Annotated in this window: 49 protein-coding genes and 4 pseudogenes (2 of these 53 cut by a window edge); 41 read left to right on the top strand and 12 right to left on the bottom strand. The window is 42.3% G+C overall.

All coding sequences use genetic code 11. The features are described from left to right. The 41 genes and pseudogenes from WKT13_RS04865 to WKT13_RS04665 all read left to right on the top strand — a co-directional run. On the top strand, positions 1-1,005 hold the 3' portion of the coding sequence (locus tag WKT13_RS04865; protein WP_340323065.1) for a glycoside hydrolase family 26 protein. The gene continues 75 nt to the left of window position 1, outside the view; 1,005 of the gene's 1,080 nt are visible here — the last part of the coding sequence; its start codon lies beyond the left edge, outside the window; its stop codon occupies positions 1,003-1,005. Positions 1,006-1,065: 60 nt separating this feature from the next. Continuing rightward, positions 1,066-2,244, top strand: a complete 1,179-nt coding sequence (locus WKT13_RS04860) for a glycoside hydrolase family 130 protein (RefSeq protein WP_340323064.1) — start codon at positions 1,066-1,068, stop codon at positions 2,242-2,244. Positions 2,245-2,434: 190 nt separating this feature from the next. Beyond that, positions 2,435-3,832, top strand: a complete 1,398-nt coding sequence (locus tag WKT13_RS04855; protein ID WP_340323063.1) for an MFS transporter — start codon at positions 2,435-2,437, stop codon at positions 3,830-3,832. A gap of 74 nt (positions 3,833-3,906) precedes the next feature. Continuing rightward, positions 3,907-5,100, top strand: coding sequence for an AGE family epimerase/isomerase (locus tag WKT13_RS04850; protein WP_340323062.1), 1,194 nt, complete (start codon positions 3,907-3,909; stop codon positions 5,098-5,100). Between the two features lie 210 nt (positions 5,101-5,310). Continuing rightward, positions 5,311-6,207, top strand: coding sequence for an AraC family transcriptional regulator (locus WKT13_RS04845; RefSeq protein WP_298618168.1), 897 nt, complete (start codon positions 5,311-5,313; stop codon positions 6,205-6,207). A gap of 293 nt (positions 6,208-6,500) precedes the next feature. After that, positions 6,501-7,322, top strand: a complete 822-nt coding sequence (locus WKT13_RS04840; RefSeq protein ID WP_298618169.1) for an AAA family ATPase — start codon at positions 6,501-6,503, stop codon at positions 7,320-7,322. Positions 7,323-7,344: 22 nt separating this feature from the next. After that, complete coding sequence (locus WKT13_RS04835; RefSeq protein ID WP_340323061.1) at positions 7,345-8,400, top strand: DUF4435 domain-containing protein; 1,056 nt, start codon at positions 7,345-7,347, stop codon at positions 8,398-8,400. A gap of 774 nt (positions 8,401-9,174) precedes the next feature. Next, positions 9,175-9,720 carry a UpxY family transcription antiterminator gene (locus WKT13_RS04830; protein WP_340323060.1) on the top strand — a complete coding sequence of 182 codons (546 nt, stop codon included), beginning with the start codon at positions 9,175-9,177 and terminating at the stop codon, positions 9,718-9,720. A gap of 103 nt (positions 9,721-9,823) precedes the next feature. Continuing rightward, a complete protein-coding gene (locus WKT13_RS04825) occupies positions 9,824-13,006 on the top strand; it encodes a glycosyl hydrolase (RefSeq protein ID WP_445323579.1) in 3,183 nt (1,060 codons plus the stop codon). A gap of 168 nt (positions 13,007-13,174) precedes the next feature. Then, positions 13,175-14,488 carry a UDP-glucose dehydrogenase family protein gene (locus WKT13_RS04820; protein WP_340323058.1) on the top strand — a complete coding sequence of 438 codons (1,314 nt, stop codon included), beginning with the start codon at positions 13,175-13,177 and terminating at the stop codon, positions 14,486-14,488. A 182-nt stretch (positions 14,489-14,670) separates the two neighbouring features. Further along, positions 14,671-15,957: an AAA family ATPase gene (locus tag WKT13_RS04815; protein ID WP_340323057.1), complete on the top strand. Its 1,287-nt coding sequence runs from the start codon at positions 14,671-14,673 to the stop codon at positions 15,955-15,957. After that, positions 15,944-16,657, top strand: a complete 714-nt coding sequence (locus tag WKT13_RS04810; protein WP_340323056.1) for a hypothetical protein — start codon at positions 15,944-15,946, stop codon at positions 16,655-16,657. The genes WKT13_RS04815 and WKT13_RS04810 overlap by 14 nt, the downstream gene beginning before the upstream one ends. A gap of 164 nt (positions 16,658-16,821) precedes the next feature. Continuing rightward, positions 16,822-18,264: a lipopolysaccharide biosynthesis protein gene (locus WKT13_RS04805; protein WP_340323055.1), complete on the top strand. Its 1,443-nt coding sequence runs from the start codon at positions 16,822-16,824 to the stop codon at positions 18,262-18,264. A gap of 12 nt (positions 18,265-18,276) precedes the next feature. Next, positions 18,277-19,390: pseudogene (locus tag WKT13_RS04800) on the top strand (DegT/DnrJ/EryC1/StrS family aminotransferase). Positions 19,391-19,479: 89 nt separating this feature from the next. After that, positions 19,480-20,010 carry a hypothetical protein gene (locus WKT13_RS04795; RefSeq protein ID WP_340323054.1) on the top strand — a complete coding sequence of 177 codons (531 nt, stop codon included), beginning with the start codon at positions 19,480-19,482 and terminating at the stop codon, positions 20,008-20,010. 163 nt (positions 20,011-20,173) lie between these two features. After that, positions 20,174-21,181 carry an ATP-grasp domain-containing protein gene (locus tag WKT13_RS04790; RefSeq protein ID WP_340323053.1) on the top strand — a complete coding sequence of 336 codons (1,008 nt, stop codon included), beginning with the start codon at positions 20,174-20,176 and terminating at the stop codon, positions 21,179-21,181. A gap of 19 nt (positions 21,182-21,200) precedes the next feature. Further along, on the top strand, positions 21,201-22,265 hold the full coding sequence (locus WKT13_RS04785) for an acyltransferase family protein (RefSeq protein ID WP_340323052.1): 1,065 nt from the start codon (positions 21,201-21,203) through the stop codon (positions 22,263-22,265). Positions 22,266-22,281: 16 nt separating this feature from the next. Then, a complete protein-coding gene (locus WKT13_RS04780) occupies positions 22,282-23,211 on the top strand; it encodes a glycosyltransferase (protein ID WP_340323051.1) in 930 nt (309 codons plus the stop codon). A gap of 4 nt (positions 23,212-23,215) precedes the next feature. Beyond that, positions 23,216-24,106 (top strand): SP_1767 family glycosyltransferase, encoded by an 891-nt coding sequence (locus WKT13_RS04775; RefSeq protein WP_340323050.1) that lies wholly within the window; start codon positions 23,216-23,218, stop codon positions 24,104-24,106. A gap of 86 nt (positions 24,107-24,192) precedes the next feature. Beyond that, positions 24,193-24,996: an SP_1767 family glycosyltransferase gene (locus tag WKT13_RS04770; protein ID WP_340323049.1), complete on the top strand. Its 804-nt coding sequence runs from the start codon at positions 24,193-24,195 to the stop codon at positions 24,994-24,996. 6 nt (positions 24,997-25,002) lie between these two features. Beyond that, positions 25,003-26,196, top strand: coding sequence for an acyltransferase family protein (locus WKT13_RS04765; RefSeq protein ID WP_340323048.1), 1,194 nt, complete (start codon positions 25,003-25,005; stop codon positions 26,194-26,196). Between the two features lie 2 nt (positions 26,197-26,198). After that, on the top strand, positions 26,199-27,164 hold the full coding sequence (locus WKT13_RS04760) for a glycosyltransferase family 2 protein (RefSeq protein ID WP_340323047.1): 966 nt from the start codon (positions 26,199-26,201) through the stop codon (positions 27,162-27,164). A 31-nt stretch (positions 27,165-27,195) separates the two neighbouring features. Then, on the top strand, positions 27,196-28,149 hold the full coding sequence (locus WKT13_RS04755; protein WP_340323046.1) for a glycosyltransferase family 2 protein: 954 nt from the start codon (positions 27,196-27,198) through the stop codon (positions 28,147-28,149). A gap of 2 nt (positions 28,150-28,151) precedes the next feature. Further along, a complete protein-coding gene (locus WKT13_RS04750; RefSeq protein WP_340323045.1) occupies positions 28,152-28,979 on the top strand; it encodes a glycosyltransferase family 32 protein in 828 nt (275 codons plus the stop codon). A gap of 153 nt (positions 28,980-29,132) precedes the next feature. After that, complete coding sequence (locus WKT13_RS04745; RefSeq protein WP_340323044.1) at positions 29,133-30,041, top strand: glycosyltransferase family 2 protein; 909 nt, start codon at positions 29,133-29,135, stop codon at positions 30,039-30,041. Beyond that, entirely contained in the window at positions 30,038-31,156 is a 1,119-nt protein-coding gene (locus WKT13_RS04740; protein WP_340323043.1) for a glycosyltransferase family 4 protein, read from the top strand. Before WKT13_RS04745 ends, WKT13_RS04740 begins: the two co-directional genes overlap by 4 nt. 5 nt (positions 31,157-31,161) lie before the next feature. Further along, complete coding sequence (locus WKT13_RS04735) at positions 31,162-31,755, top strand: acyltransferase (RefSeq protein WP_340323042.1); 594 nt, start codon at positions 31,162-31,164, stop codon at positions 31,753-31,755. Then, the gene (locus WKT13_RS04730) at positions 31,734-32,993 is read left to right on the top strand and encodes a glycosyltransferase family 4 protein (protein WP_340323041.1); all 1,260 of its coding nucleotides are present in this window, start codon (positions 31,734-31,736) and stop codon (positions 32,991-32,993) included. Before WKT13_RS04735 ends, WKT13_RS04730 begins: the two co-directional genes overlap by 22 nt. Next, positions 32,977-34,308 (top strand): hypothetical protein, encoded by a 1,332-nt coding sequence (locus tag WKT13_RS04725; RefSeq protein ID WP_340323040.1) that lies wholly within the window; start codon positions 32,977-32,979, stop codon positions 34,306-34,308. Before WKT13_RS04730 ends, WKT13_RS04725 begins: the two co-directional genes overlap by 17 nt. Then, positions 34,308-35,303 carry a glycosyltransferase family 4 protein gene (locus tag WKT13_RS04720; RefSeq protein ID WP_340323039.1) on the top strand — a complete coding sequence of 332 codons (996 nt, stop codon included), beginning with the start codon at positions 34,308-34,310 and terminating at the stop codon, positions 35,301-35,303. Before WKT13_RS04725 ends, WKT13_RS04720 begins: the two co-directional genes overlap by 1 nt. Continuing rightward, a complete protein-coding gene (locus tag WKT13_RS04715; RefSeq protein ID WP_340323038.1) occupies positions 35,287-35,955 on the top strand; it encodes an acyltransferase in 669 nt (222 codons plus the stop codon). The genes WKT13_RS04720 and WKT13_RS04715 overlap by 17 nt, the downstream gene beginning before the upstream one ends. Before the next feature lie 177 nt (positions 35,956-36,132). After that, a complete protein-coding gene (locus WKT13_RS04710; protein WP_340323037.1) occupies positions 36,133-36,309 on the top strand; it encodes a hypothetical protein in 177 nt (58 codons plus the stop codon). Between the two features lie 275 nt (positions 36,310-36,584). Continuing rightward, positions 36,585-37,535 carry an acyltransferase gene (locus tag WKT13_RS04705; RefSeq protein WP_340323036.1) on the top strand — a complete coding sequence of 317 codons (951 nt, stop codon included), beginning with the start codon at positions 36,585-36,587 and terminating at the stop codon, positions 37,533-37,535. Next, positions 37,532-38,626, top strand: coding sequence for a glycosyltransferase (locus WKT13_RS04700; protein ID WP_340323035.1), 1,095 nt, complete (start codon positions 37,532-37,534; stop codon positions 38,624-38,626). Before WKT13_RS04705 ends, WKT13_RS04700 begins: the two co-directional genes overlap by 4 nt. 33 nt (positions 38,627-38,659) lie before the next feature. Beyond that, a complete protein-coding gene (locus WKT13_RS04695; protein ID WP_340323034.1) occupies positions 38,660-39,214 on the top strand; it encodes a WcaF family extracellular polysaccharide biosynthesis acetyltransferase in 555 nt (184 codons plus the stop codon). Positions 39,215-39,232: 18 nt separating this feature from the next. Further along, positions 39,233-39,990 (top strand): annotated as a pseudogene (locus WKT13_RS04690) (glycosyltransferase family 2 protein). Next, positions 39,981-41,135, top strand: a complete 1,155-nt coding sequence (locus tag WKT13_RS04685; protein WP_340323033.1) for a nucleotidyltransferase domain-containing protein — start codon at positions 39,981-39,983, stop codon at positions 41,133-41,135. The pseudogene WKT13_RS04690 and the gene WKT13_RS04685 overlap by 10 nt, the downstream one beginning before the upstream one ends. Further along, a complete protein-coding gene (locus WKT13_RS04680) occupies positions 41,122-41,454 on the top strand; it encodes a cupin domain-containing protein (protein WP_340323032.1) in 333 nt (110 codons plus the stop codon). Before WKT13_RS04685 ends, WKT13_RS04680 begins: the two co-directional genes overlap by 14 nt. A 39-nt stretch (positions 41,455-41,493) precedes the next feature. Next, complete coding sequence (gene gmd / locus WKT13_RS04675; protein ID WP_340323031.1) at positions 41,494-42,588, top strand: GDP-mannose 4,6-dehydratase; 1,095 nt, start codon at positions 41,494-41,496, stop codon at positions 42,586-42,588. 215 nt (positions 42,589-42,803) lie between these two features. Beyond that, positions 42,804-43,901 (top strand): GDP-L-fucose synthase family protein, encoded by a 1,098-nt coding sequence (locus tag WKT13_RS04670; RefSeq protein ID WP_298617548.1) that lies wholly within the window; start codon positions 42,804-42,806, stop codon positions 43,899-43,901. A gap of 262 nt (positions 43,902-44,163) precedes the next feature. Further along, positions 44,164-44,520, top strand: coding sequence for a hypothetical protein (locus WKT13_RS04665; protein ID WP_340323030.1), 357 nt, complete (start codon positions 44,164-44,166; stop codon positions 44,518-44,520). Between the two features lie 720 nt (positions 44,521-45,240). Here the strand turns inward: WKT13_RS04665 and WKT13_RS04660 are convergent. The 12 genes and pseudogenes from WKT13_RS04660 to WKT13_RS04610 all read right to left on the bottom strand — a co-directional run. Continuing rightward, on the bottom strand, positions 45,241-45,999 hold the full coding sequence (locus WKT13_RS04660) for a LytR/AlgR family response regulator transcription factor (protein WP_298617538.1): 759 nt from the start codon (positions 45,997-45,999) through the stop codon (positions 45,241-45,243). Next, positions 45,996-47,039: a sensor histidine kinase gene (locus tag WKT13_RS04655; RefSeq protein ID WP_340323029.1), complete on the bottom strand. Its 1,044-nt coding sequence runs from the start codon at positions 47,037-47,039 to the stop codon at positions 45,996-45,998. The genes WKT13_RS04660 and WKT13_RS04655 overlap by 4 nt, the downstream gene beginning before the upstream one ends. A 39-nt stretch (positions 47,040-47,078) precedes the next feature. Next, positions 47,079-47,999: an efflux RND transporter periplasmic adaptor subunit gene (locus WKT13_RS04650; RefSeq protein WP_340323028.1), complete on the bottom strand. Its 921-nt coding sequence runs from the start codon at positions 47,997-47,999 to the stop codon at positions 47,079-47,081. Positions 48,000-48,049: 50 nt separating this feature from the next. Beyond that, a pseudogene (locus WKT13_RS13355) lies at positions 48,050-49,177 on the bottom strand (TolC family protein); the annotation flags it as partial. A 95-nt stretch (positions 49,178-49,272) separates the two neighbouring features. Further along, positions 49,273-52,375 (bottom strand): annotated as a pseudogene (locus WKT13_RS04645) (efflux RND transporter permease subunit); the annotation flags it as partial. 251 nt (positions 52,376-52,626) lie between these two features. Next, a complete protein-coding gene (locus tag WKT13_RS04640; protein WP_340323026.1) occupies positions 52,627-52,935 on the bottom strand; it encodes a hypothetical protein in 309 nt (102 codons plus the stop codon). After that, on the bottom strand, positions 52,913-53,602 hold the full coding sequence (locus WKT13_RS04635; protein ID WP_340323025.1) for a uracil-DNA glycosylase family protein: 690 nt from the start codon (positions 53,600-53,602) through the stop codon (positions 52,913-52,915). The genes WKT13_RS04640 and WKT13_RS04635 overlap by 23 nt, the downstream gene beginning before the upstream one ends. Before the next feature lie 11 nt (positions 53,603-53,613). Continuing rightward, positions 53,614-53,961, bottom strand: coding sequence for a hypothetical protein (locus tag WKT13_RS04630; RefSeq protein ID WP_340323024.1), 348 nt, complete (start codon positions 53,959-53,961; stop codon positions 53,614-53,616). A 108-nt stretch (positions 53,962-54,069) separates the two neighbouring features. After that, complete coding sequence (locus tag WKT13_RS04625) at positions 54,070-54,291, bottom strand: DUF6140 family protein (protein WP_340323023.1); 222 nt, start codon at positions 54,289-54,291, stop codon at positions 54,070-54,072. Positions 54,292-54,321: 30 nt separating this feature from the next. Next, positions 54,322-54,801 (bottom strand): hypothetical protein, encoded by a 480-nt coding sequence (locus WKT13_RS04620; protein WP_340323022.1) that lies wholly within the window; start codon positions 54,799-54,801, stop codon positions 54,322-54,324. After that, positions 54,801-56,813, bottom strand: coding sequence for a DUF4230 domain-containing protein (locus WKT13_RS04615; protein WP_340323021.1), 2,013 nt, complete (start codon positions 56,811-56,813; stop codon positions 54,801-54,803). The genes WKT13_RS04620 and WKT13_RS04615 overlap by 1 nt, the downstream gene beginning before the upstream one ends. Positions 56,814-56,823: 10 nt before the next feature. Next, positions 56,824-57,671, bottom strand: partial view of a hypothetical protein gene (locus tag WKT13_RS04610; protein ID WP_340323020.1) — the 3' portion only. 418 nt of this gene lie beyond the right edge of the window; the window shows 848 of its 1,266 coding nt (coding positions 419-1,266); the start codon falls outside the window, past its right edge — the gene reads right to left on this strand; it ends in the stop codon at positions 56,824-56,826.

The following is a 57,671-nucleotide window of genomic DNA, read 5'->3' as shown; positions in this document are numbered from 1 at the left end:
GCTGAACTGCTGGCGAGGATGGAGCGCATACAGTGGCGCGGAGTGATGATGGGCCATCAGGACGACCCTATGTACGGCACCACATGGAAGTATGAGGCTGGACGCAGCGACGTGAAGGACGTGTGCGGCGACTATCCGGCAATGATGGGTTTCGACCTCGGCAAGATAGAGTATGGCAGTGAGCGCAACCTCGACGGTGTGCCTTTCTCGCTCATGCGCGACGAGATAAGGGCGCAGCACGAGCGTGGCGGCATTGTAACGCTGAGCTGGCATCCGGGCAATCCGGCCACGGGCGGCAACTCGTGGGACGCCAAGGGCCGCGCTGTGGGCAAACTGCTGCCCGGCGCTTCTCTTGCCTCGGTGTGCGACGAGTGGCTCGGACGTGTGGCCGACTTCATCGGTTCGCTCAAGGACAAGGACGGCAGACGCATCCCCGTCATATTCCGTCCGTGGCACGAGATGAACGGTGCGTGGTTCTGGTGGGGCTGCGACAGCTGCACGCCTGAGGAGTACCGCCGGCTCTATATCCACACCCACGACTTCCTCACAGCCCGCGGACTCGACAACATAGTGTGGGCCTACTCGCCCAATCTGAGCAACGGTACGCCCACCGAGGAGTCTTATCTGTTTTATTATCCCGGCGACCGCTACGTCGATCTGCTCGGAACAGACGTCTATCAGCAGTCGGCCGACAACGCCGCCTACCGTGCCGACGTGCGCAAGGAGCTGAAGGTGGTGACGGCGGTTGGCCGCAGCCGTGGCAAACTGACGGCCCTCACGGAGACCGGTCACCGCGGAGTGCCCTACGAACGTTGGTTCACCGAGTGTCTGCTGCCCGTCATTACGGAGTTTCCCATAAGCTACGTGCTGCTCTGGCGCAACGCCTGGGACAACCCAGAAGAGAACTTCTGCGCCGCTCCCGACAAGGCCGTGGCTCCCGACTTCGTGAAGTTCCACGACCACCCTTCTACGCTTTTCATCAAGGATGTGGCAGGACTGAAATAACCAATGCCGCCGCATCTGTATTCAGACAACACCGAAACATCAATATGATCACAATATACTATGAACGGATTTGAACAAAAAGTGAAATTGCTCAGGCAGAGGCACGAGGCCCTGCTGTGCAGAAAGAATGAGCCACTTGAACATGATAACGGCATTTACAGCAAATACAGATACCCTGTGCTCACTGCCGAGCACACGCCGTTGGAGTGGCGCTACGACTTCAGCGAGAAGGACAATCCCTTCCTCATGCAGCGCATCATGATGAACGCCGTGCTCAACGCAGGAGCCATAAAGTGGAACGGCAGGTATGTCGTTGTGGCACGTGTGGAAGGAGCCGACCGCAAGAGCTTCTTTGCCGTGGCCGAGAGTCCTAACGGCATCGACAACTTCCGCTTCTGGCCGGAGCCTGTCACCATGCCCGACGACCTCATTCCGGCAACCAACATCTACGACATGCGCCTCACGGCTCATGAGGACGGATGGGTATATGGCATATTCTGTGCCGAGCGCCACGACGACAGCTGTCCGGGAGACCTGTCTGCCGCCACTGCAACGGCGGGCATAGCACGCACACGCGACCTCATACACTGGGACCGTCTGCCCGACCTCCGCACTCCGAGTCAGCAGCGCAACGTCGTGCTTCATCCCGAGTTTGTCAACGGAAAATACGCTCTCTACACACGTCCGCAGGACGGATTTATCGACACCGGTTCGGGTGGCGGCATAGGATGGGCGCTTGTCGATGACATGACAAACGCCGTGGTGACCGAAGAGAAGATCATCAACCTGCGCCATTATCACACCATCATGGAGGTGAAGAACGGCGAAGGACCTCACCCCATAAAGACAAAGTATGGATGGCTGCACCTTGCACACGGTGTGCGCGGATGTGCCTCAGGTCTCAGATACGTTCTTTACATGTACATGACCGCGCTCGACGATCCTACGCGCGTCATAGCCCAGCCGGGCGGTTACTTCCTCGTGCCGGAGGGTGCTGAGTATGTTGGCGACGTGATGAACGTGGTGTTCTCCAACGGATGGATAGCCGACGACGACGGAAAGGTGTTCATCTACTACGCAAGCAGTGACACACGCCTGCACGTGGCTACATCCACCATTGAGCGCCTCGTGGACTACTGCATGAACACTCCTGCCGACGGATTCACCACCACTGCCAGCGTGGAGACGCTCAAACGGCTTATCGCCAAGAACAGGACCACGCTTTCGTCAGGACGTTGAACCCTGACAGGCGGTTTGAAGCCATGTTAATGATAATGATTAAACATAAAATTTATATATTTGTGGTCTGAAAACCGATTAAGGTTAAGGATATTTTGGCTTACATTTTTATTTGTACAGTCGGTCTGTTGCGGCATGATGATATGCCGTAACTGACTGACCTCTAAACCGATAACTGAAAATTAAACAGATGATAAGACTCAGAGAAAAAATTGGTTACGGCTTCGGCGACATGTCGTCGTCCATGTTCTGGAAGATATTCGGTGCTTATCTGATGATCTTCTACACCGACGTGTTCGGACTGTCGGCAGTCGTGGTGGGCACCATGTTCGCCGTAACACGTGTCTGGGACTCCGTCTTCGATCCGTTCGTAGGCGTTGTCGCCGACCGCACCACCACACGCATGGGCAAGTTCCGTCCCTATCTGCTGTGGCTTGCCATACCGTTCGCACTCATAGGAGTGCTCACTTTTGTCACCCCTTCCTTCGGTATGCAGGGCAAGATTGTATATGCTTACATCACATACACGCTTATGATGATGGTCTATAGTGCCATCAACGTGCCTTATGCGTCGCTCCTCGGAGTGATGAGTCCCGACCCGGGCGACCGCAACGTGCTCGCCACCTTCCGCATGGTGTTTGCTTATATCGGCTCGTTCGTGGTGCTGCTGCTCTTCATGCCGCTGGTCAACGCTTTCGGAGGCGAGGCGGCTGACGGTACGATGGTGGGCTGGATGACGTGCCCGCAGTTCGCCTGGGCGATGGCGGTGGTCATTGTCGCCGTGGCGTGCGCGCTACTCTTCTTCGGCTGTTTCTCGCTGACGCGCGAGAGGGTGAAGCCTGTCACCGGCAAGCGTACGCCTCTGCGCACCGACCTGCGCGACCTTCTGCACAACCGTCCGTGGTGGATTCTGCTTGGAGCGGGTGTCGCCTCGCTCGTGTTCAACTCCATACGCGACGGTGCGACTGTCTATTATTTCAAGTATTTTGTTGACGAGACAGCCTTCGGAAAGGTCACTTTCCTCGGCATTCCGTTCGTTCTGAGCGGACTGTATCTGGCTCTCGGTCAGGCTGCCAACATCATCGGTGTGATTCTGGCGGCACCGGTGAGCAACCGCATAGGCAAGCGCCGCACGTTCATGGCGGCCATGGCACTGGCTACGCTGCTCAGTCTTGTGTTCTGGTTCTTCGATAAGGACGAGCTGACACTCATCTTCGTGTTCCAGGTTCTCATAAGCATCTGCGCCGGAAGCATATTCCCCCTGCTGTGGAGTATGTATGCCGACTGTGCCGACTACAGCGAGCTCAAGACCGGAAACCGCGCAACGGGACTCATCTTCAGCTCGTCGTCGATGAGCCAGAAACTGGGATGGGCCATCGGAACGGCGCTCACCGGATGGATGCTCGGCGCCTTCGGGTTTGTGGCAAACAGTGTGCAGACGCCCGAAACCATCAACGGCATAAGGATGTTCCTCAGCATTCTGCCGGCTGCCGGAGCGTTTGTCAGTCTGGTGTTCATAGCGTTCTATCCGCTCTCGGAGAACCGCATGAAGGAGATTACGGCCGAACTGAAGGCCCGTCGCGGATGATATATTATGTCCGCCTTGCGTATGACGCCGTGCGGCGGATACTGTTTCGTTATATAAAAAAATGACTGCATGACATGACAAGAATAAGCAATGAACTGAAAAACGAGATGCGCGAGGTGCTGGAAAACAACATCCTGAACTTCTGGACCGGGCGCATGACCGACACCGTAAATGGTGGTTACTACGGACGCATCGACGGTAACGACCGCCTGGTGGCCGATGCCGACAAGGGCGCCATACTCAATGCGCGTATTCTCTGGTCGTTCGCGGCGGCATACAGGGTACTGGGAGACAACAGCTATCTGGCCGCAGCACGGCGTGCCAAGGACTATATCGTGGAGCACTTCATCGATCATAAGTACGGTGGAGTGTACTGGAGTCTCGACTGCGAAGGCCGTCCCAAGGACCGGAAAAAGCAGATCTATGCCATAGGTTTCGCCATATACGGCCTGTCGGAGTATGCACGTGCCACGGGAGACAGCGCTGCGCTCGACTGCGCCATATCTCTTTACCGCGACATAGAAGCCCATGCCTTCGATCCTGTGAACAACGGTTATACCGAGGCTATGACCGAGGAGTGGGGCCACATAGACGACATGCGTCTGTCTGACAAGGACGAGAATATGTCGAAAACCATGAACACGCACCTTCACATCATCGAGCCTTACACCAACCTTTACCGCGTATGGCCCGACGCTGAACTGCGAGGCAGGCTGTTGAACCTGCTCGATGTGTTCACCGGAAAGATTCTCAACCCCGATACTTCGCACCTCGATTTGTTCTTCGACGACGCTTGGAACGGTCGCCGCAACATCCAGAGCTTCGGCCACGACATCGAGGCTTCGTGGCTGTTGCACGAGACTGCGCTCGTGCTTGGCGACGAAGAGGTGCTGCGACGTATCGCCCCTGTGGTGAGAGACGTGGCGCGTGCCGCCGACGAAGGACTGCGTCCGGACGGTGCGATGGTTTATGAGAAATGGCTCGACACCGGCCGCACCGACACCGAACTGCACTGGTGGGTGCAGTGTGAGAACATCATCGGCCACGTGAATCTGTATCAGCACTTCGGCGATGAGGCTGCGCTCGAGACCGCCGTGAGCTGCTGGAACTTTGTGAAAGAGCGGCTTATCGACCGCAAGGGCGGCGAATGGTTCTGGAGCATACGCCCGGACGGCACGCCAAACCGTGACGACGACAAGGCTGGATTCTGGAAATGTCCGTATCACAACACACGCATGTGTTTGGAGATAATGGAGCGCGACTTTTGAAAAAACGGCAGATAATGCCGTTTTTTTTGCTTCTCATGTTTCGCAGATATGCATTTTATTTAGTATATTTGCCAAATATAGGATGCGGCACGGCAATGTCAAATCCGGAAAAACACAGTCTTTCCTCTTTGTATTTGCTCTCGCTTTTCACCATATTTGCAACTACTGGCTTGTTTGATAACTGAAAACCGATAAACCACTACTAAAGACATGAGAAATCAGAAGACGGGCGAGCATGTTATGCGCGAGGTTACGCCACTGATGGAACGCGACATGCTGTATATTGCTGACAGGCGTAAGAAGGAATTTACATATCCTATTCATAATCATGACGTGTTCGAACTGAATTTCATCGAACACGCACCGGGCGTACGGCGCATCGTTGGCGACAGCAGCGAAGTGATAGGCGAGTACGACCTTGTACTCATAACCGGCACCGAGCTCGAGCACGTGTGGCTTCAGAACACGTGCACAAGCGAGAACATACACGAGGTGACGGTGCAGTTCCGTTTCGATCTTTCGGAGGACGGACTGCTCTACAAGAACCCTTTCACACGCATACGCAACATGCTGATGATGGCGCGCAACGGCATGTGTTTCCATATGGATGCCATCATGGAAGTATATACACTGTTACTGTCGCTCAGTTCTGTGAAGGACGGATTTTCGTCGTTCATGCAGTTTATGGAGATTCTCAACATACTGTCGCGTAGCGAGGGCGCACGCACACTGGCCACAACGAGCTATGCCAAGGTGAATCTGGGCGAGGACTCGCGCCGCATACTGAAGGTGAAGGACTATATCGACAACAACTACGGCGAGGAGATAAAGCTGGGAACGCTTGCCGGGCTGGCCTGTATGAGCGAGGCGGCGTTCAGTCGTTTCTTCAAGTTGCACACCGGACGCACCGTGAGCGACTACATCATCGACATACGCATGGGTTACGCCACGCGCATGCTCATCGACACAACTGACACCGTCGCCGACATAAGCTTCCGCTGCGGATACAACAATCTGAGCAATTTCAACCGTATGTTCAGACGTAAGAAGGGATGCACGCCCACAGAGTTCCGTGAGTATTACCGCAAGATAAAAGTGATTGTTTAGGTATGGTGCAGGGCGGAATGTCCTGATATGATTTCTGTCATGCACTGTCTTACAGGCCGTCGCACTCTCTGCGACGGCTCCAAACGTCGTTAAAAGTGTTTTTTTTCGATGCAAAACACGCATTATGACGATTATTTCTTATCTTTGTTATTGATAATGCTGCAACCTGTGAACGGTTTTATGCCCCGTGTTCACAGCGTTCGGCATGTATCATTATAATTTGTTTCAACCATCGCCGGCACAGCCGCGCCGTCTCCGTTGCAGCCTTATGCCGGCCTCAAAACGCTACGAATATGAAATACGCCGATTACATTGAACAGATAGAGATAGACTCGCTGTGGAGCGGCAAGCACCATGTGGTGTGGAATCTCGACCGCCAGGTGAACATACTCAGCGGAATTAACGGAGTGGGGAAGAGCACTATTCTCAACAAAGTGGTGCGTGGACTTGCCGCAGGAGGCGAGTTCCCTAACCACATGCTTAAGGGTGTTAGAATAAAGGTGGTGCCCGAAGACGCCAAATGGATACGCTACGACATCATCAGATCGGTGGACCGGCCGCTCGTAAACGTGGAGGCCATGAGCAAGCTTAATGCAAGCATAACGTCGCTTACAACCGAACTTGACCTTCTTCTCTATCAGTTGCAGCGCAAATATCTCGATTATCAGGTGAACGTGGGCAACCGCATAATATCCGTTCTTCAGAACGGCGGGCCCGACGCTGCCGAAAAGGCGCGCGAGATATCGGCTCCGAAAAAACGCTTCCAGGACCTCGTGGACGACCTGTTCGAGGCTACTGGCAAGAAGATAATACGCACGGAGAACGAGATTCTGTTCACGCAGATCGGCGAGACGCTGCTGCCTTACCAGCTGTCGAGCGGCGAGAAGCAGATGCTCGCCATAATGCTCACCGTCCTGGTGGAGGATAACCGCAGCTACGTACTGTTCATGGACGAGCCCGAAGTGAGCCTGCATTTCGAATGGCAGAAACGTCTCATCGACATCGTTCTGGAGCTGAACCCCAACGTGCAGATAATTCTTGCAACACACAGCCCGGCTGTCATCATGAACGGATGGGCCGACCGTGTGACTGAAGTGACGGATATCACCATCTGACAACCTTCAAAATGCGCCCGCTATGAGCAAAAGACTTAAAGACAATCTGTCGTCGGGCTACTTCGAGGCCGCCAACCGCATGACCTCCAAAAAGGCCCGCCGGCGCATCGTGGCCTACGTCGAGAGCTACGACGATGTGTTTTTCTGGCGGTCGGTGTTGTCGCGTTTCGAAGACTCCACCCGCTATTTTGAAGTGATGCTGCCTTCGCGTGTGCCGCATCTCGAACGTGGCAAGAAGGCGGCGTTGATGAGCCTGCTCAACGGCAAGGTGGGACGTGATATGATAGCTTGCGTAGATGCCGACTACGACTATCTTATACAGCGTGCCACGCCTATGTCGGAGACTATAATAGACAGCCCCTATATATTCCACACCTATGCTTATTCTATAGAGAACCTGCAGTGCTATGCGCCGTCGCTACACGATGTGTGTGTGGCCGTGACACTCAACGACCATGCCATATTCGACTTCGAGAGCTACTTCCGCGAGTTCTCTCTCGCCATATTCCCCCTGTTTGTGTGGAGCGTGTGGTTCTATCGCACACCCGATTATGGCGAGTTCACAATAAGTGATTTCCTGCACGTCATAGAGACGGGCCATTTCAATCCCGACGACACTGAGTCGTCACTGCGCAATCTCAGACGCAAAGTGGCGCGGCGTGTTGACCAGTTGCAGCGCCACTATCCGTCGGCAAAGCAGAGCTGGCAGGCGGTGAAGGACGACATAAAACGCCTCGGAGTGACGCCCGACACCACATATCTCTATGTGCAGGGACATCATCTTTTCGACAAGGTGGTGGTGCCTATGCTCAAGAAAATATGTAACCTGCTGATACGCGAACGCGAGAACGAGATAGCGCGTCAGAGCCTTCACTCCACGCAGAGGCACAACGAACTGTCGTGTTATTCGGGCAGTGTGGCCGACGTGGAACTGTTGCTGAAGAAGAATACGGCCTTCACTTCCGCCCCGCCTTGTGAACGTGTGCTGGACGATATACGCCGCTTTCTCGGCGACACTACTGCTGACACCACACCAACATCGGTTTCCGACGTGGCGCCCACGGCTGGAGAGAAATGAACTGTTGTCTATGGTGTAAGCAAGAAGGTGCGTAAGTAGTGGCTCTTATCACGGTTTTCCGTTAACTATTTTAACTTAAAATATTTGCATCTGCTCATTACTGCAAAATCATACGCAGGATGTCGCAGACGCAATTTTTTGTCTTAATCTTGTGCGAATGGCATATATAAATATATAAAAATATATTATTCTCACATAAATTGCTCTCTTTCCTGATCTCATGTCGCTCTTCTTATGCTCCGGAATGATCTGTTTTGGCATGCAAAAAAGTCTATATCGCAACGTAAAACGTGCTTTATTGAAGTGCTATATGAACACAAAACGTTGATAAACAGCAGCTTTTCTTATATTGGTATTTTCTGATTTTTACGTCGTAAGTGTATCTCTGTCCTCTTGATTGGTCTTTCTGGTGATTTTGTTTTAACAAATAAGTTTTTATACTTGATGTATTTTACATAAAATTCTTATTTGTCTGCCGTTTCGTAAAATACTTTTTCGCCGCTGGTTTACGTACGAAATGACGGTATTGCATGATTTATGTCATTAGTTCGGATTTTAAACCAGCATTGTGGGATGAAATGTTTTTATTTTTCAAATAAAATTATTATTTTTGCCAAAGAATAAGATGTTTCTGCCGCAGAAACGGCCTGCGATTTGTCCGCAAAAGACTTCTTATTTATATTATTATATAATATAAGTGATTGAAAGTCAGTGTTTTACAAGGCTTTCAATGCCCCGGAGATGTGTCCTTTAGCTAAAATTTAGTTTAATTAGATGCCCGAATTTATAGAAGACGAACAATGGTTTGCCATGCGTGCTACATACGGCCGTAACCTCATGGCACAGAAGACTCTGACCGAAAACGGTATCAGGACATTCATCCCCATGCGCTACGCACGCAGCAACCAGCGTCGCACCGCACCGAAACTTATTCCCGTAATACGCGACTTACTGTTTGTAAGAACTACCAGGGACAGGATAGCAACACTCAAAAAAAACATGCCATATCTTCATTACATCATGCGCGACAGGGGTGTGAGTCGCGAGCCGGTCATGGTTCCCGAACGGCAGATGCAGCAGTTCATCGCCGTAAGCGGATCGCTCGACGAACAGCTCGTATGGTTCAGCCCCGGACAGCTCGACATGAAACGCGGCGACGCCGTGCGCATCACCGGAGGTCCGTTTGCCGGACTCGAAGGCATACTGATGCGTGTGCCCGGCAAGCGGTCGCGTTGTGTTGTCGTGGCAGTGCAGGGAGTGATAGCTGTGGCCATGGCTACGGTGCATCCTGACATGATAGAGCCGGCGGGCAAGGACTGAATTTATTAATCTACAAGCTTATAAAAAATTACGTAACCAAATGACACAGAAAAACAAACGACTACTGACGCGCGCCTTCCTGGCCGGTGCCTCGGCACTGTTGATGGGATGTGCGGCGGCAGACAAAAGAGAGACCGGATTTGTGACGCCGCCTTCCTCGGTGCAGACCGGAACCTACTGGTACTGGATTGAGGGTAACATCTCGAAAGAGGGCGTCGAAAAAGACCTTGAGGCCATGAAGGCGGCTGGCATCAACCGTGCGTTCGTGGCAAACATAGGCGGAGCCGGCACGGGCGATCCCAACAGCCAGTACAAGGTGGAATTTATGAGCGACGAGTGGTGGAACATTACCCGCGCGGCACTGAAGAAGGCCACCGAACTTGGCATAGACATCGGTATGTTCAACTCGCCGGGCTGGAGCCAGTCGGGAGGTCCGTGGATAAAGGCCGGACAGACCATGCGCTATCTCAATAGCTCGCGCACGGTGGTGAAGGGTCCCGGACGGGTGACAGTGAAGCTGCCGCAGCCTGCCGATGAGTTTCAGGACGTGAATGTGGTGGCATTTCCCAATCCCACACCTGCCGGCACGGTGCTCACCACAGCCAACGCCAGCATCACTGCCGTACCTTCTATGGGCGATCTTACGGCTCTGACCGACGGCGATAATTCTACAGACGTACGCTTCGCCACCAATGGCGAATATATCATAGAAATCAATCCTCAGGACTGGTTCACGGCGCGCAGTATCGTGGTGCGCCCTGCGCCCGCATCCATCAACACCGATGTGGAGTTGCAGGCTATGGATGCCGACGGACGCTATCAGACGGTGAGCCGGTTCAACATCAACAGAACACGCGACTGGAAAAAAGTGGGCTTCGACCCTTATGCCGACGTGGCAATGAGCTTTGACCCGGTGAAGTCCGACTCCTATCGTGTGGTGTTCCGCTCGGTAGGCGCAGGAGCAGGCATAGCGGAGCTGGCGCTCTCGTCAGTGCCGCGCGTTGAGCGTTACAAAGAGAAGTCGCTCGCTAAACTGTTCCAGAGCGAAGTTCCGGCATGGGACGAATATCTGTGGCGCGAACAGCCGCAGGCCGACGACCGCAGCATGGCCGTACAGCCTGAACAGGTGATCGACCTGTCTGACAAGATGACGGCAGACGGCACTCTGATATGGGATGTGCCTGAAGGTGAATGGACCGTTCTGCGCACGGGCATGACACCCACCGGCGTGGTGAACGAGCCGGCATGCCCCGACGCCACAGGATATGAGGTGGACAAACTGAGCCGCAAACACGCCGAAGAGCACTTCGATGCATACATAGGCGAGATACTCCGCCGCATACCGGCCGACGAACGCAAATCGTTCAAACTCCTCGTGCAGGATAGCTACGAGGTGGGCGGACAGAACTTCACCGACGACATGATTCCTGTATTCAAGGAGCGCTACGGCTACGATCCTGTGCCTTATCTGCCTGTTCTCAGCGGTGTTGTGGTGGGCAGTCAGCACGACTCTGACGCATTCCTTTGGGATCTGCGCCGTCTCGTGGCCGACAAGATATCCTACGACTATGTGGGCGGCAGCCGTGAGGTGGCACACAAGCACGGACTTACCACCTGGCTTGAGAATTACGGTCATTGGGGCTTCCCCGGCGAGTTCCTGCAGTACGGCGGACAGGCCGACGAGGTGGGAGGCGAGTTCTGGGCCGATCCGCCGCTGGGCGACATTGAGAACCGTCTGGCTACATCGTGCGCCCACATCTACGGCAAGAAACTCACATCGTCTGAGACAAGCACAAGTGCCGGTCCTTCGTTCGTGCGTACGCCTTCGAGTCTGAAGCAGCGCATGGACCGTTTCTTCACCTATGGAGTGAACAACACCGTGCTTCATCTCTACATCTCGCAGCCGTCAGAAGACCGTCTGCCGGGTTCCAACGCATGGTTCGGCACGGAGTTCAACCGCAACAACACGTGGTTCAAGCACATGGACCTCTACACACAATATATCAAACGCTGCAACTACATGATGCGCCAGGGATGGTATCAGGCCGATGTGGCCTATTTTATCGGCGAGGACGCACCGCGCATGGTGGGCATCATGGAGCCGTGGATACCCGCAGGTTATCAGTTTGAGCACATGAACGCCGAGGTTATCATGCGCGACATGACCGTTAAGGACGGCATGCTCACTCTGCCCCACGGAGTGCAGTTCAAGGTACTGGTGCTGCCGCGGCGTCTGAAGACCATGCGTCCGGAACTGCTTGAGAAGATAGAGCGGCTCATACTCGACGGCGCTATTGTCATGGGACCCGCACCGGAACGCTCGCCGAGCCTTCAGAACCAGCCCGAGGCCGATCGCAGGGTGAAGGAGATGGCTGCGAGAATATGGGGCGATGTTGACGGCGTGAACGTGAAGCAGCGCCGCTATGGCAAGGGCATGATATGCGACGGCCTCGACTTCGAGACGCTCTTCGCGCAGCTGGGTTATGTGCCCGACTGCAAGGTGCCCGACGGAATGAACGTATATCAGGGCCATCAGAAGGATGGCGACACCGACATATACATCCTCTCCAATCAGGACAACCGCGCGCTGACTATGGACGTGGCGTTCCGCGTCACGGGCAAGCAGCCGGAACTGTGGGATCCCGTGACGGGCATCATACGCAAGTTGCCCGCCTTCCGTCAGGAGGAGAAAACTACGGTGGTGCCTATGAGGCTCGATAAGAACGAGTGCGTCTTTGTGGTATTCCGCGAGAAAGGTGAGCCTTCGGCAACGACGCTCGAGGCCAACTATCCTGCACCGCTCCGCACGCAGGAGGCAACAGGCGAATGGAACGTGACGTTCGAAAGCGCGTTCAAGACTCCGTCACCGGTACGGATGGCGACGCTCGACAATCTTTCTGACAACGCCAACGACAGCATCCGCTATTTCTCCGGCACAGCCACATACACTACCTCTGTCAGTCTCGACCGTGCAGGACGCGGCGAACATATGTTCATGGCGTTCGACAATGTGGGCACTATGGCAAAGGTCTATATCAATGGCAAGTATGCCGGCGGCGTCTGGACAGCGCCTTACAGACTCGACGTGACCGACTTCGTGAAGAACGGACGCAACGACGTTAAGGTGGAAGTGGTGAACACGTGGGTCAACCGCATCGTGGGCGATATGAATCTGCCTGAGAGCGAGCGCGAGACATACCTGTTTGTCAATCACCTCAATGCTAAAACTCCTCTTCCGCCTTCGGGAATCATCGGCAAGGTGAAGTTCGAGATAGTGAAGCTTTGACCAAGTGTGTGCGCGGTCTGTCCGCGTCGCACATTCATATATGCGCCGACATTACATACCCGGCAAAACAGCATCAGGCCGGATGTGTTAAGGCAATACGGGTGCTCCGCGCACAAGACAGAAGATAATTTTATAACAACGGAAATATAAAAACACAAACATAGACTTATGAATATAGCAATTGTAGGTACAGGCTATGTCGGACTGGTGTCCGGCACATGCTTTGCAGAGATGGGAGTAAACGTGACATGCGTTGACGTAAACGAAGAGAAAATCAACTCACTGAAGAACGGCCAGGTGCCGATCTATGAGCCGGGACTCGACGAGATGGTTCTGCGCAACCACCGCGAGGGACGTCTCAATTTCACCACTGACCTTACGAGCTGTCTCGACAACGTGGATATCGTGTTCAGCGCCGTGGGCACTCCTCCAGATGAAGACGGCAGTGCCGACCTGCAGTATGTGCTGGCCGTAGCGCGTGAGTTCGGTCAGAACATAAAGAAATACACTGTGCTTGTAACCAAATCCACTGTTCCTGTTGGGACGGCGAAGAAGGTGAAGGCCGTCATACGTGAGGAACTGGAAAAGCGTGGCGTTGATGTCCCGTTCGATGTTGCTAGTAATCCGGAGTTCCTCAAGGAGGGTGCGGCAATCAAGGACTTCATGAGCCCCGATCGCGTGGTTGTAGGTGTGGAGTCAGAGAAGGCAAAGGAACTCATGTCAAAGCTCTATCGCCCGTTCATGCTCAACAATTTCCGTGTGATATTCACCGACATACCTTCGGCTGAGATGATCAAGTACGCGGCCAACTCAATGCTCGCCACACGCATCAGCTTCATGAACGACATCGCAAACCTGTGCGAACTGGTGGGTGCCGACGTCAATATGGTGCGTAAAGGTATAGGTGCTGACGTGCGCATCGGCAGCAAGTTCCTCTATCCGGGTTGTGGTTACGGTGGTTCATGCTTCCCCAAGGATGTGAAGGCACTCATCAAGACCGCCGAGAAGAACGGCTACAATATGAGTGTGCTGAAAGCTGTTGAGGAAGTGAACGAGAACCAGAAGCACGTGCTTTTCAACAAACTCTCAAAATACTATGGCGGCGATCTCAAGGGAAAGACCATCGCCATGTGGGGCTTGGCATTCAAACCTGAGACCGACGATATGCGCGAGGCGACATCCCTCGTCACCATCAGCCTCCTGCTCGAAGCCGGCTGTACCGTCCGCGTTTACGATCCCGTGGCAATGAACGAGTGTCGCCGTCGCATCGGTGACAAGGTTTATTACGCCACCGATATGTACGACGCCGTGCTCGACGCCGATGCCCTGCTCATGCTCACCGAGTGGAAGCAGTTCCGTCTGCCAAGCTGGGGCGTGGTAAGCAAGTCGATGAAGAAACCTCTCATCATTGACGGTCGCAACATCTATGATGTAGAGGAACTCAAGCAGAATGGGTTTGAGTATTATTGCATTGGTAGATAAAGGATATCTGCTTTACTTATAAATCTAATCAAATGACATATTGTGCTTTCGTAATAAAAAGGAGTAATATTTTTAATAACGCCTATGATAAAATATCAATATGTCATTTATTTTAGAGATGCTTTATAAGTTATTTAAAATTCTCAGGAACTAATTATATCCTAAAAAAAGAGAATACAGTTATGTCGAATATAAAAATACATATAATTGAACTTGGGCCGGTAAAGGATTGCGAATTGACACTTGCTCCGGTTATGCTGTTTACAGGAAAGTCTAATTTGGGAAAGAGTTATGTGAACTTTCTTGCTTATTACGTGTATAATTTGTTTTCTAGCCAGCGTCTTTATGATTTTATTACAAACAAGATAACTGTAGATGTTGAGAAGGCTAAAAAAATTGCATTTACAATAAAAACAGACGATTTGCGCTTGTGGATGGAAAATGATATAAGGGCATTTTTCCAATACCTTTTAAGTTATAAAGACATACCGTGTCAGATTCAGTTTTTATTTAATAATAATGTACCTGATAAATTCGAATTTGAATATATTGAGGGAGACATTCCTGAAAAATTAAGTTCGTCGGATTATTATAGCGCTTCGCTTTCATTGAATGGTAAAAGTAAAAATATTCTGATAAGTGGTATATATAAGAAATATTTTTTACTCTATGATATGACTAGGTCGCTCGGTGAGACATTGTTAGGAAAATTAATCATCCGTTCGTTCCTCTTTCCTCCAGGACGTGCATCACTGTTGTCTGGAAATTATTCAACTCAATACAGTTCCAGTCGTTTGGGACTGTATGATATATTTCTACGTGATAATGATGAGATAAACCGTGATGCAATGAGACATCCTGATCGTGTGGACAATTTTTTCCTTTCGCATATACATAATCTGATCAATGGAAAGTTGTCAACTGACAAGGAAGGTATATATCTTGTCTTGGATAATGGTCATTCCATTCCATTGGATGCAGCTGCTTCTTCTGTGAAAGAACTGACTCCATTGCTGTTGTGGATGCAAGGAGAGTTTATAGAAAATCAGTCTGTGTGTATAGAGGAACCTGAAGCACATTTGCATCCGGAGATGCAGATAGCAGTAGCTGACCTGCTTGCTGCTTGTATAAATAAAGGAGCATATATGCAGATTACTACACATAGTGATTATTTCATGCAGCGTTTCAACCAATTGTTAAAATTAGGTTGTATGCGTGAAAAAAATAAAACTGCATTTATTGACTTTTGTAAGAAAAATTTATATAATAATAGATATTATCTTAATCGTAATAATGTCAAAGCATATTATTTTTATGCAGAGAATGGATATACCAAAATGATACATCTGGAAATTGGTGAACATGGCATTCCTATGTCAACTTTTTTCAATGCAGTTGGTGATTTGGCTGCAAAAGATGAAACTATAAATGAAGAATTTGAAAAATTAGAAGAAGGTGATAACTGTTGAAGATTTAAGGCAGATATATTGTCCTGAATATATTTCTGACGCTGATGGTGTTATGACTGTTACAGAGGAGCAGAAAACCAATCCAAAAGCACTGTCAAGAGTAACATTCAATTTCAGTGGCCACATAATTTATATAAAACAGGATATACTTGATAAAACAAAAGAAATTTACAAGAAAAATCAGGGACAAACTCTTTTTCTCAATAAAATTTGTGACGGTGTTCTGCTTTTGGATACACAAGATTCACATTATATAATATATCTTGAGATGAAGTCTGGATTCTCAGATGTTCGTAAAAAAGCCATTTTGCAGATACCTCCGTCATATGTTAAAATAAATTCGTTATTGAAGGGTTTCACGTCTTTTGATAAATCTCAGTATCAGGAAATGGGACTTATAGTAAGTTATCCTCCGAGGGAATACATAGTTTCAGACGATAATCCTAAAATAATGGCATATAAAAAGAATAGTATAATGAATGATTCTAAAGATATGATCTGTGAAAAATATTATAGTATTCTTCGTGATAGAGGTGTAGCAGAATTTAATGGACAAGATTTTTACATGAATAGATTTTGTAATATATGTTCAGAAATGTTATTTAAGAGCTTAACAGTCGTTCACCAATCTGTTTCTGATTGTTGTGTCGAAGCTGATATTAATCTAGATGATGTTCTCAAAGTATTACAGACAAAATAATAATGCGATTTTGTCAGCACAATAGATAATTGGATTTATAGAATGAAATATATTTGTACGACACGTATTATGCTTTGTTATAAAAATATAAATAAATTAAGTTGTAATTATGTCATTCCTTGTGAAATGAAATAAATTGATAATTTGAGGGAAACAAAATGTCAGTGGAAACAAAGGAAAATCTTAAACAACAGACAAAAAAAGGATTATACTGGAGCTTTTTCAATCAGTTCGCAAATTATGGAATGCAGTTTTGTGTCGGAATTGTTATGGCACGACTGTTATCGCCGTCTGATTATGGAATAACAGCTTTACCTGCGGTGTTTATGGCTGTGGCAGCAGTTCTTCAAGATTGTGGAATGGGTGGAGCTTTGATAAGGAAAGATAAAATTGAAGAATGTGATCTTTCTACGGCATTCTACTATAGTATAGGAGTTGGAATATTCATGTATCTGATTTTATTTTTCTCTGCATCTTGGATAGCTGAATTTTATAATACGCCAGTTCTTGTCCCATTAATAAGAGTTACAGCATTAACTTTCTTGTGGGGACCTTTAAGTACGGTGCAATATGTACTGTTAAAAAGACGGTTGGATTTTAAAACTCCAACAAAGATATCGATAATTACAAAAATTATTTCTGCTATTATTGGTATTACAATGGCATTTTGTGGTTATGGATTATGGGCACTTGTAGTTTCCGGAGTTCTTTCCAGTTTTATGGGACTTGTTATTGTCTGGTGTATAGTAAGATGGCGTCCAAAAACAGGATGGTCTAAAAAATCGTTCAAATATCTTTGGGATTATGGCAATAAGATGATGGCATCATCATTGTTAGATACATTATATAATAATATTGCACCGGTTTTTATTGGAAAATTTTATAGTCCGGCAGAACTAGGTGTTTACAATCGTGCACAGGGATATGCGATGATGCCGTCACAAAATGTTACGGGTGTGATTCAAAATGTAACTTTTCCCGTATTGAGTAAGATGCAGAATGATAATGAAGCATTGGCGCATAACTATCGTAGAATGTTGAAGGCTACAGCGTTTATTATCTTCCCAATAATGATGATGCTATCTGCATTGGCATATCCGTTAGTTATAACATTGGTCACAGCTAAATGGGAATCATGTGTTATTCTTCTGCAGATAATATGTTTTCAACTTATGTGGTATCCTGTTCATGCAATTAATCTTAATCTGTTGCAGGTGAAAGGACGTTCTGATTTATTTCTTCGTCTTGAAATCATAAAAAAGATTGTAGGTGTATCTATCCTGGCGATAACTTTACCCCATGGCCTGATTGTTTTTTGCTGTGGAAGTGTGGTATCTTCTCTAATTGCATTGGTTATAAATACATATTATACCGGTAAGCTCATAAATGTTGGATATTTCAAGCAGATGCGTGATCTTTTGCCTATTGTATTGCTCGGGCTTATTATGTTTGCTATGATACATCTGTCCAATTATCTGATACCGAATATGCTGCTTCAGATTATCTGTGGTGGCATCTTTGGCGCGATAGTATATATAGGCGGTGCCGTACTATTCAAATTCAGTGAACTTGATGATGTTAAATATATGTTGAAACGTAAATCATAAATATAAATCTATATGGATAACAAAATTATTACAGTTACTTCGCCATTATTACCTGATCTTGACGAGTTTAATGCCCTTCTTAAGGAGATATGGGCAAGTAAGTGGATTACAAAATAACGGCTCTTTCCACAAGCAACTTGAGAAAGAACTGGCTGCATATTTGAAAGTACCATATATAAGCTTGTTTACGAATGGAACATTACCATTAATTACAGCCTTGCAGGCTCTCCGTATAACCGGTGAGGTTATAACAACGCCTTACAGCTTCGTGGCAACGACCCACAGTCTTTGGTGGAATGGAATAAAACCGGTGTTTGTAGATATAGATCCAGCAACGGGAAATATGGATCCTGATAAGATAGAGGCTGCCATAACTCCTAAGACAACAGCAATAATGCCGGTGCATGTTTATGGAAAACCTTGCAACACAAAACGTATTAAGGAGATAGCTGACACCTATGGATTGAAGGTTATATATGATGCCGCACATGCTTTCGGTGTTGAGGTGAATGGAGCAAGCATACTTAACGCGGGAGATATGTCAACATTGAGCTTCCATGCAACAAAGGTTTATAATACGGTTGAGGGTGGTGCACTTGTCATGCACGATGCAGAGACAAAGAAACGCATAGATTATCTTAAGAACTTTGGTTTTGCCAATGAAGTGACTGTTGTAGGTCCAGGTATTAATAGTAAGATGGATGAGATACGTTCAGCGTATGGTTTGTTAAATCTTCGTCAGGTGGATGCTGCTATCGAGGCACGTCATCAGGTAGCAATAAAATATCGTGAGGCATTGCGTGGTGTTGAAGGTATAACCTTCTTTGATGACATGCCGGGAGTAAAGCACAACTATTCTTACTTCCCTATCTTTGTTGATGCAGAGAAATATGGAATGACACGTGATGAACTTTATTTCAAGATGAAGGAGCAGAATGTTCTCGGACGCCGTTACTTCTATCCGCTTATTAGTGAGTTCTCCACTTATCGTGGACTTGAGAGTGCAAGACCTGATAACCTGCCTAATGCGCATAAAATGGCAAATACAGTTATATGCTTGCCAATGCATCATGCATTGAGTGATGAAGACGTAAGAAGAGTAATTGATTGTATTATTTCAAAATAAAATATACATTATTAATTAATGAAATAAATAATATTTGCATAGAGTTATAAAATGTTAACATAATATTAAACTTAGACTAATCATATTAAATGAACGATAAAAAAGATGACAATGTCTTTATTATAGATTCAATGGTTGCGGACAGTGCGCGTTTGTTTTTCAGAGCTGAAGTGAAAGAATCAGAAGTGAATGAAATGTGTATAGTTGGTGATCATAGTCGGGTAAGACAATCTATATTAAGCGAATATGTAAGCATTGATCGCAATAATTTGATTATGGGATGTAATGTTGGACGATATACTTATACCGGTCCATTTGATATGTTGTTCAATTCTGTGATTGGAAATTTTTGTTCGATATCTTATGGTGTAACAATTGGACCGCCTGAGCATGATTATAATAAAATTTCGACACATCCTTTTTTGTATAATGGAAGATATGGTATTTTAAATAATGAGAATCTGTTGCCTGTATCAAAATTTGATAAACCATGTAATATTGGGCATGACGTATGGATTGGGTGTAATGTTACAGTTTTGAGAGGTGTTACAATAGGCAATGGAGCTGTTTTATTGGTGCAAATGCTCTTGTTAATAAAGATGTCCCTCCATATGCAATAGTAGGAGGAGTTCCTGCGAAAATAATAAAATACAGATTTGATAAGGAAATAATAGATAAATTAATGACCATTAGTTGGTGGAACTGGGACATTGAAAGAATACGTAAAAATGGAATAATTTTTACAGGTAAAATAACATTAGATAATCTTAAACGTGTCATATAATGATAAATATTTTATTAACTTCTGCTGGAAGACGTTCTTATATAGTTGATTATTTTAAGAAAACAGAAGGAATCGGAAAAGTTTATGCTTCAAATAGTAACTATACCATTGCATTAAAGCGGGCTGATGGATATTTTATCTCTCCTTTAATTTATTCCGATAATTACATATCATCAGTTATAGATTTCTGTAAAAAAAATGATGTAAATGTAGTACTGTCGCTATTTGATATAGATTTACTTGTTTTAGCTAAAAACAGAAAAGTTTTTGAAGATAATGGAATTAAGCTAATTCTTGCAAGTTCTGAATTTGTTGAGATTTGTAATGATAAATGGAAAACATATCAGTTTATTAAATCTTTAGGATTGCAGACCCCTAAGACGTATTTAACAATGAAAGAGGTTAAGACAGCTGTTTTAAAGGGTGAATTGTCTTATCCTATTATTATGAAACCTCGTTGGGGTATGGCCTCAATGGGTATTTATAAGGTTGATAACGATTTGGAACTTGAAGTTTTTACTGAAAAATGTCATAAAGATATTTTTAAATCATATTTAAAATATGAATCATCTTTCACAAAAGATGAGGCCATTATATATCAAGAAATTATGGATGGCGAAGAATATGGCCTGGATGTATTGAATGATTTAAATGGAAAATATATAGATACGTTTGCAAAACAAAAAGTTACAATGCGTAGTGGTGAGACCGATCTTGGACGTACTGCATCAAATTTGCCTTTTGTTGATGCAACGAAAAAAATATCTTTGGCAAGTTCACATGAAGGTATTTTGTCTGTAGATTGTTTCAAAAATGACAGAGGTGTATTTATAATTGAAATGAATTGTAGAATATCGGGTCATTATCCTTTAGCGTATTTAGCAGGTTTTAATTATCCTCAAATATTAATTGACTGGATGAATGGAAAAACTTTGAATGAGGATAATTTGAGATTTAAAGAGAATTTATATATTATAAAAGATTTGGTTCCGACGATTCTTAGATGAAAGAATATAAAGAGTTTTTATGATTAAAGAATCTCCATACTATGTTCACAATCGTAATACCAATATAGAATTATACAGAATAGTAGTGATGTTTTTGATTGTGGCACATCATTATTTGGTTAATTCTGGATTAATTCAGGTAATAGAAAATGAGCCATTGACTGGCAAATCTGCGTTCTTTTATGTATTCGGGATGTGGGGTAAAACGGGAATAAATTGTTTCGTTCTGATAACAGGCTATTTTATGTGTCGGTCGAACATAACATTAAGAAAATTTCTGAAATTATTCCTCCAGATAGAATTTTATAATATAGTTATAAATTTAATCTTTGTTTTTACAGGATACAAAGATTTCAATATAAAATCATTATATGAAATGCTTTGGCCTATAAAATCTGTTGCGGATGGTTTTACCTCGTGTTTTCTCCTTTTCTATTTGTGTATTCCTTTTCTTAATATTCTTGTACACAATATGAATAAACAGCAACATCAGTTGTTACTAGCATTGTGCCTTTTTATATATACAATATTAGGAACAACAGCAAGAATATATGTTTCAATGAACTATGTTACATGGTTTTGTGTCTTATACTTCATTTCGTCTTATATACGTATTTATGGAATAAATTATAAGGACGTAAAGATTAAATGGGGATGGCTTTCTCTTTTTTCCATTGTAATATCTGTCTCAAGTGTATTGGTCCTATCAATAATAGTGAATACTCCAGGACGTGAGTTTATTCTGGTTTCAGACTCAAATCATATAATGGCAGTTATCACTTCCGTTTGTTTATTTATGTATTTTAAGGATTTACAGATAAAGAATAGCGCTTTTATAAACAAGGTTGCATCATGTATGTTTGGTGTATTACTTATTCATGCAAATAGTGATACTATGCGTCAATGGCTTTGGCGTGACACTTTTGATAATGTAGGATGGTTTGCAACTGATTATGCAGTGCTACATGCATTGATAAGTGTTACTGTGATTTTTATTATTTGTATTGGCCTTGATTTGTTTAGGCAGCGGTTTGTGGAAAAAACGTTATTTAATATTTTGGATAAGAAATTATTCGTAAAATAAAATTCTCGTTTTAGTTATGAATGTTAATGAAGAAAAGGATACAAGACCAATAATGGTCAGTATAAGATGTACAACATATAATCATGAAAAATATATTCGTGACGCTTTAGAAGGATTCGTGATGCAAAAAACAAATTTCAGGTTTGAGGCTATTGTTCATGATGATGCATCAACTGATGGTACTGCTGCAATAATAAGAGAGTATGCAGAGAAATATCCTGACATCATAAAACCGATATTTGAAACGGAAAATCAATATTCAAAGCATGATGGATCTATTCAAAAGATAATGAATGAGGCATGTAAAGGTAAATACATTGCTTTGTGTGAAGGAGATGATTATTGGATAGATCCATATAAATTACAAAAACAGGTGGATTTTTTAGAAAATAATCCAAAATACTCTATGGCCTTCCATAATGCAAAAGTTTTTTATGAAGAGACAAAAACTTTTGATGAAAGCTTTTCTAATGTAGAGAATAGAGATTATTCAGGATTAGAGATATTCAAGAAGTGGACAGTTCCTACAGCATCAGTATTGATAAGAAGAGATGTTATAAAGTCTGATTTATACAATAATGCCATTTCTGATAAAAAGTTTATCTATGGTGATATATTAATATTCCTTTCTGCAGCTCATTATGGAAAACTTAGGGGTATTAGTGATGTAATGAGCGTTTATAGAAGACATATTGGTGGAGTCTCATATAATCAATCTTATAAAACATTAATAAAACAATGTTATCACAATCTCAACATTTATAAGGTTTTTGGAAAACAATATAAAGCACAAAGTATTAAATTCTTTACTGATGCAGGACTATATTGCTTTAGAATGTCAAGAGCAGAAAAAGCTGCTGATTATAAGTTATTATTTGATGTGTTCTGCTATAACCCCAAGAAAGTAATAAGATTTCTGTATAAAAGATTTATCTCTAATAAATAGTCTTATGAGTGATTTTATTTGTCGTTTCGATGCGTATTTTCAAGATCATATTGTATATCCATTTATAAAGAAATGGATACTTAGAAACTTGAAAATAAAAAGTACTGGTGAGACAATAGAATATATACTTAAGAATAAATGTTCTGTCAGTAGATATGGAGATGGTGAGTTTGACATGATACAGGGAGGAAGTCGCGGATTTCAAGATCAAAATATAGATTTAGCCATAAGGTTGAAGAATATATTGGTATCAGATGATACATTAAATCATATTGTTTGTATTCCTTATACGTTGAAATGTACAAATCATTTACGTGATTATGCTTATTATTTTTGGAAAAGTTATACAGAACGAAATTATAAAAGACTTCTTCCATTATTAAATTTGAATAAAATTTATTATGATGCGATGATTTCTCGTTTCTATATGGATTATAAAGATAAAAATGAATGTGGAAATGTCATTAATCAATTAAAAGAGATATGGAAAGATCGTGATGTTATTATAGTGGAGGGATGTTATACTATATCTGGTATCGGTAATGATCTGTATGCAGGTGTGAAATCCTTAAGAAGGATAATTTGTCCTGCTGAAAACTCATATAGCAAGTATGATGAGATTATAGAAGCTGTTAGAGTGAGTGCAACAAAGAATGATCTTATTCTTATATGTCTTGGAATGACTGCAACAGTGTTGGCTTATGATTTGGCTAATGATGGATATCAAGCAATAGACATGGGACATCTTGATGTGGAATATGAATGGTATTTACATAAAGTAGAAAAGAAAGTTAAGTTGCCCAATAGATATGTGAATGAAGTTAATGGAGGAAACAAGGTTCAGAGATGTAATGATCCTGTATATTTAAGTCAAATAATAGCTGAAATAATTTAATATATATGGTTATATTCAATAATATAAGGAATTGTTATTATAAATATATAAGAATTCCTATTGTCAGAAAATTCATCCTGCGGAAATTGAAAATCAGAAATTCTATAGATACAATTAATTATATTATAAATAATAGATGCTCTGTTAGTAGATATGGAGATGGAGAATTGGATGTAATATGGGGAGGTTGTCGTGGCTTCCAGAAATATGATGCGAGGTTGGCAAAAAGATTGAAGGAAATATTGACATCTAATATTCCAAACCATATTGTATGTTTGCCTTATCCATTTTTATATTCAGGAAATCTAAGAAAGTCATCTGATGAATTTTGGGCATATTATGTCAGTATGAATATAAAAAACATTCTTGATGTAATAGATCTCAAGAAGCTATATTATGATACGGAAATTTCCAGATTTTATATAGACTATAAAGATCGTAGTGGAAGTGCCGCTCATTTGAAACTTCTAAAAGAGATTTGGAATGGACGAAATATAATTATTGTAGAAGGTTTATATACTGCATCCGGTGTAGGGAATGATTTATTTGATAATGCTAAGTCAATCCGGAGAATTATTTGTCCTGCAGAGAATGCGTTTGATAAATATGATGATATATTGAATCATATTAAAGAAACAGCAAATCCTAATGATCTTATTTTAATTTCATTGGGTATGGCTGCTACCGTATTAGCTTACGATTTGGCACTGGTCGGTTTTCAAGCAATAGATTTAGGACATCTTGATGTGGAATATGAATGGTTCTTGCAGCAAGTTGATTGGAAGACATATTTACCAAATAAGTATGTTAATGAGGTAAAAGGAGGAAATAAAGTAGAGCGGTGTTTGGAATCTAAATATTTAGAACAAATAATCATACAAATATTGTAGTTAATCATGGAGAAAACAAAATCAGAATTAGATAGTATTACGTGTAGGGATATAAGATTCCCTATGGCCATTCTTGTAGTATTTTTACATATTCCGAAATTTCCTGTATTAGAAAGTCTAATAGATCATTCTTCTATTGAAGGCGGTTTGTATATTTATACGATTATTAGAAATATTGTCGGATGGTTAGGAAGTATTGCTGTTCCAATATTTTTTGTAATATCAGGATATTATTTTTATAATCAGAGTTGGAATCTAAAAACATATTTATCAAAATTAAAGAAAAGATTTTATACGTTATTTATACCTTATATTTTATGGATAATAATCGCAATCCTCTTTTTAGCAATTTTTATAGTTTGTGGCATTATTTTACATGGACGCTCATGGAGTATAATTATTGACTTTTTTGCTGATAATTTCACGGTATCCTCATTTTATGATTCTAAGAAAGTAGAAACAGACGTAAATCTTAATTGGTTGGGAGATATGAGACCTACATATTTTCCATGGTTGCAGCCAATGTGGTTTGTCCGGGATTTGATGATGATGGTTATAATAAGCCCCATACTCCATTTTGTAATATATCATTTCAAATGGTGGACTTTGAGTATTATGGCGTTGTCGTATATTAGTGGAATAGAGATTCCGCTTTGTGGATTTAGTTCTGTTGCTATATTCTTTTTTTCATTAGGTGCATTCCTAAGAATACATATTTTATATATAACAGACTTCTTCTTTAATAAGAATCTAAGGTATTTTACGTTTATAATAAGTTTTATATTGTTACCGATATTATTGTATTATGGCAATACTTCGTTATCATATTATTTGCAGCCAATATTTACAATATGTATGTCGATAACAATGTTTAACTTGATTACGGATATGGAAATTGTTTCAATACGTTGTGATTGTAATAATCATAAAAAGAAAATATTAAGATTTATTTTATCTTGTTTTAAGAAATTCAGTAATGCTACTTTTTTCATATATGCGTCGCATGCTGTTTGGGGGTTGTGGGCAAGTGGAACTATTATACAAAAAGTATTTCCAGCATATGTACTGAATGATAATTCTTATGCTCTGCCTTTTATTTATATTCTTTATGCAATAATGACAGTTTTCATCTGTTATATTACATTTCTTCTTTTAAAGAGGATTCCGTTCATCTATAATATTCTTACGGGAGGAAGATAATTATGATCTCAATCATTATTCCGGTATATAATGTCGAGCAAGACATCCGTCGCTGTTTAAATAGTGTATTGGCACAAAGTTATAAAAAGTTTGAGGTTATAGTGGTGGATGATGGCAGTACCGATAATTCTGGTGCTATATGCGACGAATATGCAAGGAAGGATAAACGTATAAAGGTCTTTCATAAAGAAAATGGAGGACTGCCTTCTGCAAGAAACTATGGATTGGATCATATAGATGTGCAGACAGATTTTGTCTGTTTCATTGATAGTGACGATTATGTGGAACAATTCTGGCTTCAGGATTATGTTGATAATTATAATGGAGAAGATGTTTTGTTTCAGAATGCACATTGGTGGAAAGGAAGCAAGATAATGCTGGAACGAAAAGTTGCTATGGATCCGTCTATGAGCTTATTTGATAAAATAAAAACTTTAGTAGAAAGAAATACATTGTATGTCTGGTCAGCAATGTGGAATGCGGATATCATAAGGCAATATAATCTCAGATTTCCTAATTACCAGTATTGGGAAGATGTTGGATTCTGTTTTTTATATTATAAATACTGTAAAAGTATTAATATCATTCCAAACGAAAGACTTCATGGCTATAACTATAATTACTTTTATCCGATAACTGAACGTAAATATAATACAGTCGGAGTCAAATGGTTTGATGTAAAAATTGATATTCTAAATCAATGGTGGCATCTATGTCAGGTTTATGGGCAAGAACAAAAATATAATAATTATGGAATAGGAATAATGCAGGATATCTATTCCAAATTGCTGGAGGTTTATAAAAATAATATGTTGGAAAGTAATGAAAGAGGAAGAATATTAAGCAGTATTCATCGTATTGAGAAAAAAGTGGTGTTACCGTGGATACCTTTAAAGGTGAAAATTATAAGTATATTTCTCTCCTTAAAGATAAGTAAGTTATTATCATATTTAATGAAAGTTGTTTGATACATTTTATTATATATAGAATTGATTATTTATGATTCATAATGAAGGAATACCTTTAGTTTCTATTTTGATTCCATTATATAATGCTAATAAATGGGTATCAGAGACATTGGACAGTTTGAAGAAACAGACATATAAGAATGTGGAAATTATAGTCGTAGATGATCATTCCACAGATAATTCTTTGGCTATAGCAAAAGAATATGAATCGGACAGAATTCATGTTTTTATAAATCCAAGGAAAGGAGGAAATGCTGCACGTAACTACGCTTTTGAAGTGTGCAATGGTGACTATATTAAATTTATGGATGCGGATGACTATTGCACAGATGATATGATAGAGAAACAGATGGAACGTATATTGAAAGATGGGGATAATGATACACTTGTATTTTCTCCTGTTAAAATGTTGTATCCGGATGGACGTCTGTTTTTCCCGCAAAGAAAAATTGATAAAGATTATACTCCAGGAATAGAATTGTTGCTTGATATATGGAGGGGAAAAGGATGGAACTGTCCCCATTGTCATCTTATGCATAGAGATCTTTTTATAAAAAGTGGAGGCTGGGACGAAAACATTATTAAGAATCAAGACGGAGAATTCTTTGCAAGAGTGGCAGCGAAGGCGTCTATGGCTCTCTCTGTAAATAATGTTTTTGCAATATGGAGACAGACGGGAACAGGTGTCAGTTCTAAAATGTCATTAGAGGCACAGAAATCAGTGTTGAGAACCTATGATATTATATCACATCTGATAATATCGTATAAAGATAATGACGATACGAGATATAATTGTGCAAGATATATAGGCTTTTTTGTCTATACAAATTATCCTCAAATAAAAGAATTGATGCAGATGGTTTATGAAATTCTCAATTATTTGCATCAACCATTAATATTACCACAAAGACGGGTCTTAAAATTTTTAAGAACTATTTTGGGCTGGAAGATTGCATTATGTTTGATTCATAAATTTAAATTGTAAATATGATACCTAAAATAATTCATTATTGTTGGTTCGGAGGTAATGAAATGCCTCCATTGGTTAAATGGTGCATTAAAAGTTGGCATAAACATTTAGCGGATTATACATTCAAATTATGGAATGAATCAAATTTCGATGTAAATTCTGTTCCTTTTGTGAAGGAGGCGTATGAATCTAAAAAATTTGCTTTTGTAGCAGATTATGTACGTCTATATGCTTTATATAATGAAGGTGGTATATATTTAGACAGTGATGTTCGCGTATTAAAGCCGTTAGACCGTTTTTTGAAATATGATTTTGTTGCAGCTCATGAATTCCATCCTGGGCTGTTCGCTCCAGATAGGGATAAAATAAATGATGAAGGTTTACCCAAAGATCCATCACAAAAGATAGAAGGGTTAGGTATCTCATCAACCCAGTTATTCGTACAAAAAAAGCATCCTTATATAAAAGAATGCTTAGAGTTCTATCAAAACCAACATTTTGTAGATGAAGGAGGGAATCCTCGCCATAATAATTTTATTATAGGTTGGATTCTTTCAAAGAAAGCGGAAAAGTATGGATACAGATATACAACAAAAGAATTGAAACTTCCAAATAACGGAATGATATTTGATATACACACTTTTGTGAATAATGCATTGTTTCTTAATAAGAATACTTATATTATACATCTTGAACTAGGAAGTTGGACGGATGAAAGTAGAAAAATAAGAAAACATCCTGCATTGGAGTATGCTATAATGTGTATTCGTTGTAAATTAAGGAATATAAAACATATTTTTCTTAGTAAAAACAAAGTAAAAGATATATATGGAGATTGGTTTTAATTATATATTATAACATTGTTTCATTATATACGCATAAAGTAGTATTATTTCATTTCTATGGTATTAAAATACCAAGAAATATGTGATATATATTTATCATATATAAATTTAATGGTATTCATATATCTACCTTTTTTGTTAAATAAAGAAAGAATGATGAAACCAAAGTTCACATTAGCTACTATCATTGTTAATTATAAATCTGAGGAACGTACGATAACATACGTTAAGGAAGAACTGCTATCAAAATGTAGCATTCCACAACTTATAATAATAGTAAATAATAAGGCTACAGGTGAAAGTTCAGAAAAAATATCGAATGCTCTTGATGCTCCTATTATAAAAAATATTACGGAATGTACTATACACTCTAATATTTATATAATTCATAATCTTGAAAACTCTGGCTTTGCTAAGGGAAATAATCTTGGAGTGGATTTTATAAAACATCATTTTAGTGTTGAGTATCTATTATTTACCAATAATGATATACGTTTTATAGATTCTAATGTAATAGATGTTTTGATTGATAAATTAAAAATGTTGCCAGATGTTGGAGTTATTGGTCCTAAGGTTGTTGGATTAGATGGAAATTGTCAGAGTCCTAATGATTATGTACCATTTTGGACAGAAATGGTAGGCCAGTATTGGGAGAGATTTATTCCATTCTATCACATAAAGCATTTTGATCAGAATAAGGCGAAAGAAGGATTTTATTACAGGTTGATGGGCTCATTTCTTGTGGTTAAATATAAAGAATTCGTTCGTTGTGGTAAATTTGATCCAAATACTTTTTTATTCGGTGAAGAAGTTATTCTTTCTGAAAGGATGAACGCAATAGGTATGAAATGCTATTATATTCCTTCTGTATCCATTCTGCATGAACATGGAGTAACTGTTGAAAAACATTTGAATCAAGTGAGAGGAAATTTTATGATGTATGAGAGTTTGTCATATTATTATCTAAAATATAGAGGGGTTAATAGGTTCTCTATTTTTATTGCTAAGATATCTACACTATTATATTCTTATGCTCAATTTTTTATTAGAAAAATAAAATGAAAATTCTATTTATAACAAATAATTTACCTCCCATAGTAGATGGGGTTGGTGATTATACGTATAATATAGCTATGCAATTTGCAGAACATAATCATGAAGTATATGTTATATGTAAAATGGACTCAAGGATAAATACTGATGTTAAAGGTATAACGATACTTCCTGTTATAGATAAATGGAATAATAGTTGTCATGAGCCGATAATAAAACTAATAAAAGAGAAATGTATAGATGTTGTTTCTTTGCAATATGTTCCCCATGGTTTTCAGAGTAAAGGAATTCCTTTTAATATGATTCCTCTAGTAAAAGCTATAAAGAGGTCAAATGTTGAATTTATGATATTTTGTCATGAGGTTTATATCCCATTTGTATCTGGAAGTATTAAATTATATATAAATAGTGTGCTTTCAAAGTTGGCAACTAAGATGATATTATATAATTGTCAAAAGATAGCAACAAGTATAGATTTCTACAGACAAATGATTGAAAAGTTGAACTTACACAAGTGTTTGTCAAAACCTATACCAATTGTAAGTAATGTCCCAATATTTGAAGGTAAAAGTGAAACATTACATTCCATTAAGAAAGAAATTGGAGCAACAGACAGAATAGTTATATCTTTTTGGGGCATGAGAAATATTGAAAGTAGTGTAAAAGCAATAAAGAATCTTATAAATAGAGGGATAAAGATAAAAGTATTGTTTATAGGAAATACTAAGGGGGATATTTCTATTTTGGATAAGGATGATTATTACAAAACAGGTATTTTGCCAATATTTGAGATTGATAAATATATTCAGATATCAGATATATTGGTATTGCCAGAAACAAATATTTATGGATGCTCTTTTAAAAGTGGTTCTTTAGCTGCTGCTTTACGGGATGGCAGATGTGTAGTGACGGCTAAAGGTTTATTGACATCGTCTGAACTGAGAAATGGTGAAAATGTAGTTTTTACTGATTTTGAGGCTCCTGCTATTATAGAGCATTGCTTGGAAGATTTGATAGTAAATCCAAATAAGCGTAAAGATATTGGTCATGCCGCCGCGTGCTTAGCAAAATCATTTACCTGGAAACATACATATATGGAATATATGAATTTTTTGTATAATTAAATATTATGAATAATTATATAGAAAGAATTAGTAGCAGAAGCTTTCTGCATTTTATTGTAGGAATTTTTCCAAGGATAGTATGTTGGATTAGATATGCTTATTTTAGGCGAAAAGCAAGTAAAAAAGGTGCTAAAATAGGAGAAAATACTATAATTCTGAGAGAATTAGCAAAAAAGGCTAATTGTAATCTGTATATCGGACACGATTCTTCAATAGGGTCAAGTAAAATAGACTTAAGATCGAAAGTTTATATTGGAAATCACGTGATAATAAGTAATGATAGTGAGATAATAACAACCAGTCATTATATAAATTCTTCTGAATGGGAACATAAATATTACGGTATAGAGATAGAGGATTATGTTTGGATTGCATCAAATGTTCTCATTTTGCCTTCATGTAGAAAAATTGGTTATGGCGCTGTTATTGGTGCTGGTGCTGTCGTTGTTAAAGATGTTCCTCCTATGTCCGTAATGGGTGGAAATCCTGCAATATGTATAAAACATAGAGAGTGTGTCCATGATAAATTGGTAATATCTTCATTATTGAGTGGTGACTTAAAATTTTATTGGCGAGCATGGATAAACAGAAAAAAATAATAATCTCACATCCAACAGGAAATGAAAATACGCGTGGTGCTGTGTATGGATTCTATAAAATGGGTATATTAGATAGTTTTCATACATGTATAGCATGTTTTAAGAAAAGTATATTTTACAGGTTATCTGTTGGACCATTTAAAAAAATTCGGAGAAGGGAATACTGGTATAGTATTCGTCCATATACTTATACTTATCCCCTAAAGGAATTGTGTCGTTTAATTGCTTCAATGCTGCACATAAACAAATGGATTACTCATGAAACAGGTAAATATTGTATTGATAAAATTTATCATGATTTAGATGAAAAAGTTGGAATCTTTCTGACTAGACATCAATCTGATATTGATGCAGTTTATGCGTATGAAGATGGAGCGTTAGAAACATTTCGTATGGCACATGAATTGCATAAAAGTTGTATTTATGATCTTCCAATAGGATATTGGAGAGCAATGCGTAGTTTATTAAATGAGGAAAGAGGGAAAAATCCGGAATGGGCAATGACTCTTGGAGGATTTAATGATTCTGAAGAAAAACTACGTAGAAAAGATGAGGAATTAAGATTGGCGGATAAAATTTATGTAGCCAGTACATTCACAAAAAAAACATTAGAAATGTATCCTGGAAAATTATCGGATATTGAAATTATTCCATATGGTTTCCCTCCAATAAATAAGCAACGGGAATATGATGGAATTAGAGGTCGGAAGATAAGAGCTTTATTTGTTGGTGGATTATCACAGAGGAAGGGTATTTCTTATCTTTTTGAAGCTGTAAAAGGCTTAAATGATAATATAGAACTTACAATTGTTGGACGTGGAGATATAGATGGTTGTAATGCATTAAAAAATGCATTTAAAAATGTAAATTATATACCTTCTTTGCCTCATGATGCTGTTTTGAACTTAATGTCTGAAAACGATGTATTTATATTCCCGTCTTTGTTTGAAGGATTTGGTTTGGTTATAACAGAAGCGATGGCACAAGGGACTCCAGTTATAACAACAGATAGAACATGTGGACCTGATATAATAACGGATGGTGAGGATGGTTGGATAGTTGAGGCAGGAAAGGCACAACCAATTAGAGATTTACTCGAAAAATTTATTAATAACCCCGAGATATTATGTGAGGTTGGGCGTGCTGCAATGAATACTGCGAATAAAAGACCTTGGAGTTGTTACGAAACAGAATTAGCACAATCAGTAAAAACTTTTATTAATGGAAAATTATCTTAATATAAAAAAACTGACAAAAGGAGCTCCATATCAATTTTATAGAGAATTGATATGGATATATGTGTTCCTTTTAATTTTCGAAGGTGCTTTACGTAAGTGGGTATTACCAGGGTTGTCAACACCATTATTAATGGTTAGGGATCCTATCGCAATATGGTTGACATGTGTGGGAATACAACGCGGCTGGATAAGGTCAAAATATGCTATTGTTATGATGTTTATCAGTACATTGTCATTTATTATAACAATGGTAGTCGGTCATCATAATTTGTTTGTGGCGTTCTTCGGATGGCGAATATATTTCTTTCATTTCCCAATGATATTCGTAATGGGAAAGATTATGACACGTGATGATTTGATAAAGATATCACGTTTCATTCTGTATATATCTATTCCAATGACGATTTTGGTATTCATGCAGTTTCATTCTCCTCAGACAGCATGGGTAAATATAGGAGTTGGTGGTGAAGGTACTTCTGCATATTATGGAACTACTGAATATTTAAGACCGTCAGGTACGTTCTCATTTACTTCTGGATATGTAATGTTTCAAGCTGTTGTAGGATGTGTGCTTTGTTATTATCTGTTGATGAATGAAACTCTGCCTAAACGATATCAATTTAATAAAGTAGAGTTGATTCTTTTTGCCGCCTGCTACATTTTTGCAATTCCTACTTCTGTATCAAGAACTAATTTCTTTCAAACATTAGTAATTATATTATTTGTGTTTGTTGCTGTTATTAGACAAAATAAGTTAAAAATAAGATTCTTAAAATTCTTCTTTATAGCAGTATTTGCTGTATTATTAATTTTAATTACAGGTATCGGAAATATGAGTTTTGATGCATTGTCAGATAGATTTGAATTAGCAAATGAAGCAGAAGGTGGAGTCGAAGGTACAATAAATGAAAGGTATATTGGTGGCTTATTGGGAGCTTTAGTTAATTTTAATATCCCTATTCTGGGATATGGAATCGGTTTGGGAACAAATGTTGGAGCAAAACTAATGGGAGGAAGTATGTATTCATTTGGATTCAATGCAGAAATAGAATGGAGTCGTATTATTGGTGAGTGTGGAATGTTTATCGGTTGGATTATAATTGGTATAAGGACATTATTTTCGATTGATATTTTGATGAAAGCATATAGATGTCTTGTTCGTAGGCTTGATTTGTTGCCATGGATTTTATCTGCAGGTATGATGTTAACGGTTCCACAAGGACAATGGTCGATACCAACAAATTTAGGATTTTGTATATTACTTGGAGGCTTGACTTTAGCTGCGGTAAATTATAAAAGAAGAGTGAAAAGATAATGAACATACTTTTTTATTATAGGAATAAAAATGCGGGATATTCCATTGGTGCGGTCTTTGATACGATCGTAACAGAATTAAAAAAGGTTCATCAAGTGAAATGTTCTTATTTGCCGTCTCCTTATGCCGATATCCAATCCATATTTAAAAATGGATGGTTTGCAAGGAAAGAGGAGAGGAATGATTATATCAATCATATAACAGGGGATGTACATTACTTGTTATGGTTCTTGAAAGGGAGAAGAACAATAGTGACGGTACATGACATCATGTATTATCATTATTTGAAGGGATTAAAGAAAAAGCTTTGGAAACTATTATATATTGTTCCTCTTAAAAAAGCCGCCTATGTCACTTTCATCTCAGAATTTGCCTATCGGCAGGTGAAAGCAGTGATAGAATTGGATCCGAAAAGGGTACGTGTCATTCCCAATCCGGTAGACAACTCCTTTAAATATTCGCCTAAAGAGTTCAACTTACAAAAGCCGATCATCCTTCATATCGGTACATTAGCGAGAAAAAACCTTCTTAGGACAATAGAGGCATTAAAAGGGATCAATTGTCATCTGCGAATTATCGGCGAACTGGATGCCAAGGCATTGGAGGCACTCAAAAGAAATAAGATAGAATATTCTAATAGCTTTCATTTGAGTCATGAAGATATAATCAGGGAATATCGAAATGCCGATATCATAAACTTCCCTTCCCTGTTTGAGGGATTCGGAATGCCAATCATTGAAGGACAGGCGACAGGTCGTATCGTTATCACTTCCCATATCTCACCGATGAAAGAAGTCGCGGGTAAAGGAGCGGTGATAGTAGATCCATATTCCGTGGAGGACATAAGAAATGCATATCTTGCCGTGATTCAGAATAAGGATCTCCGAGAGAATATGCTTCATGAAGGGTTGAAAAACGTAGAAAACTATAGAGCCGATAAAATAACCGGCCAATACGCAAATCTATATAAAGAATTATATGAGAATATTGATTAATTTGATTGTGATGGTTTTGCCCTGGTTCTTGAAAAAAAGGATTTTAAGAACCTTTTATAAATATAAGATACATGATACAGCTTATATCGGTTTATCTTATGTTTATCCTATATATCTTGAGATGGGGGAGGGAGCTTCAATAGGGCATTTTAATGTGGCTATCCATTTGGATAGTATGATATTAGGGAAAAATAGCAGTATCAGCAGGAGCAACTGGATTACAGGCTTTCCCACTGGAACGAAGTCTAAGCATTTTGCCCATCAAAAGAATAGGAAAAGTGAGTTAATGTTGGGAGATGAATCAGCGATCACAAAAAAGCATCATATAGACTGTACCAACAGCATTACAATTGGGAAATATACAACGATAGCCGGATATAATTCCCAATTACTCACTCATTCTATAGATATTTATGAAGGAAGACAAGACAGTCATCCCATAGAGATAGGCGATTATTGCTTTGTGGGTACTTCTGTGATTGTTTTAGGAGGATCCTCACTTCCATCCTATAGCGTTTTAGCTGCAGGAAGTGTATTAAATAAAAAATATGAGGACAAATATAAATTATATGCAGGCGTACCTGCAATTTCACGAAAGGATATTACTTGTGATGCAAAATATTTTAATAGGGGAAAGGGCTTCGTATTTTAGTAGCAAAAGATAATCTAAGATGTTTACATTATGCATAATATGGAAATACGGAGAATTCCGAGAATCATTCAACTCAAATAAAAAACAATCTTAGTAATTCAACAAATAACTATTACATTATTGTAAAATTAATGCTCTTAATAAAAATTCTATAAGGCCGTTTTAAAACATACAAAGATGAATATACGTTTTTTTACATTACTTTATGTTGCTTCTACATTTGAAACGCAAAGATTAAGAGGAGAACAAATGAAATCTTCCTGCCCTTTGGTTTTATCAGAAAGCTGCGGTGAAAATGTAGATAGCCGGTATGTCATAGTTATCAATGATAAAAAGAACCTCTTGAAATGGTAATACAATAATCGAATATAATTTTCAGTTTTTCATTTATTCTATTACAAGGGGAGATATAATAGCTATCCCATAAAAATAGGTGAAGATAACTCTGTGTGTATTTTTATAATATTTTAGGAGCAATCTTACTTCTATCATATCGTGTTCTTGTTGCAGGAGAGAGATTATAAACAAGAGGATAAATACATATTATGTGCGGGTACTTATAATTTTATGAAAAGATATTCATGGTACAAAATATTTTAATAGGGAAACAAAATTTATTAAATAGAAATATGAGATTAAATTATTTAGACTATCTGAAAGCATTTGCTATTATTACTGTAGTCGTTTACCATATGGGATTGGGCACGGAGCCAATTATGCAATTCTTGATACATACGCAGATGCCTATATTTTTTCTTGTGAGTGGATATTTAACTTATAGAACGGGGAAATATGACCCTTTACAGAATACCATAAAAAGAGCTAAACAGTTAATATTACCTTTATTATTTTGTGGTATAGGATTAGCTCTCTTAAAAGATGTCGACTATCTCACATTGTTACAAACACAAGGGAAAGAGGGGTATTGGTTTTTACTTACCCTCTTTGAGGTTTCTCTATTTTATAACCTTTCATTTCCTGTCCGAAACAAGGTTAGTAATAAATGGAGATGGATAATTGATGTGATTATGGTAGTTCTTTTAATGGGAATAAGATTTGTTCTGCCAGAATCACTAATTGAAGGATTGGAATTACGATCCTTAAGCAAGTTTTATCCCATGTTTATTTTGGGAGTATATCTCAAGGAGTATCCATTTATTATAACCTATATACGAAAATGGAATTTTATGTTTATTCCACTTTTAATATATTATTTCTGCATTCAAGCGCCACATAGTCATCTTATACTTTACTACATCGTACAAGTTACTCACGGATGTATTGGAGGGCTTTTCGCATGGTATGTTTTCCTGATAAATGAAAACAATATTGCATTAAAGAATATCTGGAGTTACATTGGACAACATTCCTTAGATATATATTTAGTTCATTTCTTTTTGCTTTTTCCCGCAAAGCAAATTATGGTAACTCCTTACTTCGCTACGAATCTGATTTTAGCTATTATTCTAAGTGGAAGTGTTATCCTTGCAACATTACTGGTTTGCAGGGTACTTGAATCCATTCCTATAATAGGATATCTTTTCTTAGGGAAGACGAACTTATATAAATCGCAGAAATGAGAGTTATTCACTATATCCCTACAATAGACCGCAACTGGGGCGGTACAACTGCCTACATACAACTGTTGGCCAATGAGTTGGGCAAGCAGACAGAACTGCATATTTTTACCCATGCTTCAGAGAATCCGGTGGAAATGCAGAACTGCCAGATTCATTATCTGCCTTCTTGGAAGCAACTCGGTACGATGAAGCGTGAGTTTATGAGGCTTATGAATGACATCCAGCCGGATGTGTTTCATGTGAATGGCTGTTGGATACCGGGCTGTGCCTTGACTCAAAAATGGGCACAGGAAATAGGAGTTAAAGTAGTGCTTACACCCCATGGTATGTTGGAGCCGTGGATTATGGCACGGCATTACTGGACACGAAAGCTTCCTGCCCTTTGGCTTTATCAGAAAGCAGCAGTGAGAAATGCAGACTGCCTGCATGCTACTGCTATCAGTGAGAAAGAGAATCTTCTGAAATTGGGATATAATGACCGGATAGAAATCATTCCCAATGGAATAGAGGTGGACAAGATAGCTCTGAAGAAGGACTGGGAACGTAAAAAACGGATTTTGTTCCTTTCAAGAATCCATGTGAAGAAGGGCATCGAGTTCCTTATGGAAGCGGTGGCGCTTTTGAAGGATCAACTGGAAGGCTATGTGATAGAGATTGCAGGGGAAGGAGAAAAGGAATACATCGCCCAACTGAAGCAAAAGGCAAAGGAATTACAGATTGAATCGTTGGTACAATTCTGCGGTGGTGTGTATGGTGACAGCAAATGGGAGCTGTTCAGGCAAGCTGACGTGTTTGTGTTGCCTACACACAGCGAGAACTTTGGTATTGTAGTGGCTGAGGCTCTGGCTTGCGGTACTCTGGTCATCACGACGAAGGGTACTCCGTGGCAGGAGCTGGAGACAGACGGCTGTGGATGGTGGACGGAGATAGGTACGGAGGCGCTGATTGCGGCTTTGCGTAAGTTCCTGGCATTGTCTGACGGGGAAATCGAGCGTATGGGACGCAACGGGCGGAAGCTTGTCGAGGATAAGTATTCGTCGAGGAAGATGGCGGAGGATATGGTGAGGATGTATAATGAATTGCCGGAATAGTCCGGACGTGTTTTTAATATTCAGGATAAGGATATGGCAAAAGTTGATCTTGCTTCATTTTCAACAGGTGATTTCGATAAGGGCGCGGGATTCGTAAAGCAGACCTTATGGTTTTTTATGAGTGCGCTGTTCGTGCGTGCTTCATGGAATCCGTTCATGGGGATAAAGATTTTTCTGCTCCGTGCCTTCGGTGCGAGAATAGGCAAAGGACTTGTAATAAAGAATAACGTCACGGTGAAGTTTCCTTGGAAGCTGACCGTGGGCGACAACTGCTGGCTCGGTGAGCATTGTTGGATAGACAATCTTGACAATGTGGTGATAGGCAGCAATGTCTGCATATCGCAGGGGGCGATGCTCCTTACCGGCAATCATGACTATACGGTGGCGTCGATGCCTTATCGCAATGCGCCGATAAGAATAGAGGACGGTGCGTGGATAGGGGCGCAGGCTACGGTGTGTCCGGGTGTCACGGCTCACGCGCAGTCGATACTGACTGTAGGCAGTGTGGCGACAAAGGATATGGCAGAGAACGGAATATACCAGGGCAATCCTGCTGTGTGTGTAAGAAAAAGAATTATAAAGGAATAACGTTGGTTTTATCTTGTTATGAAAATTTCTATAATCACTTCATGTTTTAATCGTAAGGCCACAATACGCGGAGCTATAGAGAGCGTGCTGGCACAGGATTATGACAATCTGGAGTATATTGTTTTGTGGACGGTGCTTCGACGGACGGGTCGCTGGACGTGATAAACGAGTACAGCGGACGTATAGGCAGGATAATAAGCGAACCGGACCACGGCATGTATGAGGCAATAAACAAAGGCATACGTGTGGCGACGGGCGACGTGATAGGTCTTGTGCACTCGGACGATTTCGTTTATGACGAGCACGTCGTGTCTGACGTCATGGCGGTGTTCGAACGGACGGGAGCGGATTTCGTGTATGCCGACGGTATTTATGTTGATGAGAATAATATAAACAAGGTGGTGCGCAACTGGATTGGCGGACGCTATGCTAAATGGAAGGTGCGCCATGGATGGTTGCCGTTGCATCCTACGTGTTATATAAGGCGTGACGTGATGATGCGTCTCGGACTTTATGACGAGAGTTATAAGATTGCGGCTGACACCGATCTGTTGGTGAGATATCTGTTGGAGAATGATCTGAAGGTGGAATATATGAAGCGTTATGTGGTGAGGATGCGTATGGGCGGACTCAGCACAGACAACGCTAAAAGAAAGAAGATGTGGAACGAGGACATAAGGGTTTATTCGTCGCATCATTTCAGATGTCCGCAGCTTACCAAGATGGAAAAGATGTTGTGGAAGGTTCCGCAGTTCATATCGGCAAAATGGAAGTAACGGGGATATTCTTCGAACTGTTGCAGGTGGCTGTGGGCACACGCCGGAGACTTTCGGCTGTACCGACAGCGGAGGAGTGGCAGGCGGTGTTTGACATGGCTGTGCGCCAGGCGCTGATTGGTGTGTGTGCCGACGGCATAGATGCACTGGACAATGAGCAGAGACCTCCGCGGACGGTGGCCATGCGCTGGGCAATGACGGTGGTGCAGATAGAGAAGATAAGCCGGCGGCAGAACATGCAGGCGGTGGATGTGCAGCGCCGGTTTTCCAAGGAGGGCTTCCGCTCGTGCATATTCAAGGGCGTGGGCGTTGCCGCTGCTTATTATCCACATCCGTTGAGACGGCAGGGCGGCGATATAGACATATGGCTCGACGGTGGCCGCAAGCGAATAGTTAGGTATGTGCGCAGTTTGTCACCGCGTGAGACGGTGAGCTATCATCACATAGACTTCAAAGCGGTTAAGAATCCTGTAATAGAAGTGCATTTCTTCCCTACGTTCCTGCTTAATCCGTGGCGCAACATGCGGATGATGGATTACTGGAAACGGGAGACTCCGCGACAGATGATCAACAGGGTGGAGCTGCCGGAGGGATTGGGCGTGATAACGGCGCCGACGGACGACGTGAATGTCATTGCACTGCTCGGACACATAATGCATCATTTCCTGGAGGAAGGTGTGGGGATGAGGCAGATAGTGGATTATTATTATCTGCTGACGCGCGGTTGCCGTGAGCTTGACCGTGAGGCGACAAAGCGACTACTGCGTGATTTCCACATGACGAAGTTTGCCGGGGCTGTGATGTATGTGTTAAGGGAGGTGCTCGGTATGGATGGCAGGTTCATGATTGCCGAACCGGATGCGAAGGCAGGCAGAATGTTGCTGGACAACATAATGAAAGGCGGAAACTTCGGTAAGTATAACGAGGACATTAAAACAATACATCAGGCGGATGGACCGTTGGACAGGTTCGTGCGACGCGAGCGTTATAATATGAGACTCCTGCGCAATTATACGGAAGAATATTTCTCGGAGATTGCTTATCGGGTGTTCTACTTCTTTTATCGTAAGTATTGGAACGAATGGCGGTTGCGTAACATTAAGACAACGCGGCCGGAGGAAATGAATAATTATGAGAAAGATTGATGTGAAGGCTATCGCTCCCGTATCTACCTCGCACGGTTGCGGTATGAAGCGGGTGCTGGTGAAGAACGGTGACGTGGCTTCGCCCATAACGCAGATAGCGGTAACGGCGTTTTTTGAAGGGGAGAAGGCTGAGAGACACAGCCATGCGACGATGGACGAGTTCTTCCTTATAAGGAGCGGACGCATGAGCATAACCGTGGGTGACGAGACAGAGGTGTTCGGCGCTGACGAGTTCGTGAGCGTGCCTGCGGGAGTGGAGCACGAGATGGAGGCTGTGACCGACTGTGAGATTCTTACTATCGGTTGCGCCACAGAATAAATGAATATAAATTATAAACTTAAAAAACATATTGAATTTATGGAAAGAAAAGTAGCATTGATTACAGGTATTACCGGTCAGGACGGTTCGTTCCTCGCCGAGTTCTTGTTGGAAAAAGGTTATGACGTGCACGGCACAATCCGTCGTTCGTCGGTGGATTTCCGTGAGCGCATCGCTCATCTGGAGGGACGTCCTCACTTCCATCTTCACTATGCCGACCTGAGCGACTCTATGAGTATGATTCAGGTGGTGAACAAGGTGAAGCCAACCGAGATATACAACCTTGCGGCTCAGAGTCATGTGCAGGTGAGCTTCGACTCTCCGGAGTTCACGGCCGATGTTGACGCGACGGGTGTGCTGCGTGTACTCGAGGCTGTGCGCCAGTGCGGACTGACCGACAGCTGCCGTATATATCAGGCTTCTACTTCGGAGCTTTACGGTAAGGTGGAGGAGGTTCCGCAGAACGAGAAGACTCCGTTCCATCCTTACAGCCCGTATGCTGTGGCTAAGCTCTACGGTTTCTGGATTGTTAAGGAGTATCGTGAGGCTTACAACATGTATTGCTGCTCAGGTATCCTGTTCAACCACGAGAGTGAGCGCCGTGGCGAGACTTTCGTTACACGTAAGATCACTCTTGCCGCCGCACGTATAGCTCAGGGCAAGCAGGACAAGCTGTATCTGGGTAACCTCTCTTCTTTGCGCGACTGGGGATATGCCAAGGATTATGTGGAGTGCATGTGGCTCATACTGCAGCAGGACAAGCCTGAGGACTTTGTCATCGCTACCGGTGTGCAGCACTCTGTACGTGAGTTCTGCTATCTTGCGTTCAAGCACGTGGGCATAGAACTCGAGTTCGTCGGCGAGGGCGAGGACGAGAAAGGTATCGACAAGGCAACAGGACGTGTGCTCGTCGAAGTGTCAAAGGATTTCTATCGTCCTACTGATGTTGTCAACCTCTGGGGTGATCCGACGAAGGCTAAGAATGAACTGGGATGGAACCCGTCGAAGACTTCTTTCGAGGAGCTTGTCAAGATAATGGTTGACGCTGATATGGCCAAGGTGGCTGTTGAGCGTGCCGGCGAGGAAGTGAAGGTTAACCTTGCCGAGTATCTGGAAAAGGGTATTGTGAAATAATAATAATCTCTTGCCGGTCGTCGGGATTCGTATCTTTTTTATACCGGATGTCTTGGCGTCATATTCCGCATGCATGGCTGACTGTGAATGTAACATATTGGCGCCAGTACACTGATGGAAAGTGAAACGAAGGCTAAACGCTCTTGATGACAGATTATTCTTCTCAAGGTGCATGCGTCCTGATGACCGGTCGGGGATATAATAACTTATATAAGATGTTGGACAAAAACAGTAAGATTTATGTAGCCGGACATAATGGTCTGGTGGGCTCTGCCATCTGGAACAATCTTATGGGCAGAGGTTATACTAATCTTGTTGGCAGATCGCACAAGGAACTCGACCTGCTCGATCCTGTAGCCGTGAAGCGTTTCTTCGACGAGGAACAGCCCGACGCCGTAGTGCTGGCTGCTGCTCATGTCGGCGGCATCATGGCCAACCTCAACTATCGTGCCGACTTCATCTATCAGAACCTGCAGATACAGCAGAACGTGATAGGCGAAAGCTATCGCCACGGTGTGAAGAAACTGCTCTTCCTCGGCAGTACATGCATCTATCCGCGCATGGCACCGCAGCCGATGAAGGAGGAGGCGCTGCTCACTTCTGAGCTGGAATACACCAACGAGCCGTACGCCATCGCTAAGATTGCCGGACTGAAGATGTGTGAGAGCTTCTCTCTGCAGTATGGTTGCAACTACATCGCAGTGATGCCTACCAACCTCTATGGTCCTAACGACAACTTCCATCTGGAGAACAGCCACGTGCTGCCGGCTATGATACGCAAGGTGTATCTGGCAAAGTGCCTGAACGAAGGCAACTGGGATGCCGTGCGCAAAGACATCAACCTGCGTCCGGTAGAGGGCGTTGACGGTAGCCGTTCAGACGAGGAAATCCTCGCAACACTCGCCAAGTATGGCATCACTCCCGAGGCTGTTACTCTCTGGGGCACAGGCAGTCCGATGCGTGAGTTCCTTTGGAGCGAGGAGATGGCGGACGCCAGCGTGCACGTGCTCCTGAATGTTGACTTCAAGGATACATACAAACCCGGCGACAAGGAGATACGCAACTGCCACATCAATGTCGGCACGGGCAAGGAGCTGTCCATACGTGAGGTGGCTGAAAAGGTCGTCGCTGAAATCGGATTCCGTGGCGAACTGCGCTGGGACGCTTCCAAACCCGACGGCACACCGCGTAAGCTCACTGACGTTACGAAGCTGCACAACCTCGGATGGCATCATAAGGTGGAAATCGACGAGGGCATTCATCGTCTCTACGAATGGTACCAGAAAGGCATCTGCATAAACCATAAGTCGTAAGCCTTCTGCCGGACTGCCGGCAGAAACGACGCGCTGCATGTCGTACAGGCAAATGATGAGTATTCGTTTTATGTCGCCTTACATATGCTTGCTGTTAATTTTGTGACGCGCAGGGATAAGCGACTTTAATACATTAATGGCGGACCATGCTCTTTATGCGAAGAAATGAAGGGCTGGGCCGCTTTTTTATTTTATAAGTTCGATATGCGGAGATTACTCTGTATTATATCGGTTTAATACATATTTGAGAATATAAAGTATTATGAAGATGAATAATGACGACAGACTGATATTTGTGAATATCAAACATTCGTACGAAGCGATGATAAAGAACGACACATCCAGCCCTTACTATCGTAAAGACCTCAAAGACTGCACGCGGATGTATTGGAAAATATCCGACGACAAGGCTGAGGCTGCCACTCATATACTCGGATGTTATAATGGTATTGTTAAAGAGGTGATACGTATTTCTTCATATTCCACAGACAAGGGCGAGTATGCCGGAAGAAAAGTATTTGAAGGAGAGGAACTTAACGATTCGCAATACTTGGGGATGGATATCCGCAGCTTGTTCGGTACGTTAGCCAATTTCAGAATAAAATACATAAATTTATAACGTAACGCGTTTATTGCGCGGAATTTACCGGCTTCTTTTTATCGCCTATATTATCTTTAACCCAAATCTGTTCTCCATGTTGGGCAGTACTTTTATTGTCCCTTTTTATTATGTTTCCGACATCTGTGTTATTAAAGAACAATATCAGTGCTTTTCAAGAAAACTCCGGCAATCAACTTACGATTTTTCTTGACTTTTTTTTGACAAAATAAATTCTGAAAATAGGTGTAAGGTGATGTCAAATTTCATATAATAAAGGCTCTTTCTGCCCGAACGGCATTTTGATATACCCCATACCATATTCCGGAACAAATCATCCGGCATTCTGATAATGCCCGTTTGAGGGTCTGATTAAGTCCATATCATGGCGTGATATTAAGCATTTCAGCCCCTGATATGGGCAATATCGCATGCTGAAATGGTGCTTATTGCGGCACGAAAAAACGGTTTTCAAATATAAATATCTGACACACAGTGTCTTATATCATCCTCTTATAATTCGCGTATTTGCGCCCGAGGGAGAGTCTGCCCGCAAATACTCGCTGAATTTTCGGGGTAGAACAGGAAACCCGGACCGGAAAATCAAAATCTGCTTACAATTTGAAAGTGCCACAATATGTCTCCCTTTATCACAAGACGACAACGCTTGTTCGGATCTGAAGCAGCTGTTTTTAATGTATGTACTGACAGCCTTTCATATAAGAACCGGCAGCGTAAGCATTAGAACCAGTCTTTGAAGGCTGTTACACGTGCTTTGCTTATAAGTACCTTTTCTGTAGCCGGTGGATTAAGCTGTACGTTCAGCCGGCCGCCAAACCAGTTGCTTACGCTTATGACTGCTTTGCGGGAGATGATGTACTGGCGGTTGGCTCTGAAGAATTTTCCCGGGTGTAGCATCGTGGCGAGTTCGTCCAAAGTCTGTTGGAAGCGTACGGTTCCTATGTTTTTGGTTACGGCTTTTACTATTCCTTCCTCTATGTAGAAATACATTATGTCTTCTACATTGATCGGTATGAACTTATCGCCCTTTACAGGTATCAGAAAGTGTGTTTTGAATGATTCCTCACGGCGTAGGCTGCGTATTATGTCCTGCAGTTCGTTTGTATTATTATTGGCATTATATCCGTTAAGAACTTTCAGTTTGTCAAGAGCTTTCTGCAGGTCGGTGCTGCTGATGGGCTTTAAGATATAAGCTATGCTGTTGACACGGAAAGCCTGAAGGGCATATTCGTCATAGGCTGTGGTGAAGATGATGGGACACGTTATGTCCGTCTTGTCAAATATGTCGAAAGCAGAACCGTCGGCCAGATGGATATCCATAAATACCAGTTCCGGCATGGGATGGGAGTGAAACCATTCTATGGTACCGGTAACACTGTCGGTCTCACCGACAATTTCAAAGTCGGTATCCACCTCCTTCATTGCCGCCTTCAGGTTTCTCAAGGCGGCTTTCTCGTCTTCAATAAGTAATGTTCTCATATCAGAGGCAAGGTTACTTTAAATTCGTTTTCGGTTTCTTCAATTATGATTTCCTTGTTCACCAACAGGCGGTAGCGTTTCGACAGATTGGCCAGACCGACACCGGTACCGGTCGTGTCCGACAGCTTGGGCTGCAGTGGGTTTGATATGCAGAGCTTGTCGGCATCGGCCTTGATATATACGGTGAGATGGTTGCGGCTGCTTATTTCGTTGTGCTTCACGGAGTTTTCCACCAGCATCTGCACGGCCATTGGTGGTATATGCCTTGATAGGGCTTCCTGAGCTATGTCGATGTCGAATTGCAGATTGTCTTCATAGCGCATTTGCAGAAGATACATGTATGAATGGACAAACTCCATCTCTTCTTTCAATGTTACGGTATGAGCCAGATTGTCGTGCAGTGAGTATCTCATGAAGCGCGACAGCTCATGCAGGAAGGTCTGGGCTTTTTGCGGAGATTCGCGTATGAGCGAGTACAGAGTGTTGAGCGAATTGAACAGCATGTGTGGATTCAGCTGGTTCTTCAGTGTCTCATACTGGTTCAGAAGATTCTCTGTACGCAGTTGCTCGTTCTCCAGAAGCATACGGCGGCTGCGCTGATACTGGTGGTAGAGATAACTGGTGCCGGTGACAAGGCAGGCGATGAGAGTGTCTCGCAGTGGATGCAGATAGTGATGAAGTGTGGCATCAATGGCCGGCACTCCTAAATGATGATGCATAAACACAAAGACATTGCCAAGAATGTTGCAGGTCACGAGTGTGATAATGAAAGAGGATGCCACGCTTTTCCAGCCTATATCACGGAGGCTGTTACCCCACATAAAGACTTTTCTGTTCAGAATGAAAAGCAGCAGTATCGACAGATACGTAAACAGTATCTCATTGCCTACGTTTACCCAATGTATTCCGGGAAACAGATTCTGGTCTATCTCGGGTTCTGACAGGGCAATGAGCTCTGGTAAGTGCATCAGAAATGCCACAATAACAGAGATACTGTTGAGTATAAGTACTATTCGTCTGGATTCGTGTTGGGAACTCATGCCGTAAAGTTAATCATTTTATCTGGATTGCAGGCTTTTTTATTTCTTGGATTCTGCTTGTGTGTCGATAATTCTGGCCGTTACATACATACCGGGACGGAACGCCGGGTCCGACTTGTCTATCTGAGCGTAAACCTTTATGGAGCGGTTTGTGTTGTCCACCATTTGGTCGATAGATACAAGACGGGCGGTAAAGGTGGTGTCGGCGATGCCGTTCACTCTGAAGGCAAAGCGACAGCCGGGATGAAGCTTCTCAAGATCTTTCTCATAGGCGGTGAGCTGAAGCATGGGACGGCTTTTGTTTATAACGTCACAGACTCTTTCTCCTGCCGCAAAATACTTGCCGGCATTTGCGTCCATGTTGGTTACATATCCGTTCTGCGGCGATTTTATTTTCAACAACGGTTGTATGCCTGTCTTTGAGAGTTTTGAGGCATTAACGCCTAACAGAGAAAGTTTTGCCGCGGCTGATTCTTTCTTGCTCTTCATCGACATATATTCGGCTTTGCTTTGCTGCATGCGCTTTTGTGAAGCTGACTCGTTCTGGGCAAGGCTTTTCTGACGGTTATACTCCTTTTCCAGATATTCCACCTGGGCTTCTGCGTCAAGATAGCTTTGCTGCAGTTCTATGAACTCCGGGTTGGCAAGGGTGAGGATAACCTGCCCCTTGCTGACATATTTGCCAGGGAGCGCGTGTATGTCTCTCACTGCACCTCCCATGCTGAGTGTGAGACTGACGTGGTTTTGCGGAGGCGTCATTATGATGCCGTTGAATGTTGTAGGGTTTGCCACGTTGGTGGCTCCGCTTGTCCCATCGACCTTAGACAGTGTGTCGCGTTCTGCTGTTGTGGTAACTTCAGCTTCTGAAGGCTGGTTGGATGTGGTGTCCTTTTGTGAGGACGATGTGCACGATGCTGCCACTAAAGCGAGGAGCATCAGTATGGTCACGTGTTTCTTCATTATGTTTTTTGTTTTTGTTTCTTGATAATGGAATTGTTCTTCGGAGCGGATCATTCTGTATAAAGCTCCAGCTCGAGTGATGTCACATTGTAGTCATAGACAGTCTCTATATATCCTTGTCTGATGGAACGGGCCGAGTTGAGGCTTTGTACGAACTCGTATATGTCTGTTTCTGACTCGTTAAGCTTCATGAGTGCGCTGTTTTCAAGAGACACCGCTTCGTCTATGGCTGCCTCACGGTAGTATTTGAGGCGTTCGTATTGTTGCGAGAGTCGGCTTTGAAGTTCATGTACCTTGTTGGTCAGCTGTTGCTGGTTGTCGAGTGCTTCCCATTGGGCTGTCTGCCAGCTTATGCGCGCCTGCTTGGTGCGGCTGCGTTGTGGGAAGAAGTTCAATGGGAAGGACATGCTGACCATCCATGAATTCAGACCGGACATAGGCGATATCTTCTGCCGTGTATATCCTACCGACAGTTCCGGGAAAAATCGGCTCTGTTCTATCTGAAGCATGTTTTTCTTCTCCTGTACCTGGGTGTTGAAGTATTCGAGATGAGGATTTGACAACATCGTGGAGGCCGCTTGTTCCTGCATTATGGCAAGAGTTGTGTCGGCAGGAACGATCGGAGTAGAACTGTAGCATGCCCATGTGAAACGCTTTTGGGCAAGATCCAGTTCCTCGGAGGCCTGCATCCAGCGTGTCTGCATGTCGGCAGCCAGTGTGGTGATCATGTTTTTCTCGGCAAGGTCTATATCTCCCTGACTGTAACGTTGACGGGCGCTTTCTTTCAGTTTCTCGGCCTGTTCTTTCTGACCATAGTAGAGGGCGTTGAGATTGTAGGCATACTGATAGTAGGCCCATGCTCTTTTAACTTCGGCTGTTATTTCCTTTTCTACTATTTTGCGATAGGTCTTGTTCTTTGCCACTTGGGTGTTGGCCAGAGCATTTTTATAGAACGGAGTAAGCAGGGAGCCGAGCGACATCTCTACGCCCACTTCGTTGTCTTTGCGGTATGCGCCGTTCAGCTGTCCCCACGAATAGCTTACCGATGTCACGCCTCCTTCCCATGCTTCGCCTTTGGTGGCTGAGGCCTGGGCTATCTGGGCTGTAGCTGTCTTCAGGCGTGGATGATTGGCCAGCGCGGTTTCGATGGCTTTGTCCAGACTGACGGCCTGCTGTGCATTGACCGATGAGGCCATCAGCATCATAACCGTTAGCATGACAGTGGCTGTGATGTTGCGGCTGATGCGTCTTTTGCGCTTATAGCGTGTGGTGGTACTGTTCACAATACGATAGAATACAGGAATGATGATGAGCGTCAGGATGGTTGATACTATCAGACCGCCTATGACAACCGTGGCCAACGGCCGTTGTACTTCTGCGCCGGCTGACGTGGCGATGGCCATAGGGACAAATCCTAACGAGGCAACCAGGCCGGTCAGGAATATCGGGCGCAGCAGATGCGGACAACCAAGGGATATTATGCGATTGGTACACATGTTATATCTGTTTTGTGTTCTAAGGTCATTAAAGTGATTGATCATCAGAATACCGTTCAGGACGGCAACTCCGAAAAGGGCGATGAAGCCTACTCCGGCCGAAATGCTGAAGGGCAATCCGCGTATCCATAAGGCGAGAATACCGCCAATGATGGACAGTGGCACGGTGGAGAACACCACAAGTGAGTATATCACGCTGCGGAAGGCAAAGAACAGTAGCAGCAGTATGAGCAGCAGGGCGATAGGTATTACCACAAGGAGAGTGCTGATGGCGTTCTGCAGATTCTCAAACTGTCCTCCGTACTCAAAATAGTATCCGGGCTTCAGCTTTATGTTCTCGTCAAGCGAGGCGCGAATCTGACTTACTACTTGTTGTATGTCTGCATCACGCACATTCACTCCAATGACAACTCTGCGCTTGGTGGCATCACGGTTTATCTGCAGCGGACCGTTTACAAGGTCAATGCTTGCGACCTCGCTTAGCGGAAGCTGTATGTTGTCCTTGGTGCGTACAAACAGTTTGTCAATATTGAAGTCTTTCACCTTATCCTGGTCAAGACGTACCACAAGGTCGAATCGGCGTTCGTTCTCAAACACCACGCCGGCAGTCTCGCCTGCGTAGGCTGTACGGATAATATCGTTCAGTTCTTTAATGTCAATGCCATATCGGGCTATCTTGCTGCGGTCATAATTAACCAAAAGCTGAGGAAGTCCCATGGTCTGCTCTACAAGTACGTCGGAAGCGCCAGGCACTTTCTCCACGTATTTGGCTGCTTCGAGAGCTTTCTTATACAGTTCGTCCATGTCTTCGCCATACAGTTTGATGGCGATGTCGGCTTTGGTTCCGGTCATCAGTTCGTTGAAACGGAGCTGTATGGGTTGGCTGAAGTTGAATTCGGCACCCTTGATGGAGGACAGACACTCCTTCATCTTTTCCACCATCTCTGCACGGCTTTTGGCAGAGGTCCATTCGTTGAACGGTTTCATTACAATCATCACGTCGGCATCCTCCACGGCCATCGGGTCGGTGGGTACTTCGGCTGTTCCTATCTTTGCAACCACATGCTTTATCTCTGGGAACTGCTCCTTGAGCTTTTTCTCTGCCTGAAGCGACAGTTCTATGCTATGACTGAGAGAACTGCCGGCCGGCAAGGTCATTTGCATGGCAAAGTCGCCTTCATCAAGTGTGGGGATGAACTCGGCTCCAAGACGGCTGAAAAGCAGAATGCTTAGCACCAGTGCTGCAAAAGAACCGGCAACGACACCCCACATATGGGTCAGACTGAAACGCAGAACACGCTGGTATATCCTGTTGAGCCAGTCAAAAAAGCGGTCTGCTGGAGTGACTTTGTTGCTGATGGTACGTTTGAGAAAGAGCGATGCCATGGTGGGTACATAGGTGAGCGAAAGCAGTAGTGCACCTATAATACAGAACACAAGTGTCTTGGCCATGGGGGTGAAGTATTTGCCTTCAATGCCCGACAGGGTGAGGATTGGAAAGAACACAATGAGGATAATGAGCACTGCGAATGTCGCACTGCGTGCTACGTTGGATGCTCCTTTCTCTACTTCTTTATCCATCTCTTCCGGACTGAGTGTGCGGGACGTAAGTTTCTTGCTGTAAAGATGGGCCAGTATGCCTTCGAGAATGACGATGGAGCCATCCACAACTATACCGAAGTCTATGGCACCGAGACTCATCAGATTGGCCGATACGCCGAATATGCGCATCAGAATGAACGCAAACAGCATGGCCAGTGGTATGACTGAGGCTACGATGAGGCCGGCACGGACGTTACCGAGGAAGAAGATGAGCACAAGAAACACAATGACTGCTCCTTCTATAAGGTTGCGCACAACGGTGGAGATGTTGTGGTTCACGAGCTGCGAACGGTTCAGGTAGGGCTCTATGGTGATGCCTTCCGGAAGAAGTTTCTGCACTTTCTCCACACGCTTTTCCAACTCCTGGGTCACAATATTGGCATTAGCTCCTTTCAACATCATGGCAATGCCTCCCACGCACTCGCCGTCGCCGTCTATTGTCATTGCTCCGAAGCGCTTCGGGGAACCGTAACGTACACGTCCGATGTCGCTTATGTGTACAGGTATTCCGCCACGGTTTGTTATGACAATCTGTTCTATATCCTTCAGGTCGTCTATCATACCCTCGGAACGGATATAATAGGCGTTGTCGGCCTTTTCAATGTAACTGCCGCCTGTGTTTTGGTTGTTGCGGCTGAGTGTCTCAAACACTTCACCGATGGTTATGTTGAGTGAGTAAAGCGCGTCGGGATCGACTGATACTTCATACTGTTTCAGATAGCCTCCGAAACTGTTTATCTCTACAATGCCGGGAATGCCGGACAACTGGCGTTTCACAATCCAGTCTTGAATAGTACGAAGTTCCATGGCATCGTAGCGCGACTCATATCCGGGCTTTACTTTAAGCACGTATTGGTAGATCTCGCCCAAACCGGTGGTGATAGGCATCATCTCGGGGACGCCAAGTTCGGACGGTATCTCTCCCGCCACTACTTGTATCTGTTCATTCACCAACTGCCTGGCGGTCATGGTTGGAACACTTTCCTTGAACACAACGGTGACAAGCGAAAGCCCGAAGCGGGATACCGAACGTATTTCTTCCACATCCATCACGTTGCTCATGGCAACCTCTATGGGAAAGGTGATGAGCTGTTCTACCTCTTGAGGGGCCAGCGTGGGTGATACTGTTACTATCTGCACCTGGTTGTTGGTGATGTCCGGCACTGCGTCAATTGGCAGAGTCAGCATTGCATATATTCCGCCGGCAAGCAGCATCAGTGTTGTCAGAATTACAAATAGTTTCTTTCGGATTGAAAAGTGTACGATCTTTGCAAACATAATATCAGAATTATTATAATGTTTACAAAATTAGGCCTTATCCGGTGAATATGGTCTGACTTGTGGTTCAAACGGCTGAAAAGGCAGATGAACCGTACGTTAAGGCCGGTGAATTTTCAGACTGTGTCCTGGTTCGTGTCGTTTCTTTATAGTGAAGGCACGCTGATATATATGTTGCCGGTTGTGAAACACATATACTGTTTGGATTTTTAATAACAAATGGCGGATGATTATGCATCCGCCATTTGTTCCTATTCTACGAATAGTTTCTCTGAATAGAGTCGGCCATTAATGGATATTCCTGATGTCAGTTTGCGACTCTTCCAGCTCTTTGTCTGTTTTCCTATGTCATACACGATGCCTGATATCACAGAGACTGACACGTGGCCAATCTCCTTGTCACTGTTGATACATATATGTCCGTCAACAGCACCGGGTATATCATTGATTGTATTATTGTCTTCAATGGAAGTCAGAATATCGTAATCAAATGATTTTCTTCGTGCTTCTGTCCACTTTTGGAAATATTTTTCTGCATCAGAATAACTTCTCTTTATCATTCTGTTCTTTTAAAAAGATGCAATACTCCTTCAATGGCTGTTCATAAGCTTCTTTCAGTTTCCTACAAGTATTAGGTTTTCCCGGATGGTAAGTGTCGAAGAAAACAATATTCCTGTTCTTATTATATTTTAACCAGTTCCCTGATGATTCGACAGAGGGAGAAACCGCCCGATTGACAATATCGAAAACTCCGCTACCGCAGCATACAACAAGGTGTGGCTGAAGCAAGTTTAATTGTGCATCCAAAAAATCAATATTTTCGTTTGCATATCTTTTCAGATAATTCGTAGATGTCGTCCCAGCCCCTATATCTTTGATGACATTGATTACGGCAAAAGGGTATTGCGTGAAGGCTTTTTCTAAAGCGTTCGTTTCCACTGCTTCTTCATAACTCGGAAAGCCATGTTCCGTTGCATTCATAATGCCATACAGACGACTCAACAACTCGCGCCAAACCTGTTCGCCTATACAAGTTTCAAAGTCGTACTCCCGATAGTCCTCACCTAACAATTCGTCTGAATTGGGTTGTTTCAGCACAAATAACACTTTAGGACAAGTATCTGCCCAACTTTTCACAGCAGAACCATAGAAAATACCGTCTGCCACATAAGCCTTATCCTGAAAATGTTCCAGACAAAGTTTGTCCAGTTTTTTATTTATATCCATACTCTGTAAGTTTAAACAAAGAATAATCCTATAGAAAATATGAGCATTGCCCAGCAGAATCCTGCCATAAACATCGTGCGGAAGAAGTAACTGATTTTAGAATCAAGCATACTGCTTTTGCTCAAATAGAACAGCATGGAATAAGAGGTCACCTCATCAAAGTTCTTTACTGCATAGATGGCGGTGAATACGGCGGGAATAGTTGCCCCTAACACAGCTATCATTAAAGGAAGAACAGCCAGCTGTTGGTTTGCGCCTATTTTTTCTCCCTTTGCCATAAGAGTAAACATTACAACCCAGACCAACAGACTTGCCAACCCTTCCAATTTGGAGATACCCCAACATAAAAAAGTTTTCATACGTTTTTGAATTTAGTGATTAGAATGTTTATTAATGTGGGGCAAAGATAATAGTAGCTTGCCCGAAAAATCAGGGCAAGCTACTTATTTTTTGCGAAAAACAAAAAATCAATCCAATGCTTCGAATTCAAAGTCACCTATATTGCAGTTGGCTTTCTTGTAATCGAAGTTATACAACCGCATGTAGGCTTCCTGAAGTTCCTTTGCCCCGTTGGTGAACGGGTTTGTGGAGTTTGCCTTTGTGGTCACTGTGATTGTCATTTCCGGTGTGAGCACCGTCCCATTTGTGCGCTTGATGCGCTTAGGGGTTACTTGAAATACTCTTGACATGGTTGTGATAATTAGAGGATTAAAGATATATTATGAACGGCTTAATCCAAACAAGATTAGCCCTCCTATAATTATAATTAATAAAATAATTCCAATCCAATTGATGATAGTCGATACCAATGAATAAACAAGATAAATTACCAATAACACGCCAACAACTTTCAGAGCTACAGAGAGAAGATTCATCATCTGCGTATGTTTCTGTGCTGCCACAACGGAGTTTATCTGTATAAGTTGCTGAATTAATAAGGCTGAAGAAAGCTCTTTCCCTGATGAACTTTCCATAATCTGTGATATCTGCGCCATGCTTTTATCATTCAGCTCATTGTTGGTTGCTATATTCATCTTTAAGGCTTGATCAATATTTTCCAGTCCCCCTTTGGAAGCTAAGATAAAGTCCTGGATAGCTTCTGTTGATAATTTGTTGTTTAAACAAGCCGCAATGAATTTCGATACATTCAGCGGAGAGATATCTCCCATGATGATTCCTAAATCAGACAAGTTTTTCATTATCGTATACAATATTGATAAATAATACTACTCATTTCTTCACTAAATTTCTTGGAAAGGTCTTCAGCCTTTTCATTCTTCCTATATCCTTTTATACCATCCTTTATTTCCTGGATTATTCTTGAAACAGCTTGTCCTTTGTACTCATAACTTCCTATTGTAAAAGATTTATTTATAGTATTGGAAGCTATATGGTCATAAGTGGTAGTATAGGTATATTTTTTTTGCAACTTACCTGTTATGTTGCTACAAATTGTACAATGATTCTTCTCAAAAATCAGCAAATCATGGTCTTTAGTAAAAAAACTGGATTTCCTTATATAGGCCAGTACTAGTTGTGGCTCATTGTCTTTCAAAACTTTTGCTTCTTTCATGAGTTTACAGATATTATCAAAGCCGTTAAATTCATCATCTTTTAGATTCTCTTCGTGACCTATAATTCTTATGTTGGGGTGGATTGCCCCTGTTAGATAATAGTTATACTCATTATCATTATGGAGTAAAACTCCATGCAAGTAATCGCAATAATCTTGCCCCTTAAGAGTAAGGGCTATAGAGTGGTCGTAATTCTCCGCTGATTCTATTAACCGTTGTTTATACTCGGTTCTGAGTGCTTGAGAGGTACTTTCCTGTTTGTAAAAAAACTGTATGAGTTTGTTCCTGTTTTCTTTTATGAATGGCCATTCCTCATCACTCAAAGCCAACAAGTTTGTCTGGAAGTTATCATCCATTTCATTGTACTTCTTATTGTCGAACAAATAAATGGCTTTCAATAACAAATCTACATAGTCATTACCTTTGGTGGGATGATAAACCTTGTCGCTTTTAACCTTGACGTAAGAGCCCATCAAAGTTTCCTCCCATGATGCAGGCATCGGAGAATGTATGGAGGCCATATTGTGCAGGTGTACACTGGCTTCTTTATACCTGCCACTTTTCATATTAGTAAGAGTCGCCTTATACTCCTTAATCCATTCCATGTACCTGGAATCAGGCTTCTCTCCACTATCTGAAGCAGTCATTGCCAGATAAAGCATGTCTGGGGCGGTCTTCTGTAAATGTTCTTCCGCAGATGGATTTTCTTCCTCCATATAATATATATTACCATTAGGATAGCAGATAAGAATATCTTTATATAAGTTAGATGCTTTTGCATAGATTCTATTTCCTTTCGGATTCAGAGGATCTATAATTCTCAGGCCTAAAGTTTCTGATTTTAGTATTTCATTATCCAAGTCTTGGAAAGTGCTATACAAGTTGTCTAAATATCCGAACCTCGTATCTTCAAACTTCAAGTCATCACGGTTGTAAATCGTATCTTTCTGACAGCTCAGTTTGCCGTCTGTAAAATTTTCGTCCTGATATGTAAATAAGACAGGAAGATGCGGAGCTTTCAAAATTTTCAGCGTATCTTGCGGTACGCTTTCTTTCTGGAATCGAAAATATTCTTTGGGAAACAATTCAGACAAATACTTTTCCGCATTATCGGTGGCATCCTTCAATATACCAGCTGAGATAGCCAGGTCTTTAGCTCGTCTTTCCAGTGCTATTTTTAACGGTATGATACAATTGTTGTAGTCCACTTCTACCTGATTGCGAATTACATTGCTTTCCTTCTTATCGTCCATATTGGCCTTTGTTATTTTAGCATTAGGCAGGGTGATGATGGTCAATGAATCTTCCTTGGTTTGTTCGATGTGTTCCAAGTTTACACCGGCTTCCACTTCGTATGGATATAATATGATAGTTTTCTTTCCTGATTGATAAAACGAAACGAGAAAATCCACATTATAAGCCGAAGTGACTAGCTCCTTTTTGTCCAGCTGGGAAATGGCATACAGACCTGTATTCGCAGTGGTTTCTACAAACTGATTTACGAACGGAATCTTTGACAACAGCAGGTTGGTAACAGAACCGACATTGATATTGCACACTTTCAGAATAATGATGCAACAGGCTATCCCCACAATCAGAGGAGTAACCAATATGGTAAAAAATTTTATAATTTTCATATCTCAGCTATTATTGTTTGCAATTAAACTTGACATCTACATTCTGCCATCCGAAAGTTTTCATTATCTCTATCAGTTGGCGTTCACATTCGGCTTCATAATATTTCTGCAATTTAGAATCGTAGTCGGGTTCTGATAACAGGTTTCCTCCCATGATTTCAAGAGCAATAAGTCCTTTGGACGCATGAATGATATTTTCTTTGTCTTCCATTTTGTTATTGGTTAGGTTCAAGTCCATTAAAAAGTTCTTAGTGTAAAGATAGGCACCTCTACCCGCAACGGCTGCCCCAGAGATTGATCCTGCTGCTCCTCCGATAATTTTTGCGACTTTTCCAAAAACTCCTCCCAGTTTGCTACCAAAGTCTCCACCTATATACGCTCCTATTCCACCGGCAATAAATCCTATAGGCTTAGCTATGGCTTTTGCATCTTTCTCTGTAATAGGGGTAGGTTCTATTTCTTCTACCAAAGTGTAGTTTCCACTGGGTATATCCACATCTACAGATACAGGGATACGTGTCGGACTATTATAAACTAGAAATAAACTCTTTCTTGTATAATCTGTATTCACAGTATCAACACTCAGATAGCTTAGGTCAATATACAAATCGGCTTCCCCCTTCAGATGTAAAATATTCAGCTTGTCCAAATGCTCATTGGTGCCATCTGGCTTTCCGTGTATTACCAGTTTGCTGAATTGAATGGTCTTGAATACCAATTTGGGATTTTGCTTGACGTACTCTCCGATATTGAACGCTTCCATTTTCTTCTTTTCGATTTGATTGACCATCCAAGCACCGATACCAAAAACAACGATGAGCAATGCTATCACAGAAGCTCCCCATATAGAGATTTTCT

The organism is Prevotella sp. HCN-7019, from assembly GCF_037890215.1.
GTDB lineage: Bacteria > Bacteroidota > Bacteroidia > Bacteroidales > Bacteroidaceae > Prevotella.
This window is presented reverse-complemented; position numbering and strand designations above follow the sequence as displayed.

Excerpts from the sequence above, each read along its gene's own strand:
- WKT13_RS04860 (WP_340323064.1), top strand. The coding sequence starts at position 1,066 with ATGAACGGATTTGAACAAAAAGTGAAATTGCTCAGGCAGAGGCACGAG.
- WKT13_RS04855 (WP_340323063.1), top strand. The coding sequence starts at position 2,435 with ATGATAAGACTCAGAGAAAAAATTGGTTACGGCTTCGGCGACATGTCG.
- WKT13_RS04850 (WP_340323062.1), top strand. The coding sequence starts at position 3,907 with ATGACAAGAATAAGCAATGAACTGAAAAACGAGATGCGCGAGGTGCTG.
- WKT13_RS04845 (WP_298618168.1), top strand. The coding sequence starts at position 5,311 with ATGAGAAATCAGAAGACGGGCGAGCATGTTATGCGCGAGGTTACGCCA.
- WKT13_RS04840 (WP_298618169.1), top strand. The coding sequence starts at position 6,501 with ATGAAATACGCCGATTACATTGAACAGATAGAGATAGACTCGCTGTGG.
- WKT13_RS04835 (WP_340323061.1), top strand. The coding sequence starts at position 7,345 with ATGAGCAAAAGACTTAAAGACAATCTGTCGTCGGGCTACTTCGAGGCC.
- WKT13_RS04830 (WP_340323060.1), top strand. The coding sequence starts at position 9,175 with ATGCCCGAATTTATAGAAGACGAACAATGGTTTGCCATGCGTGCTACA.
- WKT13_RS04825 (WP_445323579.1), top strand. The coding sequence starts at position 9,824 with ATGGGATGTGCGGCGGCAGACAAAAGAGAGACCGGATTTGTGACGCCG.
- WKT13_RS04820 (WP_340323058.1), top strand. The coding sequence starts at position 13,175 with ATGAATATAGCAATTGTAGGTACAGGCTATGTCGGACTGGTGTCCGGC.
- WKT13_RS04815 (WP_340323057.1), top strand. The coding sequence starts at position 14,671 with ATGTCGAATATAAAAATACATATAATTGAACTTGGGCCGGTAAAGGAT.
- WKT13_RS04795 (WP_340323054.1), top strand. The coding sequence starts at position 19,480 with ATGAACGATAAAAAAGATGACAATGTCTTTATTATAGATTCAATGGTT.
- WKT13_RS04790 (WP_340323053.1), top strand. The coding sequence starts at position 20,174 with ATGATAAATATTTTATTAACTTCTGCTGGAAGACGTTCTTATATAGTT.
- WKT13_RS04785 (WP_340323052.1), top strand. The coding sequence starts at position 21,201 with ATGATTAAAGAATCTCCATACTATGTTCACAATCGTAATACCAATATA.
- WKT13_RS04780 (WP_340323051.1), top strand. The coding sequence starts at position 22,282 with ATGAATGTTAATGAAGAAAAGGATACAAGACCAATAATGGTCAGTATA.
- WKT13_RS04775 (WP_340323050.1), top strand. The coding sequence starts at position 23,216 with ATGAGTGATTTTATTTGTCGTTTCGATGCGTATTTTCAAGATCATATT.
- WKT13_RS04765 (WP_340323048.1), top strand. The coding sequence starts at position 25,003 with ATGGAGAAAACAAAATCAGAATTAGATAGTATTACGTGTAGGGATATA.
- WKT13_RS04760 (WP_340323047.1), top strand. The coding sequence starts at position 26,199 with ATGATCTCAATCATTATTCCGGTATATAATGTCGAGCAAGACATCCGT.
- WKT13_RS04755 (WP_340323046.1), top strand. The coding sequence starts at position 27,196 with ATGATTCATAATGAAGGAATACCTTTAGTTTCTATTTTGATTCCATTA.
- WKT13_RS04750 (WP_340323045.1), top strand. The coding sequence starts at position 28,152 with ATGATACCTAAAATAATTCATTATTGTTGGTTCGGAGGTAATGAAATG.
- WKT13_RS04745 (WP_340323044.1), top strand. The coding sequence starts at position 29,133 with ATGATGAAACCAAAGTTCACATTAGCTACTATCATTGTTAATTATAAA.
- WKT13_RS04740 (WP_340323043.1), top strand. The coding sequence starts at position 30,038 with ATGAAAATTCTATTTATAACAAATAATTTACCTCCCATAGTAGATGGG.
- WKT13_RS04735 (WP_340323042.1), top strand. The coding sequence starts at position 31,162 with ATGAATAATTATATAGAAAGAATTAGTAGCAGAAGCTTTCTGCATTTT.
- WKT13_RS04730 (WP_340323041.1), top strand. The coding sequence starts at position 31,734 with ATGGATAAACAGAAAAAAATAATAATCTCACATCCAACAGGAAATGAA.
- WKT13_RS04725 (WP_340323040.1), top strand. The coding sequence starts at position 32,977 with ATGGAAAATTATCTTAATATAAAAAAACTGACAAAAGGAGCTCCATAT.
- WKT13_RS04720 (WP_340323039.1), top strand. The coding sequence starts at position 34,308 with ATGAACATACTTTTTTATTATAGGAATAAAAATGCGGGATATTCCATT.
- WKT13_RS04715 (WP_340323038.1), top strand. The coding sequence starts at position 35,287 with ATGAGAATATTGATTAATTTGATTGTGATGGTTTTGCCCTGGTTCTTG.
- WKT13_RS04710 (WP_340323037.1), top strand. The coding sequence starts at position 36,133 with ATGAATATACGTTTTTTTACATTACTTTATGTTGCTTCTACATTTGAA.
- WKT13_RS04705 (WP_340323036.1), top strand. The coding sequence starts at position 36,585 with ATGAGATTAAATTATTTAGACTATCTGAAAGCATTTGCTATTATTACT.
- WKT13_RS04700 (WP_340323035.1), top strand. The coding sequence starts at position 37,532 with ATGAGAGTTATTCACTATATCCCTACAATAGACCGCAACTGGGGCGGT.
- WKT13_RS04695 (WP_340323034.1), top strand. The coding sequence starts at position 38,660 with ATGGCAAAAGTTGATCTTGCTTCATTTTCAACAGGTGATTTCGATAAG.
- WKT13_RS04685 (WP_340323033.1), top strand. The coding sequence starts at position 39,981 with ATGGAAGTAACGGGGATATTCTTCGAACTGTTGCAGGTGGCTGTGGGC.
- WKT13_RS04680 (WP_340323032.1), top strand. The coding sequence starts at position 41,122 with ATGAGAAAGATTGATGTGAAGGCTATCGCTCCCGTATCTACCTCGCAC.
- gmd (WP_340323031.1), top strand. The coding sequence starts at position 41,494 with ATGGAAAGAAAAGTAGCATTGATTACAGGTATTACCGGTCAGGACGGT.
- WKT13_RS04670 (WP_298617548.1), top strand. The coding sequence starts at position 42,804 with ATGTTGGACAAAAACAGTAAGATTTATGTAGCCGGACATAATGGTCTG.
- WKT13_RS04665 (WP_340323030.1), top strand. The coding sequence starts at position 44,164 with ATGAAGATGAATAATGACGACAGACTGATATTTGTGAATATCAAACAT.
- WKT13_RS04660 (WP_298617538.1), bottom strand. The coding sequence starts at position 45,999 with ATGAGAACATTACTTATTGAAGACGAGAAAGCCGCCTTGAGAAACCTG.
- WKT13_RS04655 (WP_340323029.1), bottom strand. The coding sequence starts at position 47,039 with ATGAGTTCCCAACACGAATCCAGACGAATAGTACTTATACTCAACAGT.
- WKT13_RS04650 (WP_340323028.1), bottom strand. The coding sequence starts at position 47,999 with ATGAAGAAACACGTGACCATACTGATGCTCCTCGCTTTAGTGGCAGCA.
- WKT13_RS04640 (WP_340323026.1), bottom strand. The coding sequence starts at position 52,935 with ATGATAAAGAGAAGTTATTCTGATGCAGAAAAATATTTCCAAAAGTGG.
- WKT13_RS04635 (WP_340323025.1), bottom strand. The coding sequence starts at position 53,602 with ATGGATATAAATAAAAAACTGGACAAACTTTGTCTGGAACATTTTCAG.
- WKT13_RS04630 (WP_340323024.1), bottom strand. The coding sequence starts at position 53,961 with ATGAAAACTTTTTTATGTTGGGGTATCTCCAAATTGGAAGGGTTGGCA.
- WKT13_RS04625 (WP_340323023.1), bottom strand. The coding sequence starts at position 54,291 with ATGTCAAGAGTATTTCAAGTAACCCCTAAGCGCATCAAGCGCACAAAT.
- WKT13_RS04620 (WP_340323022.1), bottom strand. The coding sequence starts at position 54,801 with ATGAAAAACTTGTCTGATTTAGGAATCATCATGGGAGATATCTCTCCG.
- WKT13_RS04615 (WP_340323021.1), bottom strand. The coding sequence starts at position 56,813 with ATGAAAATTATAAAATTTTTTACCATATTGGTTACTCCTCTGATTGTG.